Origin of the sequence: Bordetella bronchialis (assembly GCF_001676705.1) — a bacterium.
Lineage (GTDB): Bacteria > Pseudomonadota > Gammaproteobacteria > Burkholderiales > Burkholderiaceae_B > Bordetella_C > Bordetella_C bronchialis.
In genome coordinates this window covers 4,389,134-4,445,026 of sequence record NZ_CP016170.1, presented here as the reverse complement: position 1 = coordinate 4,445,026, position 55,893 = coordinate 4,389,134, and the positions used below count along the sequence as shown (strand labels likewise).

General features: G+C 67.6%; 52 protein-coding genes (2 of these 52 only partly in view). 16 read left to right on the top strand and 36 right to left on the bottom strand.

The features are described from left to right. On the bottom strand, positions 1–1,127 hold the 5' portion of the coding sequence (gene kdpA, locus BAU06_RS19585) for a potassium-transporting ATPase subunit KdpA (RefSeq protein WP_066353882.1). 670 nt of this gene lie to the left of the window's left edge; only the first 1,127 of its 1,797 coding nucleotides appear in the window; the start codon lies at positions 1,125–1,127; its stop codon lies beyond the left edge, outside the window. Continuing rightward, positions 1,127–1,216 (bottom strand): K(+)-transporting ATPase subunit F, encoded by a 90-nt coding sequence (gene kdpF / locus BAU06_RS19580; protein WP_066353881.1) that lies wholly within the window; start codon positions 1,214–1,216, stop codon positions 1,127–1,129. The genes kdpA and kdpF overlap by 1 nt, the downstream gene beginning before the upstream one ends. A 532-nt stretch (positions 1,217–1,748) precedes the next feature. Between kdpF and BAU06_RS19575 the strand changes: the two genes are divergently transcribed. Continuing rightward, positions 1,749–2,027 carry a DUF4212 domain-containing protein gene (locus BAU06_RS19575; protein WP_066359393.1) on the top strand — a complete coding sequence of 93 codons (279 nt, stop codon included), beginning with the start codon at positions 1,749–1,751 and terminating at the stop codon, positions 2,025–2,027. A 33-nt stretch (positions 2,028–2,060) separates the two neighbouring features. After that, complete coding sequence (locus tag BAU06_RS19570; RefSeq protein WP_082993750.1) at positions 2,061–4,226, top strand: sodium:solute symporter family protein; 2,166 nt, start codon at positions 2,061–2,063, stop codon at positions 4,224–4,226. 55 nt (positions 4,227–4,281) lie between these two features. Here the strand turns inward: BAU06_RS19570 and BAU06_RS19565 are convergent, their stop codons facing one another. Both BAU06_RS19565 and trxB read right to left on the bottom strand, forming a co-directional pair. Then, complete coding sequence (locus BAU06_RS19565) at positions 4,282–5,028, bottom strand: Smr/MutS family protein (protein ID WP_066353879.1); 747 nt, start codon at positions 5,026–5,028, stop codon at positions 4,282–4,284. Beyond that, positions 5,015–5,974, bottom strand: a complete 960-nt coding sequence (trxB, locus tag BAU06_RS19560) for a thioredoxin-disulfide reductase (protein ID WP_066353877.1) — start codon at positions 5,972–5,974, stop codon at positions 5,015–5,017. The genes BAU06_RS19565 and trxB overlap by 14 nt, the downstream gene beginning before the upstream one ends. 43 nt (positions 5,975–6,017) lie before the next feature. Here trxB and BAU06_RS19555 point away from each other — a divergent pair, with 43 nt between their 5' ends. Next, positions 6,018–8,384 (top strand): DNA translocase FtsK, encoded by a 2,367-nt coding sequence (locus tag BAU06_RS19555; protein ID WP_156770288.1) that lies wholly within the window; start codon positions 6,018–6,020, stop codon positions 8,382–8,384. Beyond that, positions 8,381–9,028, top strand: coding sequence for an outer membrane lipoprotein chaperone LolA (gene lolA / locus BAU06_RS19550; RefSeq protein ID WP_066353873.1), 648 nt, complete (start codon positions 8,381–8,383; stop codon positions 9,026–9,028). The genes BAU06_RS19555 and lolA overlap by 4 nt, the downstream gene beginning before the upstream one ends. A gap of 16 nt (positions 9,029–9,044) precedes the next feature. On the opposite strand, the gene BAU06_RS19545 is transcribed toward lolA, so the two are convergent. The 3 genes from BAU06_RS19545 to BAU06_RS19535 all read right to left on the bottom strand — a co-directional run bounded on the left by BAU06_RS19545 (position 9,045) and on the right by BAU06_RS19535 (position 12,946). Then, entirely contained in the window at positions 9,045–10,169 is a 1,125-nt protein-coding gene (locus BAU06_RS19545) for a CaiB/BaiF CoA transferase family protein (RefSeq protein ID WP_415834922.1), read from the bottom strand. Between the two features lie 61 nt (positions 10,170–10,230). Beyond that, positions 10,231–11,217: a Bug family tripartite tricarboxylate transporter substrate binding protein gene (locus BAU06_RS19540; RefSeq protein ID WP_066353869.1), complete on the bottom strand. Its 987-nt coding sequence runs from the start codon at positions 11,215–11,217 to the stop codon at positions 10,231–10,233. Positions 11,218–11,284: 67 nt separating this feature from the next. After that, entirely contained in the window at positions 11,285–12,946 is a 1,662-nt protein-coding gene (locus BAU06_RS19535; protein WP_066353868.1) for an acyl-CoA dehydrogenase family protein, read from the bottom strand. Between the two features lie 113 nt (positions 12,947–13,059). Here BAU06_RS19535 and BAU06_RS19530 point away from each other — a divergent pair, with 113 nt between their 5' ends. Further along, entirely contained in the window at positions 13,060–13,947 is an 888-nt protein-coding gene (locus BAU06_RS19530; RefSeq protein WP_066353867.1) for a LysR family transcriptional regulator, read from the top strand. Between the two features lie 59 nt (positions 13,948–14,006). Here the strand turns inward: BAU06_RS19530 and BAU06_RS19525 are convergent, their stop codons facing one another. The 9 genes from BAU06_RS19525 to BAU06_RS19485 form a co-directional block, all read right to left on the bottom strand. Further along, positions 14,007–14,420 carry a RidA family protein gene (locus tag BAU06_RS19525; RefSeq protein WP_066353865.1) on the bottom strand — a complete coding sequence of 138 codons (414 nt, stop codon included), beginning with the start codon at positions 14,418–14,420 and terminating at the stop codon, positions 14,007–14,009. Positions 14,421–14,430: 10 nt separating this feature from the next. Further along, on the bottom strand, positions 14,431–15,912 hold the full coding sequence (locus BAU06_RS19520; protein ID WP_066353863.1) for an N-acyl-D-amino-acid deacylase family protein: 1,482 nt from the start codon (positions 15,910–15,912) through the stop codon (positions 14,431–14,433). Between the two features lie 4 nt (positions 15,913–15,916). Continuing rightward, positions 15,917–16,789, bottom strand: coding sequence for a MurR/RpiR family transcriptional regulator (locus BAU06_RS19515; protein ID WP_066353861.1), 873 nt, complete (start codon positions 16,787–16,789; stop codon positions 15,917–15,919). Between the two features lie 47 nt (positions 16,790–16,836). After that, a complete protein-coding gene (locus BAU06_RS19510) occupies positions 16,837–17,853 on the bottom strand; it encodes an ABC transporter ATP-binding protein (RefSeq protein ID WP_066353858.1) in 1,017 nt (338 codons plus the stop codon). Between the two features lie 8 nt (positions 17,854–17,861). Next, positions 17,862–18,869, bottom strand: coding sequence for an ABC transporter ATP-binding protein (locus BAU06_RS19505; RefSeq protein WP_066353852.1), 1,008 nt, complete (start codon positions 18,867–18,869; stop codon positions 17,862–17,864). A gap of 3 nt (positions 18,870–18,872) precedes the next feature. Then, a complete protein-coding gene (locus tag BAU06_RS19500) occupies positions 18,873–19,742 on the bottom strand; it encodes an ABC transporter permease (RefSeq protein ID WP_066353850.1) in 870 nt (289 codons plus the stop codon). Continuing rightward, positions 19,742–20,683 (bottom strand): ABC transporter permease, encoded by a 942-nt coding sequence (locus BAU06_RS19495; RefSeq protein ID WP_066353848.1) that lies wholly within the window; start codon positions 20,681–20,683, stop codon positions 19,742–19,744. The genes BAU06_RS19500 and BAU06_RS19495 overlap by 1 nt, the downstream gene beginning before the upstream one ends. Before the next feature lie 21 nt (positions 20,684–20,704). Beyond that, complete coding sequence (locus BAU06_RS19490; RefSeq protein ID WP_066353843.1) at positions 20,705–22,261, bottom strand: ABC transporter substrate-binding protein; 1,557 nt, start codon at positions 22,259–22,261, stop codon at positions 20,705–20,707. Between the two features lie 99 nt (positions 22,262–22,360). After that, complete coding sequence (locus BAU06_RS19485; protein ID WP_066353841.1) at positions 22,361–23,692, bottom strand: amino acid deaminase; 1,332 nt, start codon at positions 23,690–23,692, stop codon at positions 22,361–22,363. 324 nt (positions 23,693–24,016) lie between these two features. Between BAU06_RS19485 and BAU06_RS19480 the strand changes: the two genes are divergently transcribed. Together BAU06_RS19480 and serS are read left to right on the top strand one after the other, a co-directional pair. Further along, positions 24,017–25,357 carry a replication-associated recombination protein A gene (locus BAU06_RS19480; RefSeq protein WP_066353835.1) on the top strand — a complete coding sequence of 447 codons (1,341 nt, stop codon included), beginning with the start codon at positions 24,017–24,019 and terminating at the stop codon, positions 25,355–25,357. A 42-nt stretch (positions 25,358–25,399) separates the two neighbouring features. Continuing rightward, positions 25,400–26,746: a serine--tRNA ligase gene (serS, locus tag BAU06_RS19475; RefSeq protein WP_066353833.1), complete on the top strand. Its 1,347-nt coding sequence runs from the start codon at positions 25,400–25,402 to the stop codon at positions 26,744–26,746. 238 nt (positions 26,747–26,984) lie between these two features. On the opposite strand, the gene BAU06_RS19470 is transcribed toward serS, so the two are convergent. Next, positions 26,985–27,302: a virulence factor gene (locus BAU06_RS19470; protein ID WP_066359391.1), complete on the bottom strand. Its 318-nt coding sequence runs from the start codon at positions 27,300–27,302 to the stop codon at positions 26,985–26,987. A 446-nt stretch (positions 27,303–27,748) separates the two neighbouring features. On the opposite strand from BAU06_RS19470, the gene BAU06_RS19465 reads away from it, so the two are divergent. Then, entirely contained in the window at positions 27,749–27,991 is a 243-nt protein-coding gene (locus BAU06_RS19465; RefSeq protein WP_066353830.1) for a hypothetical protein, read from the top strand. 49 nt (positions 27,992–28,040) lie between these two features. After that, a complete protein-coding gene (locus tag BAU06_RS19460) occupies positions 28,041–28,310 on the top strand; it encodes a hypothetical protein (protein ID WP_066353828.1) in 270 nt (89 codons plus the stop codon). A 16-nt stretch (positions 28,311–28,326) separates the two neighbouring features. Here the strand turns inward: BAU06_RS19460 and BAU06_RS19455 are convergent, their stop codons facing one another. From BAU06_RS19455 to BAU06_RS19435, 5 genes are all read right to left on the bottom strand, one after another. After that, a complete protein-coding gene (locus BAU06_RS19455) occupies positions 28,327–29,022 on the bottom strand; it encodes a molybdate ABC transporter substrate-binding protein (RefSeq protein ID WP_066353826.1) in 696 nt (231 codons plus the stop codon). A gap of 177 nt (positions 29,023–29,199) precedes the next feature. Further along, the gene (locus BAU06_RS19450) at positions 29,200–31,374 is read right to left on the bottom strand and encodes a xanthine dehydrogenase family protein molybdopterin-binding subunit (protein WP_066353824.1); all 2,175 of its coding nucleotides are present in this window, start codon (positions 31,372–31,374) and stop codon (positions 29,200–29,202) included. After that, positions 31,371–31,937: a (2Fe-2S)-binding protein gene (locus tag BAU06_RS19445; protein ID WP_066353823.1), complete on the bottom strand. Its 567-nt coding sequence runs from the start codon at positions 31,935–31,937 to the stop codon at positions 31,371–31,373. The genes BAU06_RS19450 and BAU06_RS19445 overlap by 4 nt, the downstream gene beginning before the upstream one ends. 4 nt (positions 31,938–31,941) lie before the next feature. Beyond that, positions 31,942–32,916 carry a Bug family tripartite tricarboxylate transporter substrate binding protein gene (locus BAU06_RS19440; RefSeq protein ID WP_066353817.1) on the bottom strand — a complete coding sequence of 325 codons (975 nt, stop codon included), beginning with the start codon at positions 32,914–32,916 and terminating at the stop codon, positions 31,942–31,944. A gap of 50 nt (positions 32,917–32,966) precedes the next feature. Then, positions 32,967–33,845, bottom strand: a complete 879-nt coding sequence (locus BAU06_RS19435; protein ID WP_066353810.1) for a fumarylacetoacetate hydrolase family protein — start codon at positions 33,843–33,845, stop codon at positions 32,967–32,969. A gap of 118 nt (positions 33,846–33,963) precedes the next feature. Between BAU06_RS19435 and BAU06_RS19430 the strand changes: the two genes are divergently transcribed. Further along, complete coding sequence (locus BAU06_RS19430) at positions 33,964–34,686, top strand: FadR/GntR family transcriptional regulator (RefSeq protein WP_066353806.1); 723 nt, start codon at positions 33,964–33,966, stop codon at positions 34,684–34,686. Between the two features lie 84 nt (positions 34,687–34,770). Here BAU06_RS19430 and BAU06_RS19425 read toward each other — a convergent pair whose 3' ends face one another. From BAU06_RS19425 to BAU06_RS19415, 3 genes are all read right to left on the bottom strand, one after another. Then, positions 34,771–35,439 (bottom strand): TetR/AcrR family transcriptional regulator, encoded by a 669-nt coding sequence (locus BAU06_RS19425; protein WP_066353802.1) that lies wholly within the window; start codon positions 35,437–35,439, stop codon positions 34,771–34,773. Positions 35,440–35,491: 52 nt separating this feature from the next. Then, complete coding sequence (locus BAU06_RS19420) at positions 35,492–35,959, bottom strand: nuclear transport factor 2 family protein (RefSeq protein ID WP_066353798.1); 468 nt, start codon at positions 35,957–35,959, stop codon at positions 35,492–35,494. A gap of 141 nt (positions 35,960–36,100) precedes the next feature. After that, positions 36,101–37,045 carry a 2-oxoglutarate and iron-dependent oxygenase domain-containing protein gene (locus BAU06_RS19415; RefSeq protein WP_082988340.1) on the bottom strand — a complete coding sequence of 315 codons (945 nt, stop codon included), beginning with the start codon at positions 37,043–37,045 and terminating at the stop codon, positions 36,101–36,103. Positions 37,046–37,077: 32 nt separating this feature from the next. On the opposite strand from BAU06_RS19415, the gene BAU06_RS19410 reads away from it, so the two are divergent. From BAU06_RS19410 to BAU06_RS19400, 3 genes are read left to right on the top strand one after another with little or no spacing between them, the layout of a single operon-like run. Beyond that, the gene (locus BAU06_RS19410) at positions 37,078–37,833 is read left to right on the top strand and encodes a GntR family transcriptional regulator (protein WP_066353795.1); all 756 of its coding nucleotides are present in this window, start codon (positions 37,078–37,080) and stop codon (positions 37,831–37,833) included. A 12-nt stretch (positions 37,834–37,845) separates the two neighbouring features. Continuing rightward, a complete protein-coding gene (locus tag BAU06_RS19405; protein WP_066353794.1) occupies positions 37,846–38,802 on the top strand; it encodes a tripartite tricarboxylate transporter substrate binding protein in 957 nt (318 codons plus the stop codon). Between the two features lie 35 nt (positions 38,803–38,837). Beyond that, positions 38,838–39,746, top strand: a complete 909-nt coding sequence (locus BAU06_RS19400) for a polysaccharide deacetylase family protein (protein ID WP_066353792.1) — start codon at positions 38,838–38,840, stop codon at positions 39,744–39,746. A 59-nt stretch (positions 39,747–39,805) separates the two neighbouring features. Here the strand turns inward: BAU06_RS19400 and BAU06_RS26315 are convergent, their stop codons facing one another. From BAU06_RS26315 to BAU06_RS19380, 5 genes are all read right to left on the bottom strand, one after another. Further along, positions 39,806–39,928: a DUF2474 domain-containing protein gene (locus tag BAU06_RS26315; protein ID WP_082988339.1), complete on the bottom strand. Its 123-nt coding sequence runs from the start codon at positions 39,926–39,928 to the stop codon at positions 39,806–39,808. Between the two features lie 21 nt (positions 39,929–39,949). After that, a complete protein-coding gene (gene cydB / locus BAU06_RS19395) occupies positions 39,950–40,957 on the bottom strand; it encodes a cytochrome d ubiquinol oxidase subunit II (protein ID WP_066353790.1) in 1,008 nt (335 codons plus the stop codon). A gap of 2 nt (positions 40,958–40,959) precedes the next feature. Next, positions 40,960–42,402, bottom strand: coding sequence for a cytochrome ubiquinol oxidase subunit I (locus tag BAU06_RS19390; RefSeq protein WP_066353789.1), 1,443 nt, complete (start codon positions 42,400–42,402; stop codon positions 40,960–40,962). Between the two features lie 182 nt (positions 42,403–42,584). After that, positions 42,585–43,745: an acetate/propionate family kinase gene (locus BAU06_RS19385; protein ID WP_197509327.1), complete on the bottom strand. Its 1,161-nt coding sequence runs from the start codon at positions 43,743–43,745 to the stop codon at positions 42,585–42,587. Further along, positions 43,742–46,141: a phosphoketolase family protein gene (locus BAU06_RS19380; protein WP_066353782.1), complete on the bottom strand. Its 2,400-nt coding sequence runs from the start codon at positions 46,139–46,141 to the stop codon at positions 43,742–43,744. Before BAU06_RS19380 ends, BAU06_RS19385 begins: the two co-directional genes overlap by 4 nt. Before the next feature lie 268 nt (positions 46,142–46,409). Between BAU06_RS19380 and prpF the strand changes: the two genes are divergently transcribed. Then, positions 46,410–47,594: a 2-methylaconitate cis-trans isomerase PrpF gene (gene prpF, locus BAU06_RS19375; RefSeq protein WP_066359388.1), complete on the top strand. Its 1,185-nt coding sequence runs from the start codon at positions 46,410–46,412 to the stop codon at positions 47,592–47,594. Here the strand turns inward: prpF and BAU06_RS19370 are convergent. Together BAU06_RS19370 and BAU06_RS19365 are read right to left on the bottom strand one after the other, a co-directional pair. Next, positions 47,585–49,390, bottom strand: coding sequence for an ATP-binding protein (locus BAU06_RS19370; RefSeq protein WP_082988338.1), 1,806 nt, complete (start codon positions 49,388–49,390; stop codon positions 47,585–47,587). The genes prpF and BAU06_RS19370 overlap by 10 nt on opposite strands. Before the next feature lie 4 nt (positions 49,391–49,394). Next, a complete protein-coding gene (locus tag BAU06_RS19365; protein ID WP_231933911.1) occupies positions 49,395–50,036 on the bottom strand; it encodes a response regulator transcription factor in 642 nt (213 codons plus the stop codon). Positions 50,037–50,666: 630 nt separating this feature from the next. Between BAU06_RS19365 and BAU06_RS19360 the strand changes: the two genes are divergently transcribed. Continuing rightward, a complete protein-coding gene (locus tag BAU06_RS19360; RefSeq protein WP_066353778.1) occupies positions 50,667–50,915 on the top strand; it encodes a hypothetical protein in 249 nt (82 codons plus the stop codon). Positions 50,916–50,933: 18 nt separating this feature from the next. On the opposite strand, the gene BAU06_RS19355 is transcribed toward BAU06_RS19360, so the two are convergent. Both BAU06_RS19355 and BAU06_RS19350 read right to left on the bottom strand, forming a co-directional pair. Then, complete coding sequence (locus tag BAU06_RS19355) at positions 50,934–52,157, bottom strand: MFS transporter (protein ID WP_066353777.1); 1,224 nt, start codon at positions 52,155–52,157, stop codon at positions 50,934–50,936. A 72-nt stretch (positions 52,158–52,229) separates the two neighbouring features. Next, positions 52,230–53,282, bottom strand: a complete 1,053-nt coding sequence (locus BAU06_RS19350; protein ID WP_066353770.1) for an aldo/keto reductase — start codon at positions 53,280–53,282, stop codon at positions 52,230–52,232. Positions 53,283–53,508: 226 nt separating this feature from the next. Between BAU06_RS19350 and BAU06_RS19345 the strand changes: the two genes are divergently transcribed. Then, entirely contained in the window at positions 53,509–54,474 is a 966-nt protein-coding gene (locus BAU06_RS19345) for an AraC family transcriptional regulator (RefSeq protein ID WP_066353767.1), read from the top strand. A gap of 3 nt (positions 54,475–54,477) precedes the next feature. Here BAU06_RS19345 and BAU06_RS19340 read toward each other — a convergent pair whose 3' ends face one another. Together BAU06_RS19340 and BAU06_RS19335 are read right to left on the bottom strand one after the other, a co-directional pair. Further along, positions 54,478–55,065: a response regulator transcription factor gene (locus tag BAU06_RS19340; protein ID WP_066353764.1), complete on the bottom strand. Its 588-nt coding sequence runs from the start codon at positions 55,063–55,065 to the stop codon at positions 54,478–54,480. A 4-nt stretch (positions 55,066–55,069) separates the two neighbouring features. Beyond that, positions 55,070–55,893 carry the 3' portion of an ATP-binding protein gene (locus BAU06_RS19335; RefSeq protein WP_082988337.1) on the bottom strand. It continues 577 nt past the right edge of the window, so only the last 824 of its 1,401 coding nucleotides appear in the window; its start codon lies off the right edge, out of view — the gene reads right to left on this strand; its stop codon occupies positions 55,070–55,072.

Genomic DNA, 55,893 nt, shown 5'->3' with positions numbered 1-55,893 from the left:
GCGAACAAGGCCGTGGGGCCGATGCCGAAGCGCGCTTCCTTGCCTTCCATATTGCCGCCCGCCGACAGCACGGCGGCGCCGCTGTCCGCGCCGGCCCGCGCCAGCATGGGGTTGGCCTGGAACTCGTAGTAGCCGGTCGTCAGCGCGAAGGCGATGAACAACACGACCATGGACGCCAGCACCGCCGTGCCCTGCCGCCGGTCGCCGACCATGCGCCCGAAAGTGAAGCACAGCGCCGCTGGAATGATCAGCATCGCCAGGATCTGCAGGAAGTTGGACAGCGGCGTGGGGTTCTCGTAGGGATGCGCGGAGTTCGCGTTGAAGAAACCGCCGCCGTTGGTGCCCAGCATCTTGATGGCTTCCTGCGAGGCCACCGGACCCATGGCGATCGTCTGGGTGGTCGCCGTCATCGACTGCGTTTCGGGCTGCCCCTTGGCGTCCAGCACGGGCTGGCCGCCGGCATCCACCTTGGGCGCGGAGTAGGTCACCGGCTCCAGCAGGCGCGCCTCCTGGTAGGGGCTGAAAGTCTGTATCACGCCCTGGCCGACCAGCACGATGGCCAGCACGAAGGACATGGGCAGCAGCACGTAGAGCGTGCCGCGCACCATGTCGACCCAGAAGTTGCCCACCGTCGCGGCGCTGTGGCGCGCGAAGCCGCGGATCAGCGCCAGCACCACGGCGATCCCGGTGGCCGCCGACAGGAAGTTCTGTACCGTCAGCGCCAGCATCTGGGTCAGGTAGCTCATCGTGCCTTCGCCGACATAGCCTTGCCAGTTGGTATTGGTCACGAAGCTGATGGCCGTGTTGAGCGAAGAGTCCGGCGATATGGCGCCCATGTTCGCGGGGTTCAGGGGCAGCAGGGATTGGGCGCGCTGCAGCACATAGGTCGCGACGAAGCCCAGCACGCTGAACAGCAGGACGGCGACGGCATAGCGCTTCCATCCCATTTCGGTACCCGGATCGACGCCGGCGACCTTGTAGATCAGCCGCTCGGCCGGGCGGCCCCAGGCCGACCATCGGGACCGGTCGTTTTCCATGACTTCGTGGATATAGCGCCCGACCCAGGGCGCGAGCAGGAGCAGGACCGCCAGGAAAAAAGCCAGCAGGCCCAGGTAGTGGGCGTTCATCAAAATTTCTCCGGCTTGAACAAGGCGATAAGCAGGTAAACGAACAGGAACAGCGCCAACGCGCCGCTGATCAGGTAAAGCCAGCTCATGACTTGTCTCCCTTCTGCAAGGCATCGCAGAATTCGACCAGCGCCAGGGTCAGCGCGGCCATGACGGCAAACGAGGCGATAAAAATGGTGTCCATGGTTTCTCCCGGGGATGGTCCCGAATGGCGCTGCCGGCACGCGCGGGACAGCGGGCCAGCGGACACCGGCAGGTTAGGGAGACGCCCGTAAAAACGGGATAAAGCTTGGGGGAAGGGGGGTAAAGGAAATATAAAAACGGGGGTTCGCACCATGATGGTGCGTCGGTAATAGGGGAATATGCGCCGTCCTAGGGCATACCCCTAGTGTTTCAATCCCGTAGATGGTGCAGAATTCCGTTCCATGCAGGTGAGGAGACAAATGCTCCAAGAGGGCATAAAGACCGGGCGGCACCGGTACATAACGAAAAGCTGTATCTAGAAAAGCAAACGCACAACGGCTGGCACCAGGAAGTGCCAGCCGTTGTCGCATTCCGGCGCCGGTTTTCGCGCTATCCGCGTGTGGGCCGGCACCTCGAGAAGGCCCTGTCATGGCGCATATGCCGACATCGCGATCTTCCGCATCCGGCCACGGCGACGGGCCAGCCGGCCCCGCGCGCGCCCCATTGTGGGGCCGTAACGTACGGCTGGTCCTCCTGCTGCTGGCGCTGTGGAGCGCCCTGACCCTGCTGCCGGCCTATTTCGCCCGCGATCTGATGTTCTCCTTCATGGGTTGGCCCTTTTCGTATTGGATGGCGGCCTATGGCGCGCCGCTGGGCTACCTGGCGATCATCGTCGCCTATGCGCGGATCATGAATGGCGCGGATGGGGATGCGTGACACGGCGCCCGCGCGGCGGGACTGGGGCGGCTGATGCCCGGGCACGGCAAATCGTCCAGCGAGCTGGACCTGCGCCTGCGGCGCGTCTACGTCCTGTACGCCGCCGGTTTCGCCCTGCTGATCCTGGTGCTGGCCCTGCTGGAAGTGCTGGGCATGCCGCGCAACTGGATCGGCTATGTCTTCCTGCTGGTGACGTTCAGCCTGTATGCCGGTATCGGCATCGTCTGCCGGACCTCGGACCCGGTCGAATACTACGTCGCCGGCCGGCGGGTGCCGGCCTTCTATAACGGCATGGCGACCGCCGCCGACTGGATGTCGGTGGCGTCCTTCCTGGGCGTGGCCGGCACGCTATACGTCAGCGGCTATGCGGGCCTGGCCTATGTGATGGGCTGGACGGGCGGCTATGTGCTGGTGGCCCTGCTGCTGGCGCCGTATCTGCGCAAATTCGGCCAATACACCCTGCCGGACTTCCTGGGCGCGCGCTATGGCGGCAACCTGCCGCGCATGGCGGGCGTGGCGTGCGCCGTCCTGTGTTCCTTTACCTATCTGGTCGCGCAGATCTACGGCGTGGGCATCATCACCACCCGCATGACCGGCATTTCCTTCGAGCTGGGGATCTTCCTGGCCCTGGGCGGCATGCTGGTGTGTTCCTTCCTGGGCGGCATGCGCGCGGTGACCTGGACGCAGGTGGGGCAGTTCATCATCCTGATCATCGCCTACGTGGTGCCCGTGGTCTGGCTGTCGATCAAGTTCACGGGCATGGCCTTGCCGCAGATGTCGGCCGGCGTCGCGCTGGAACAGGTGGTGCGCCAGGAAAGCCGTTTGCCGGACGATGCGGCCGAGCGCGCCGTGCGCCAGGAATGGCTGGCGCGCGCCGATCGCATGGACGAGTTGCTGCGCACGCTGCCCGGCTCGTGGGTCAGCGAGAAAGAACGCCTGCGCCAGCGGCTGGCGCAGCTGAATGCGGCGGACGCCCCCATGCTGGAGATCCGCTCCATCGAGCGAGAACTGGACGCCTACCCGGTCACCGTCGAGGAAGCCCGCAGCCGCTGGTACCGCGACCGGCAGGAGTTCCGTGCACGGGCGCAACGCCCGGTGCCGGCGGTGCAGCCTTATCCGCCGGTGGAGCCCCGCGCCAGTCCGGACAGCCGCGCGCCACCGGAAACCCAGGCCTCGCAGCGCGCCAACTTCCTGGCCCTGGTGCTATGCCTGATGCTGGGCACCGCCGGGCTGCCCCACATCCTGATGCGTTCCTACACCACGCCATCGGTGGGCGCGGCGCGCCGTTCCGTCTGCTGGACGCTGCTGTTCATCCTGCTGCTTTACCTGCTGGCGCCGGCGCTGGCGATACTCGTCAAATACGTGGTCTATACGGATCTTGTGGGCGCGCGATATACGTCCTTGCCGGATTGGGTCGCGGCCTGGAGCGCCATCAGCCCCTCGCTGGTGGACGTGGTGGACGTGAACGGCGACGGCATCGTGCAGTTGGGCGAAATCCATATGGGGGCCGATGTGGTCGTGCTGGCCGCGCCGGAAATCGGCGGCCTGCCCTATGTGGTGTCCGGCCTGGTGGCGGCAGGCGGGCTGGCGGCGGCCCTGTCCACCGCCGACGGCCTGCTGCTGACCCTGTCGAACGCCCTGTCCCATGACATGCTTTATCGCGTCATCTCCCCGCGCATGGCGGCGGCGCGGCGGGTGATGGTGTCCAAGACCCTGCTGCTGGTGGTGGCCTTCGCGGCGGCCTGGGTGGCGGCGCGCAAGCCGGCCGACATCCTCATCATGGTGTCGGCGGCGTTTTCGGTGGCCGCGTCGTCCTTCTTTCCGGCGCTGGTGATGGGGATATTCTGGAAGCGGGCCAATAAATGGGGGGCTACCGCGGGCATGGCCGTGGGGCTGGCGGTCACCTTCACCTACATGGCGCACAGCCATCCGTGGCTGCGCGAACTGGTTTTCGGCGTGCCACCCACCCAGGCGGTGGACCTTTGGTGGGGCATACAGCCCGTCGCGGCGGGGATATTCGGTGCGCCGGCGGCCTTCCTGGCCATCATCGTGGTGTCGTTGCTGACGCCGCGCCCGGACCCGGCCACGGAGGCCCTGGTGGATTATGTGCGCGATCCCCGGCGGGCCGTGGCGGAACAGGCCGCGGGAGAGCCCACGCCCACGGCGTCGGTCGCGGGCGCGGCCGACGCAATCCGCTGAGGGGCCTCGGGGTTTATCGAGCGGGCTCGATGCCCGCCGCGGGACAGCCGCCGCCCTACCGGCGTGCTTCTTCGCGCTGGCGCAACAGCACGAGCAGGGCGCCGGAACCGCCTTCGCGTTCGGGCGCCTCGGAAAAAGCGATGACGTCGGGCTTCTGCACCAGCCAGGTACGCGCCTTGTCCTTCAGCACGGGCGTCAGGCCTTCGGAGCCATAGCCCTTGCCGTGCACGATACGCACGCAGCGGATGCCGTGTTCCAGGCATTCCTCGATGAAGGACAGCACGGCATGCCGCGCCTGTTCGACGCGCAATCCGTGCAGATCGAGTTCGGCCCCCGCTTGCCATTCCCCGCGGCGCAGCCTGCGCGCGGTGTCCGGCGCCGCATCGGCGCGGACGTAGGCGGTGCCGTTCTCGGAAAGCAGGTGGGCGACGTCGCCATCGGACACGCCGGCGTCGGCCCGGCGGGCGGTTTCGCCCAGCGCCGCCGCGCGGCGCTGCGCCGGGATGTCGCCGGGATCCGGCCGGTGGGTGTGCACGACCCGCTGGCTGGGGCGCAGGGGCGTGACCGCGCGCATGGCCTGTTCGAAGGTCCGCATATCGTCGGCCGGATCGGGCGAAGCGGCGCCTTGCCCGGAGGCGTCCCGCGCGGCGGATTCGCGCCCCAGCCGCGTTCCGGCGCTTGCCCGCGCCTGGGCTTGCCGGGCCTGGGCTTGCCGGGCCGCCGCCTGCTCTTCCTGGCGCCGTGCCTGCGCCTGTTCGTGCAGGCGCTTCAGGCCGGCCAGGCCGGCTTTATTGCCCCGCATTCTCCAGCCACCGCTGTGCGTCCAGGGCCGCCATGCAGCCGGTGGCCGCGCTGGTAATGGCCTGGCGATAGACGTGGTCCTGGACGTCGCCGGCGGCGAATACGCCAGGGACGGAGGTCATCGTCGCCATGCCGGACAGGCCGCTCTTGGTGATGATGTAGCCGTCCTTCATGTCCAGCTTGCCCTGGAAGATGTCCGTGTTCGGGTGGTGGCCGATGGCGATAAAGGCCCCGGTCGCGGCCAGGTCTTCCGTCTGGCCGCTCTTGTTGTTGCGGATGCGCACGCCCGTCACGCCGCTGTCGTCGCCCAGCACTTCTTCCAGCTCGGAGAACAGCTTCAGCTTCATGTTGCCGTTCTCGACCTTGTCCATCATGCGGTCGATCAGGATGGGCTCGGCGCGGAATTTGTCGCGGCGATGGATGACGGTGACGCTACGGCAGATGTTCGACAGGTAAAGGGCTTCTTCCACGGCGGTGTTGCCGCCGCCGACCACCACGACATCCTGGTTCTTGTAGAAGAAACCGTCGCAGGTGGCGCAGCCCGACACGCCCCGTCCCATGAAGGCCTGTTCCGTGGGCAGGCCCAGGTACTTGGCGGACGCGCCGGTGGCGATGATCAGGGCATCGCAGGTGTAGACATTGCCCGTGTCGCCCGTGAGGGTAAAGGGCCGTTGCGTCAAATCCACGCCGGCGATGTGGTCGAACACGATTTCAGTGTTAAAACGTTCGGCGTGCTGCTGGAAACGCTGCATCAGTTCGGGGCCCTGCACGCCTTGCGCATCGGCCGGCCAATTGTCCACTTCGGTGGTCGTCATCAGCTGGCCGCCCTGCGCCAGGCCGGTGACCAGCACCGGCTTCAGGTTGGCGCGCGCGGCATAGACCGCGGCGGTATAGCCGGCCGGACCGGAGCCGAGAATCAGCAGTTGGGCATGTTTGGGAGTAGTCATCGGGCACGCTAGGCAAAGTGGATGCCCAATTATAATGAGGCCTATGCCGCGTATTTCAACCGCTTCTCCGCGCGCTTCGCGCAACACGCGCAACGGCCCGTCGCCGTTGCAGACCCGAATTTCCTCTTTGCTGCGCGAAGCCCGGTGGATACTTTTCGCCGCCATGGCCGCGTGGCTGACGCTGGTGCTGGCCACCTGGAGCTCGGCGGACCCGGGCTGGTCGCATTCCGTGCCCGCCGGCGTGGTGCACAACAAGGGCGGCACGCTGGGCGCCTACCTGGCCGACATCCTGCTTTATCTGTTCGGTTTCTCCGCGTGGTGGTGGGTGGTTCTGCTGCTGCACCGCGTGCGGGCCGGCTATCGCCGGCTGGCCGGCCACCTGCGCGCCCCCAACGGCAATGCCGAGCCCCTGCCGCGCGTGCGCTGGGAGCAGGGCGTGGGCTTCGGCATGCTGCTGGTCGGCTCCATGGGGCTGGAAGCGCTGCGCCTGTATACGTTGGGGACGCATCTGCCCGGCAGCGCGGACGGCGGTAGCGGCGCCGGCGGCGTCATCGGCCACACGCTGGCGCAGCAACTGTCCAGCGCCATCGGATTTACCGGGGGCACGCTGGTATTCCTGGTACTGGTGGCCATCGGCCTGAGCCTGTTCTTTTCGTTCTCGTGGCTGACCATCGCCGAACGCGTCGGCGGCTTCATCGAAGGCCTGCTGCGGCGCGCCCGCGCCTCTGTGGACGCGCGGCAGGACCGCAAACTGGGCGAAGTCGCGCAGGCCGCGCGCGAAGAACAAGTCGTGGCCAAGCAGGAAAAACTGGTGCACGAGCAGCCCGTGCGCATCGAGCCGGCCATCACGGTGGTGCCCAAGTCGGATCGCGTCCAGCGCGAAAAGCAGCAGACGCTGTTCTCGCCGCAGGAAGGCGAGGGCGACCTGCCCACCATCAGCCTGCTCGATCCGCCGCCGGCCATGCAGGAAACCGTGTCCGCGGAAACCATCGAGTTCACCTCGCGGCTGATCGAGAAAAAACTCGCCGATTTCGGCGTCAGCGTCACCGTGGTGGCGGCGCAGGCCGGGCCGGTGATCACCCGCTACGAAATCGAGCCCGCCACCGGCGTGAAGGGCAGCCAGGTGGTGAACCTGGCCAAGGACCTGGCGCGCGCGCTCAGCCTGGTCAGCATCCGCGTGGTGGAAACCATACCGGGCAAGAACCTGATGGGCCTGGAGCTGCCGAATCCGCGCCGCCAGATGGTCAAGCTGTCGGAAATCCTGGGATCGCAGACGTACCACGCCAGCGCCTCCACCGTGACGATGGCGCTGGGCAAGGATATCGCCGGCAACCCCGTCGTGGCGGACCTGGCCAAGATGCCCCACCTGCTGGTGGCCGGCACCACCGGCTCGGGCAAGTCCGTGGGGATCAATGCCATGATCCTGTCGCTGCTGTACAAGGCAGAGGCGGCGCAGACGCGCCTGATCCTGATCGACCCCAAGATGCTGGAAATGAGCGTCTACGAAGGCATCCCGCACCTGCTGGCGCCGGTGGTCACCGACATGCGGCAGGCGGCTAACGCGCTGAATTGGTGCGTGGCCGAAATGGAAAAACGCTATCGCCTGATGAGCAAGATGGGCGTGCGCAACCTGGCCGGCTTCAACACCAAGATCCGTGACGCCATCAAGCGGGAAGAGCCCATCCCCAATCCTTTCTCGCTGACGCCGGACCAGCCCGAGCCGCTGCAGCCGCTGCCCACCATCGTGGTGGTGATCGACGAACTCGCCGACCTGATGATGGTGGTCGGCAAGAAGATCGAGGAACTCATCGCCCGCCTGGCGCAGAAGGCGCGGGCCGCGGGTATCCACTTGATCCTGGCCACCCAGCGTCCCAGCGTGGACGTCATCACCGGCCTGATCAAGGCCAATATCCCGACGCGCATCGCCTTCCAGGTGTCGTCCAAGATCGACTCGCGCACCATCCTGGACCAGATGGGCGCGGAAACGCTGCTGGGCCAGGGCGATATGCTCTATATGCCGCCCGGTACCGGGCTGCCGGTGCGCGTGCACGGCGCTTTCGTCTCCGACGACGAAGTGCACCGCGTCGTCGAGCACCTGAAGGCCCAGGGCGAACCCAACTACATCGAAGGCCTGCTGGAAGGCGGTGTGGAAGGCGAAACCGGCGATGGCGTGGGCAGCGTCACGGGCTTTACCGACAGCGAGTCCGACCCGATGTACGACCAGGCCTGCGAGGTCGTGCTCAAGCATCGCCGCGCGTCGATCTCCCTGGTCCAGCGGCATCTGCGCATCGGCTACAACCGCGCCGCCCGTCTGCTGGAACAGATGGAACAGGCCGGCATGGTCTCTGCCATGCAGTCCAACGGCAACCGCGAAATCCTTGTCCCCGCCGCCGCGCGGGAGGAAGCATGATGCGTCTATCCCATAGCCTTGCCGCGCTGGCGGCAGCGGCGGCCATCTCCCTGGGCGTCGCGCTGCCCATGCCCGCCCACGCCGCCACGGCGCAGGAGCAGCTGCATGCCTTCGTCGCGTCCGTGACCGCGGCCACCGGATCCTTCACGCAAGCGACCTCCGGCGGCCAGCAGTCGCAGCCGCGGCCGCCGCAAAGCGGCACCTTCAGTTTCCAGCGCCCGGGCAGATTCAAGTGGTCCGTGCAGAAGCCGTATGAACAGTTGATCGTTTCCGACGGCAAGCAGGTCTACCAGTACGATCCGGACCTGGCGCAGGTCACGGTGCGCAAGGTGGACCAGGCCATCGGTACGTCTCCGGCCGCCATTCTGTTCGGGTCGGGGTCGCTGGAGCAGTCCTTCGATGTGTCGGCCCTGCCGGCACGCGATGGCCTGGAATGGCTGCGGGCCAAGCCGCGCACCACCGATGCGGGTTTTTCGCGCGTGGATATCGGCTTCAAGGACAACCAGCCCGCGCGTATCGAACTGCTGGATGCCTTCGGCCAGACCACGCGCGTGGACCTGTCCAACATCGTCCCCAATCCCAGGATCAACGCGCAGGATTTCACCTTCACGCCGCCCAAGGGCGTGGATGTGGTGAATATGTAGGCGCCGTTCGCGCGCCTCAGTCGCTTTCGAAATCCGTGCCCGGTGTCAGGGGCGCATGGCGATAGGTGGCCGGCGTGCGGCTCAGCTTGACCGGCGCTCCCAGGCCCCGATAGTCCTTGCCGATGTCCACCACCATGCCGCGGTGCGCGGTGTGGGGATGCGACAGCGCGGCATCCATGTCCAGCACCGGCGCGGCCGGCACGTTCGCCGCCATCAGGCGGTCCACCAGGCTGGCGGCCTCGAATCCGGACAAGGCGTCTTCCAGCAATGCCTTGAGCGCGGCGCGATGCGTCGAGCGGCCACCCGGCGTGGCGAAGCGCTCGTCGGCCGCCAGCTCGGGGCGGCCCAGGACCTGGCATAGCGTGGCGAATTGCCGGTCGTTGCCGATGGCCAGGAACAGCGGGTCGGTGCCGGTGCGAAAAGTGTCGTAGGGGTAGATGTTGGGATGCGCGTTGCCGGTGCGGCGCGGCGGGCGTCCGTCCATGAACCAGTTGGCCGCATGGGGATGCAGCAACGACAGTCCGCTGTCGTACAGCGTGGTTTCGACGAACTGGCCCTTGCCGCTGCGATGGCGTTCCTGCAGGGCCAGCAGCACGCCGATCACCGCATTCAGTCCGGTCACCATATCGACAACGGGCAAGCCCACGCGCAGCGGTTCGCCGCCCGCCTCGCCGTTGACGCTCATGATGCCGCTCATGGCCTGCACGGCGGCGTCGTAGCCGGCCAGCCCGCCCAGCGGGCCATCGGCGCCGAAGCCGGAAACCCGGCACCAGACCAGGCGCGGAAAGCGCCGCGACAGGGCGTCGTAGCCTATCCCCCAGCGCTCCATGGTGCCGATCTTGAAGTTCTCGACCAGCACGTCGGCGTGCTCCAGCAGCTGCAGCAGGCGGTCGCGGCCTTCGGCGCTGGACAGGTCCAGGTGCTGCACGCGCTTGTTGCGGTTCAAGCCCATGTAGTAAGAGGCCACGCCGTCCTTGAAGGGCGGCCCCCAGCTGCGGGTGTCGTCGCCTTGCGGCGGCTCGATCTTCAGCACATCGGCCCCGTGGTCGCCCAGTATCTGGCCGCAGTACGGGCCGCCCAGGATGCGGGAAATGTCCAGGACGCGGATGCCGGCCAGGGCGCCGGCGGTGTGGGAAATCATGGGACTGCTCCGGAATGGACTTTCGGCAGGGCCCCGTGCCGGTCGCGCGGGCCCGGCCCGGTCAGTTGAGCGGTATGCCGGAAGACTGGATCACCTTGGCCCACTTGGCTTTTTCCCGCGCGATGAAGGCGCCCAGGGCCTGCGGCGTGCTGTCCGGCGCGGATTCCAGGCCTTGCGCAGCGAACAGCGCCTTGACCTTGTCGGAATTCAGCGCCTGGACGAAGGCCTTGTTCAGCACGGCGATGCGGTCGGGCGGCGTGCCCGCGGGCGCCACGATGCCGAAGAACACGCTGACGTCGTAGCCGGGGTAGCCCTGCTCGGCCACGGTCGGCACCTGGGGCAGGGCGCGCGAACGCGTGGCCGTGGTGACGCCCAGCGCGCGCAGCTTGCCGGACTCCACGAAAGGCTTGGCCGTCAGCACGTCGGTGAAGCTCATGGCCACGTGATCGCCCAGCAGATCGTTCAGGGCCGGGCCGGTGCCCTTGTACGGGATGTGCAGGAAGTCCGTGCCCGCCAGGGCGTTGAACATCACGCCGGCCAGATGCGAGGATGCGCCCGTACCGGACGAGGCGAAGGCCAGCTTGCCCGGATGGCTCTTGGAATAGGCGACCAGTTCCGGCACCGTCTTGGCCGGGATGCTGGGATTCACCACCAGGATGTTGGGCAGGTAGCCGACGTGGATGACCGGCGCATAGCTCTTGACCGGGTCGTAGTTGATCTGGCTGTACAGGCTGGAATTGATCGCCAGCGGGCCGGAGGTGCCGAACATCAGCGTATAGCCGTCCGGCTGCGCGCGCGCCACGAATTCGGCGCCGATGTTGCCGTTGGCGCCGGCGCGGTTCTCCACGATCATGGGTTGCGGCAGGTACTGCGAGATCTCCGTGGCCAGTGTCCGGCCCATGGCGTCGGTGGGGCCGCCGGGCGGATAAGGTATCACCAGCGTCAAGGGCTTGGACGGGAAGGTTTCGGCCGCGGCAGTGCCGGCGGCCAGGCCCGCCAGCGTGGCGCAGGCCGCGGACAGCAGCGTGAGGAAGGTGCGCTTGTACATGCTTGTCTCCGATTTGTTGTTTTGGTCTTCGATGTCGTGGTGCGTGTTGCTGCTTGCCCGGGACGTATCAACCCCACGCGCCGGGCAGGGCCTCGGGGCTGAGCGGATCGCGCGGCAGCAGCCGATGCCGCAGCGCCAGCTGCGCCCAGCGCAGGCGGTCCGCCGATCCCGTGCGCCAGGCTTCCCAGCTCATGGCGATGGCGGTGGTGCAGTGGTACAGCGCCGACGCCGCCTGCCGTGCCAGGACGTCGCCGCCTTCGCGCGCGGCCGCTTCGGCCAGCGCGCAGGCGCCATCCAGCGCCTGGGACAGCGCCTGCGCATAGGCGGGCGCCAGCTCTGCCTGCTCCAGCAGGACGCGATTATGGTCGCGTAGCACCGGCAGGGAGTTCTCACGCCTGACCGCGCGTATCACGTCCAGCGCGACGATATTGCTGGTGCCTTCCCAGATCGAGCCCAGGTGCGCGTCACGCAGCAGGCGCGGATCGCTCCATTCCTCGATATAGCCGCAGCCGCCGCGGACTTCCATCGCGTCGCCGGTCACCTTGCGCGCGTCGCGGCAGGCGCGGAACTTGATCAGGGGCGTCAGGATGCGCAGCAGCGCGTAGGCGCCGGGCTCTCCCGCATCCGAGCGCGCCAGGGCCTGCGCGGTCTGGAACACCATGGTGCGGGCCTGTTCGGCCGGCACGCGCAGCTTGTCCAGCTGGCGGCGCATCAGCGGCATGTCCTGCAGCGGGCGGCCGAAGGCGCGCCGTTCCCGCGCGACGAATTCGGCCTCGGCGACGGCTCGCCGCATCAAGCCGGCCGCGCGCACGCCGTTGGACAGGCGCGAGTTGTTCACCATGTCCGCCATTTGCACGAAGCCGCGCCCCGGCTCGCCCACCAGATAGGCCAGCGCCCCTTCCAGGCGGATTTCGCCGCTGGCCATGGACCGCGTGCCGAGCTTGTCCTTCAGGCGGATGATGCGGTACGCGTTGGCGCTGCCGTCTTCCAGGTGGCGGGGCAGCAGGAATAGCGACACGCCCTTCAGTCCTTCCGGCGCGCCCGCGGGCCGGGCCAGCACCATGGCCAGGTCGGCATCGGGGTTGGAGCAGAACCATTTATCGCCATACAGGCGCCATGCGCCGTTCTCGTCGCGGCGCGCCTCCGTGGCGGTGGCGGCGATGTCCGAGCCGGCGCCTTGCTCCGTCATGAACATCGCGCCCTGCGCCAGTTCATCGAAGTCCAGCGACGTCAGGCGCGGCAGGTAGCGCTCCACCAGGCCCGGGTCGCCGAACTTGCGCAGCGTGCGCGTCAGCGAATCGGTCATGGAAACCGGGCAGCACAGGCCGAACTCGGACTGCACGAAAAGAAACGTCAGGACGTACTTGACGATGGGCGGCATGGGACCTTGCCAGCCCAGCGTCTCGTTGCGATGCGACATCGCGCCCAGCCCGAACTCGCTGAGCGCCAGCCGTTCCATTTCCACATAGGCGGGGTGCTTGAGCACCCGCTGTTCGTCCAGGCCGCTGCGGCTGCGCACCTGCAGCGTGGGCGGATGATGGTCGGCGATGCCGGCCAGTTCGTCCAGCCTGCCGCCCGCCAGTTCGCCCAGGCGGTCGAAATGCGGCGTCATGTGGCGCAGCAGGTCGGCCGGCAGGTACAGGGGCAGCAGGCGCTGCAGCTCCGCGTCGCAGGCGTAGAAGTTTTCGCCACGGCGGTCCGGTACGGGATGGGGAACGGCTGCCTGCATGCCGGCGTCTCCTGATAGGTGTTATGCCGGGCATTCTAGGCGGGCCGTCCATAGCGATCCAATATTGAATATGTCTTGTACGATTCGATATATATATCGGCCGGGGCAATCGAATGGAACTGCGCCATCTGCGTTATTTCTCGGTATTGGCCGAAGAGCTGCATTTCGGCCGCGCGGCGGCGCGGCTGGCGATTTCCCAGCCGCCGCTGTCGGTGGCGATACGCCAGCTGGAGGACAGCATCGGCGCGCGCCTGTTCGAGCGCAACAGCAAGGCGGTGCGGCTGACGCCGGCCGGCGAGGCCATGCGCCTGTCGGCGCGCAAGATCCTGGCGCAGGCGGAGGAAGCCGCGCTGGAGGCCCGCGACGCGGCCGCCGGGCTGGTCGGCAACCTGCGCATCGGTTTCGTCGGGGCGATGCTGTATCGCGGGCTGCCGCAGGCGCTGCGCAATTTCCAGGCGCGCTATCCCGGCGTGCGCATCAAGCTGACGGAAATGAACTCGGGCGAACAGATCACCGAGCTCATGCACGACCGCCTGGACCTGGGCTTCGTGCACACCAGCCGCATGCCCGACGAACTGGAGAGCCGCCTGCTGGTGTCGGAACCCTTCGTATGCTGCCTGCCGGCGCGGCACCCGCTGGCGCGCAAGGCCGGCGTGCGGGCCGGCGATCTGCGCGACCAGCCCTTCGTGCTGTTCGGGCAGGGCGTATCGCCCGACTATCACGATCGCATCCTGTCGATCTGCGCGCAGGCCGGATTCCGTCCGCAGGTACGGCACGAGGCTCGCCACTGGCTGGCGGTGGTATCGCTGGTGTCCCAGGGCCTGGGGGTGGCGCTGGTGCCGCAGGCGCTGCGGCATTCGGCCCTGCGCGGCGCGGTGTTCCGGCCGCTGGCGGATGCGCGCGCCCGCTCCGACGCCTACGGCGTCAGCCGGCGGGATGCGCGCAATCCCTTGATCGGGCGGCTGCTGGACGAGTTCGGCGACACGCCGGCGCGTGCCTGAGCGTGCGTCCAGGGCCTGCGTTCAAGGCCCGGTTTCGGGGGCTTTTTCAAGGGCTTCTTTCAGGGCTTCTTGTACGCCACGCAGTCCACTTCGACCTTGGCGTCCACCACCAGGCGGGACTCCACGCAGGCACGCGCGGGCGGGTTCTCGCCGAAGTAGGACTTGAACACCTTGTTGAAGGACGCGAAATCCCGCGCGTCGGCCAGCCAGACGCCGCAGCGCACCACGTGCTCGGGCCCGTAGCCGGCTTCGGCCAGGATGGCCAGCACCTGCTGGATGGCCTTGTGCGACTGCGTCACGATGCCGCCCTCGACGACCTCGCCTTCCTCCATGGGCACCTGCCCGGAGACGTACAGCCAGCCGTCCGCGGCGACCGCGCGCGCGAAGGGCATGTGGCTGCCGCCGCCGCCGGTGCTGCCGCCCGCGCCGTAGCGCGTGATGCCGTTCGCGTCGGGTTTCGGGGTATCGCTCATGGAAGACTCCTCAGGGATTCAAGAGATGGAAGCCGCCGCGCAGGTCGCCCTGGCGCGGCAGCCAGCGGCCGGCGCGGTCGCCCGTGGCCGCGCCTTGCCAATAGGATAGGGCGCCATTGACCCATACGCCGTCGATGCCGGCGGAGGTCTGCAGCGGCGCGTCGAAGGTGGCGCGGTCGATGACGGTGTCGGGATCGAACAGCACCAGGTCGGCCCAATTGCCCTCGCGTATCAGGCCGCGGTCGCGCAGGCCGAAGCGGGCGGCCGACAGGCCCGTCATCTTGTGCACGGCCTCGGCCAGCGGGAACAGACCCACGTCGCGGCTGTAATGGCCCAGCACGCGCGGGAATGCGCCCCACAGCCGGGGATGGGGATGCGGGTCGTTGGGCAGGCCGTCGGATCCGATCATGGTGAGCCGGTGGGCCAGCACGCGCCGCACGTCGTCTTCGCGCATGCCGTGGTACACGGCGCCGGCGGGCTGCAGGCGGCGTGCCGCGTCCATCAGCGGCATGTCCCAGTCGCGCGCGATGTCCGCCAGTTTGCGGCCGGCCTGCTCGGGATGCGGGGTGGACCATGTGATGTCGATATCGAAATCGTCGGTCACCTGCTTCAGGTCCAGCGTGGACGAGCTGGCGGAATAGGGATAGCAATCGCAGCCCACATGCTGCATGCGGCCGGCGCGCTCCAGGCTGGCCAGGACTTCCGTCGTGCGCCCCCAATTGCCCGCGCCGGCGCACTTCAGGTGCGAGATCACGACGGGCACGCGGGCGTGCCGCGCCACGTCGTAGGCCTCTTGCATGGCGTCCAGGATTTCGGCGAATTCCGAGCGCAGGTGGGTGGTGTAGAGGGCGCCGAACTCGTCCAGGACCTCGGCCAGGGCCTGGACCTCTTCGGTGCTGGCGTTGTAGGCCGATGCATAGGCCAGGCCCGTGCTCAGGCCGATGGCGCCGTGGGCCAGCGCGTCGCGCAGCTGCGCCCGCATGGCGTCGATCTCCGCCGGGGTCGCGACGCGGTCCAGGCGGTCCATGTGGTTGTTGCGCAGGGCGGTGTGGCCGATCAGCGCGGCCACGTTGACGGAGGGACGGGCGCGGTCGACGGCGGCCGTGTAGTCGGCGAAGGCGGGATACTGGAAATCGCCTTCCTGCCCCAGCAGGTTCATCGGGTCCGGCACCTCGCCGCGCAGCCGCACCGGCGAGGCGCTGATGCCGCAATTGCCCACCACCACCGTGGTGACGCCCTGCGACAGCTTGGGCAGCATCTCCGGCGTGCGGATGACGTTGGTGTCGTCGTGCGTGTGCACGTCGATGAAGCCGGGCGCCAGCACGCGCGGCCGTCCGTCGGGGCCGCGGCCGTCGATGCGCGCGCGCGCCGCGGCGCCGTCGGCCACGCCGATGGCCGCGATGCGGCCTTCGCGCAGCGCCACATTGGCCTGGAATTCGGCCGCCCCGCTGCCGTCCAGCACGCGGACGGGGCCGATCAGGGTGTCGTACATCGTGTCAATCTCCAAGCGGCAGGCGATTCGGCCCGCCGCGGTATTCGTCCAGGGCCAGCTTGATGCGGCGCAGCCGGTCGCGGGTTTCGTCCTGCCGCGCCATGGCCAGCTCGGTGGCCAGCAGGTCGATGGCCAGCATCATCGCGTACCGCGATGACGAGGGCTTGTAGATGAAGTCGGTTTCGTCGGTCCGTACGGGGATGACCACGTCCGCCAGTCCGGCCAAGGGCGCGGTGGCGTCGGTCAGGGCGACGATGCGGGCGCGGTACTGCTTGACGATGCGGGCGCCCGACAGCATTTCGGGCGTCAGGCCGGAGGCCGACAGCATGATCACGGCGTCGCGCTCGTCCAGCGTGGCGGCCACCATGCGCAGCAGCACGGCGTCGCTGTAGGCGGCCACGGGATAGCCCAGGCGCACCAGGCGCGATTGCATTTCCTGCGCCAGCACCGCGGAGGCCCCGCCCATGCCGAAGACATAGGTCATGCGCGCATTGCGCACGATCTCCATCGCGTCCTCGAACAGGGTTTCCGTATACAGCGGCAGGTGCGCGCGCAAGGTGCTTTCGATGTCGGCGTAGATGCGCGCGTAGAAGGTGCTTTCCTCCGCCGGTACGCTGCGGTCCAGGAAGCGCGTGCCCACGGCGCTGGCCTGGGCCAGCTTCATTTTCAGGTCGCGGGTGTCGTCGCAGCCGACCGACCGCGCGAAGCGCGAGATGGTGGCGATGCTGACGCCGGCCTTGCCCGCCAGCTGGTCGACGGTGGCGCCGGCCGCCATGGCGATATCGTCCAGGATGGCGTCCGCCACCTTGCGTTCGGTCGCGCTGAGTGTGTCGCGGCAACTGCGGATCTGGTAGACGATGTCGCGGATCTGGGTCATGGGGTTTTCAGGCGTAATCGGAAGACCTGCCGGGTCGGGGACGGTTCTCAGGCCAGTTCGTCGGCCCGCAGGCAGGCCACCGTCTGGCCGCCGCCGACAGGCTGCGCTTGCGGAACGGCCTGCGCGCAGGCATCGATGGCGTGCGGGCAACGGGTGCGGAACACGCAGCCGGAAGGCGGGTCCATGGGACTGGGGATGTCGCCCTTCAGCAGGATGCGGTTGCGCGGCGCGCGCGGGTCCGGCACCGGCGCGGCCGACAGCAGGGCGCGAGTATACGGATGGCGCGGCGCCGCGTATACGCGCCGCGTCGGCCCGCTTTCCATCACGCGGCCCAGGTACAGCACGACGACCTCGTCGCACAGGTAGTTGACCACCGCCAGGTCGTGGGCCACGAACAGCATGGCCAGGCCCAGGTCGCGCTGCAGGTCCTGCAGCAGGTTCAATACCTGCGCCTGCACCGATACGTCCAGCGCCGACACGGGTTCGTCGGCCACGATGAAGTCGGGCTCCACCGCCAGGGCGCGGGCGATACCGATGCGCTGGCGCTGTCCGCCGGAAAACTCGTGCGGATAGCGCCGGGCGTGGTCCGCGTTCAGTCCCACGCGCATCAGCAGCTCGGCGATGCGTTCGTGCCGGCGGTCGCGCGCCAGCTTGTGCGTGTCCAGGGCCTCGCCCAGGATCTGGGCCACCGTCATGCGGGGGTTGAGGCTGGCATAGGGGTCCTGGAACACGATCTGCATGCGCCGCCGCCAGGGCAGCATCGCGCTTTCGTCCAAGCCGCTCAGGTCCGTGCCGTCGAACAGCACGCGGCCGCTGGTGGCGGGCAGCAGGCGCAACAGGGCGCGGCCGGTCGTGGTCTTGCCGGAGCCGGATTCGCCGACCAGCCCGACGATGGCGTTGCGGCCCACGTCGAAGCTGACGCCGTCGACGGCCTTGACCACGGGCGCGCCGCGCCGCGAGGACGTGGGAAAGTGCACGCGCAGGTCTTCGACGCGCAGCAGCGGACTGGCGGGGCGGGGGCCGGCGGCGCCCGTTTCGGGGGCAGGGGTCGTGGCGTCGGTCATGGCGTCAATCATGCGGGATTCACTTTGATGCAGCGTGCGCGGTGTCCGCCGCGCACGGCAGCCAGCTCCGGCACCCCCCGCGTGCAGGCTTCGGAGGCCAGCTCGCAGCGCGGGGCGAAGGTACAGCCGCCGGGCAGGGCGAGCACGCTGGGCACGTTGCCCGGGATGGCGCGCAGCCGCTCGCCGCTGGCCAGCAGCGCATCGGTGGGGATGCAGGAAAGCAGGCCGCGGGTATAGGGATGGCTGGGCCGTTCGAACAGGTCGTAGACGTCGGCGTCCTCTACCACACGGCCGGCGTACATGACCGCCACGCGGTGGGCGATCTCGGCCACCACGCCCAGGTTGTGCGTGATGAACAGGATGCTCATGGACAGTTCGGCCTGCAGGCGCCGCAACAGGTCCAGGATCTGCGCCTGCACCGTCACGTCCAGCGCCGTCGTCGGCTCGTCGGCGATCAGCACCGATGGATTGCAGGCCAGGGCCAGCGCGATCATCACGCGCTGGCGCATGCCGCCGGACATCTGGTGCGGGTATTCGTTGACGCGCCGCGCCGCGGCCGGGATTTCGACGCGCTCCAGCATTTCGCGCGCGCGGTTCAGCGCCGCCGCCCGTGATCCGCCTTCATGCTGCAGTACCGCCTCGGCGATCTGGTCGCCCACGGTGTACAGCGGGTTCAGGCTGGTCATGGGCTCCTGGAAGATCATGGCGATTTCCTTGCCGCGGATATCGCGCATGCGCGCCGCCGATGCCGTCGCCAGGTCGTGCTCGGCGCCGCCGCGGTCGCGGAACCGGATGTGGCCCGCCTCGATGCGTCCGGCCGGCTTGGGCAGCAGGCCCATGATGGACAGGCTGGTCACCGATTTGCCGGAACCGGATTCCCCCACGATGGCCAGCGTCTCGCCGCGCGCCAGATCGAAGGTGACGCCGTCCACGGACTTGGCGATGCCGTCGCGGCTGTGAAACCACGTCTTGAGTCCTTCCACGGAAAGGACGACGTCGCGTGTGCTTGCCGCCATGACTCACAACTCCTTGCGCAGGCGCGGGTCCAGCACGTCGCGCAGCCCGTCGCCAACCAATTGCAGGGACAGCACCGACAGCACGATGGCGATGCCCGGAAAAATCATGATCCAGTCGGCCGAGCCCATGTATTGCTGGCCGGCGTTGATCATCGTGCCCCAGGTGGGGATGTCGGGCGATACGCCCACGCCCAGGAAGGACAGGCCTGCCTCCGCCAGGATGGCGTAGGCGAAGATGAACGTGCCCTGTACCAGGATGGGCGACACCAGGTTGCGCAGCACGTGCACGGCCACGATGCGGCGCGTCGGCACGCCCAGCGCGCGGGCCGCCTCGACGAAGGGCAGTTCTCGTATTACCAGGGTGGATGCCCGCACGATGCGCGCCAGGCGCGGCGTGTAGACGATGCCCAGGGCGATGACCACGTTCAGCACCGACGGTCCCAGTGCCGCCACCAGCGAGATCGCCAGCAGGATGTCGGGAAAGGCCATCATGGCGTCGATCAGCCGCGAGACGAATTTGTCGGCGCGGCGGAAAAAGCCGGCGATCAGCCCCAGCGCGATGCCCAGGATGCTGGATAGCACCACCACGGAAAAGCCCACCGTGAGCGACAGGCGGCCGCCGTAGACCACGCGGCTGAACACATCGCGGCCGAAGTCGTCGGTGCCGAACCAGTGCGCCGCGCTGGGCGGCTTCAGGCGGTTCACGATGGACAGCTTGAAAGGATCGTAGGGACTGATCAGCGGCGCCAGCAAGGCGGCGCCGACCAGCACGACCAGCACGATCAGGCTCAGCAGCACGGTCTTGCGCGCGACCAGCAGGCGCAGGACCTGCCAGCGTTCGCCGCCGGCATGCGAGGAAAGAACCATGGACATCAGTAGCGTACCCGCGGGTCGACCAGCAGATAGAGCAGGTCGATAAGAAGATTGATCAGCACGTAGATGGCCGCGACCACCAGCAGCGCGCCCTGGATAACGGGGTAGTCGCGCCGCAGTACCGCGGACACCACCAGGCTGCCCACGCCGGGCAGGCCGAATACGGTTTCGGTGACCACCGCGCCGCTGACCAGCAGGGCCGTGGTCAGCCCCAGCACGGTCAGGATGGGGATCAGCGCGTTGCGCACCGCATGCTTCAGGATCACCTTGCTTTCGGTCAGCCCCTTGGCGCGCGCGGTGCGGACATAATCGTCGCGCAGCACGTCCAGCATGCTGGCGCGGATGAAGCGGGTGATCAGCGCCGAGTTGACCAGCCCCAGCACCACCGCCGGCAGCACCAGGTGGCTGAGCCGCGTGCCGAAGGACGCGTCCGGGCCGCCATAGCCCGACACCGGCAGCCAGCCCAGCTTCACCGCGAACACCTGCATCAGCAGCAGCCCCAGCCAGAAACTGGGCACGCTGGACGTGAACATGGAGAAACTCAGCACCGACTGGTCCAGCGTCGTGCCGCGCTTGACGGCGGACAGGATGCCTACCGGCAGCGCGATCAACGTGGCGATGACCAGCGACATCAGCGTCAGCCAGAAGGTCGGCTCGGCGCGGTCGGCCAGCGCGGAAAGCACCGGCTTGTTCAGGAATATGGACTGGCCCAGGTCGCCGCGCGCCAGCTGGCCCAGCCACGTCACGTATTGCACGGGCAGCGGCCGGTCCAGTCCCAGGCGCGCGCGCAGGGCCGAGATATCCTGCTGGCTGGCCTCGGGGCCCAGCATGACGGCGGCCGGGTCGCCCGGCGTGACCCGGATGATCACGAAGACGGTGGTGGCCACCAGGAACATCACCGCGACCAGGCCCAACAGGCGGTTGAAAAGATAGGACAGCACGGGGAATCCTCGTTGCGCCGCTTACTTCGACGCCTTCCAGGCGTTCCAGAAGTAGGGCCAGGGGGCCGGCGTCACGCCTTGCAGCGCGGGCGACTTGGCGGCCACCGCGTTGAAATCGCCGACCTTGATAAAGGGCACCTCGTCGAAGATGGCCTGCTGCACGTCGGCCCAGCGCTTGACGCGTTCTTCCTGCGACGTGGCGCGGTTGAAGGCGTCCAGGGTTTCATTGCGGCGCGGGGTGTCCCACCATCCCGGCGAGTTCTTCGACGGGAAATCGATCAGGGCGGGTTCGGGCAGGAAGGGGCTGTGGGTAATGAAGATGTCCCACAGCGCGGGATCCTGGCGGCGCTGCGTCAGCGTGGCCCAGTCGACCACCTGCATGTCGACCTTGAAGCCGGCCTGCTTCAGGTATTCCGCCGCGACCAGCGCCATCTTGTAGTGGAATTCGTATTGCTGGCTGGTCAGGATGCGGATGGTGCGGTCGGGGATGCCGGCCGCGGCGATCAGCTTCTTGGCGCCCGCGGCATCGCCCTTGTTGTAGGCCTGGGTGCCGCGGTCGGTGTGCCAGGGGTAGCCCTTGGGATACATGGCGCCGTCCACGGTGTAGTAGTCGGTGCTGCCGAAGGCCGCCGCCAGCATGTCTTCCTCGTTCAGCGCCATCTGCACGGCCTGGCGCATCTTCAGGTTGGACATGATGCCCTGCTTGGTGTTCAGCACCAGCCGCGGCCATCCGAAGGGCTTGAGCAGCACGGGCTGCGACTGTCCGGACTTGAGCTTGGCGGCGGATTCCACGGCGATGGAATCGACATAGTCGTACTGTCCGGCCACCGCGCTTTCCAGCCGCGTGTTGGCATTGGGCACCGGCACGAAGCGGATCTCGTCCAGGTTCTGCTCGCGCGCGCCGCCGTAGCCGTCGGGCTGGCCGCCGCGCGACTTGTAGCCCGGGAAACGCACCAGCTGCAGATATTGGTCCGGTACGCGGGCCTTGACCATATAGGGGCCGGTGCCGACGTAGTCCGTGATGGTCGCGGCGATCTTGCTCTTGGGCATGACGACCGCGGCGGCGTTGTTCATGGCCAGCAATGCCGTCAGCGGCGCGTAGGGCTGCGTCAGGACGATGCGCACCGTATGGTCGTCGGCGGCCTCGATGGCCTTGATGAGCGGGGCGGTCTGCTTGCCGCGCGAGGCCGTGGTCGTCCAGCGCTGCAGCGAGGCAATCACATCTTCCACCGTCATCTTGCTGCCGTCATGGAAGCTGACGTCGGTGCGCACGGGAATGGTCACCGTCAGGCCGTCGGCGCTGACCGTGGGCAGGGCCTGGGCCAGCAGCGGCGTCAGGTTCCACTTGGCATCGAAGGTGTACAGCGTTTCGTAGATGTGCTGGCTGATCATGCCCACCAGGTCGGCGGTGCTGGCCATCGGGTCCAGCGTGGGCGGCTCGCCTATCGTGGCGACCGAAATCGTGCCGCCCTTGACGGGGGCGGCGTGCGCGGGGCCGGCCAGCGCGGCCACGCCCAGTGCGGCGGCCAGCAACAGGGTTTTCAGCCCGTCGCGGCGACGGGAGACCAATGCGTTCATCGGATGTGCTCCAGAAGTACAGGACGGACGGCGCCGCCGGGCGGGAACTGCGTGTCGGGTAAAAGGCTTGCCATGGGCCGGCTTGCGCCGGCCGGGGTTTCAGAAGAAGGTTTGCGCGACGTCGACGACGCGGTAGTCGTCGTCCACCAGCAGCACCTGCTTCCATTTGTCGAAGGTCAGGCAGGGGTGCGAAATATCGAAGCCGATCATGTCGCCCACCTGGATGTCGTCGCCGTCGGCGATGCGCATGAAGGCATGCTGGTCCATCATCGCGGTGACTTCCCAGTGGGACGGGGCCACGCGGGGCGTCCCGGCGGCGGGCGTCCCGGCTTCGGGCGTCCCGGCTTCGGGCGTCCCGGCTTCGGGCGTACCCGCACCGGGCCGGTAGTGCCGGGCCGGAACCGGCAGGCCGGCATCGAAGGCGGCGTCGCGCTTGCCCATGCCGATGATGGCGCGGCCCGGTTCGGGCAGCGATTGCACGTAGGCCCACACCTGCAGCGCAGGCAGCAGGCCGGGCGCCATGCCGCGCGCCACGTCGTTGTCGCGGCCGATGCGTTCGGCCGCGCCGCGATAAATTCCCACGTCATGGCTCAGGTAGCATCCGGGCCGCAGCACGATGTCCAGCGGCCGGCCGATGTCCAGGCCGGAGAACTCCTGCGCCACCACGTCGAACCAGGCCGATCCGGCGCCGGTCAGGATGGCGCTTCCTTGCGGCGCCAGCTTGCCCTGGGACTGCAAGGCGCGCAGGGTCGCCACCGCGCGGCGCAGGAAGGCACGGATTTGCGCTTCGTCGGACAGCACGCCCTCGTACAGCTCGACCCCGGCCAGCGCCAGGGACTGCGGCCAGCGGGCGATTTCCTCGGCCACGCGCCGCAGGGCCGCATCGTCGCGCACGCCGGTACGGCCGCCCGGCACGCCCAATTCGACCAGCACGCGCAGCACGCGGCCCTGGGAGGCGAAGTACGCGCCCAATTGCGCGATATTGGCCGGGTCGTCGACCAGGCAGCAGAATTCGAACGAGGGGTCGGCCAGCATTCCCGCCACCAGCGCCATGTTGGCGCGGCCCACCAGCTGGTTGGCCATCAGGATGCGCCGCACGCCGTAGCGGTAGGCGGCATGGGCCTGCGGCGCCGTGGCCAGCGTAATGCCCCAGGCGCCGCCTTGCAGCTGGCGATGGAACAGGGCGGGGCTCATGGTGGTCTTGCCGTGCGGCGCCAGCTGCACCTTGTAGGCGCGCATGAAGTCCTGCATCCAGGCCAGGTTATGGCGGATCCGGGACTCGTACAGGACGGCGGCCGGCAGGCTGACGTCCTCGGCCAGCAGGTTCCAGCCCAGGCCGGCGGCCTGGGCCGGCGTACAGCCGGCCGGGAAGGCGCCCAGGCCTTTTCCGGCGGGATCGAGGGGTGGGTAAGAAGGCGTGGAATCCGACATGGCGCGACCGCTGGGCTGAAAACTTTTACCGGGAAATCGGTTTTTTCGGATTATCCTGAAAATTATTTACAAGCCGCCAGCCGGGTTTTCCCGAGTATGGGGCGCGGAAGGGCCGCAGCCCTCGGATCCGCACACCGGATTCCGCCCCACAGCGGGATCCAGGAGCCTTGCATGGCGCCGCCCCCGCGGAAAGCGCGGGCGCGTCGCGGGCCGGGCCCGCGATGGCGCATAGCAGCCTTCCCGGGCGCCGGGTGGCCCGTTGCCAGGCCGGGCATCGCCCCCATATCTGGTGTAATACTCCTTCGCTTTCGTCTCTTTTCCCCCATGAGCAACGATTTGTTCGCCGCGGACCCGGCGCAGCGGGCCCACATCCCGTTGGCCGAGCGCCTGCGTCCGCGCACCCTCGACGACGTCGTCGGCCAATCCCACCTGTTGGGCGAGGGCAAGCCGCTGCGCGTGGCGTTCCAGTCCGGGCGGCCGCATTCCATGGTCTTCTGGGGACCGCCGGGCGTGGGCAAGACCACGCTGGCGCGCCTGATGGCCGACGGCTTCGACGCGCAATTCATCGCCATTTCGGCCGTGCTGGGCGGCGTCAAGGACATCCGCGACGCGGTGGCCGCGGCCCAGGTGGCGCAGGGCCAGGGCCGCCGAACCATTCTCTTCGTCGACGAGGTCCACCGCTTCAACAAGGCGCAGCAGGATGCCTTCCTGCCCTATGTGGAAAGCGGCCTGTTCACCTTCATCGGCGCGACCACGGAAAATCCCTCCTTCGAAGTCAATTCGGCGCTGCTGTCGCGCGCCCGCGTGTACGTGCTGCAATCGCTCACCGCGGACGAACTGATGCAACTGATCGACCGCGCCCTGGTCGAGCTGAACGCCGGCGTGCCGGAATCCGAGGCCATGCGTTTCGACGCCAGTGCCCGCGAACAGCTGGCCGGCTGGGCCGACGGCGATGCGCGGCGGCTGATCAACGCCGTGGAAGTGGTCGCGGAATCGGCGCGCACCGCGCACCGCGGGGTCGTCGACGCCGAATGGCTGGAAACTTCGCTGTCGCAGAACCTGCGCCGCTTCGACAAGGGCGGGGATGCCTTCTACGACCAGATCAGCGCGCTGCATAAGTCGGTGCGCGGCTCCGATCCCGACGCCGCGCTCTACTGGTTCGCGCGCATGATAGACGGCGGCGCGGACCCGCGTTACCTGTCCCGCCGCATCGTGCGCATGGCGGTGGAGGACATCGGCCTGGCCGACCCGCGCGCCACGGAGATCGCCTTGAACGGCGCGGACATCTACGAGCGCCTGGGCTCGCCCGAAGGCGAGCTGGCGCTGGCGCAGGCCGTGGTCTACCTGGCGTGCGCCGCGAAGTCCAATGCCCTGTACAACGCCTATAACGCGGCGCGGCGCTTCGCCGCCGAACACGGCAGCGCGCCGGTGCCCATGCACCTGCGCAACGCCCCGACCAAGCTGATGAAACAGCTGGGGCATGGCCACGCCTACCGCTACGCCCACGACGAGCCCCACGGCTATGCCGCCGGCGAGCATTACTTTCCCGACGGGATGAATCCCACGTTCTACCAGCCAACCGATCGCGGCCTGGAAGCTAAAATCCAGCAGAAGCTGGCCTTCCTGCGCGATTTGGACGCCCAGGCCAAGTCCGGCAAGCGCTAGGCCCCGTGGCCGCGCCCCCGCAACCCCGTCCTCCAGAGAACCATGCTTGACCCCACCCTGCTGCGCAAAGACCTGCAAACCGTCGTCGACCGGCTCAAGACCCGTGGCGTGCAATTCGATATGGAGCGCTTCAATGCGCTGGAATCGCGCCGCAAGTCCGTGCAGACCGAAACCGAATCCCTGCAGGCCCGCCGCAACGCGCTGGCCAAGCAGATAGGCCAGCTCAAGGCCAAGGGCGAGGACGCGAGCGCGGTCATGGCCGAATCGCAGGCCCTGCCCGCGCGCCTGAAGCAGCTGGAAGAAGACCTGGCGCAAGTGCAGGAATCCCTGACGGACTTGCTGCGCATGGTGCCCAATCTGCCGCATCCCAGCGTGCCGGTGGGCGCCTCCAGCGACGACAACGTAGAGGTCCGCCGCTGGATTCCCGGTGCCAAGGGCGAGGACGGCAATCCGGCGCCGCTGCCTTTCCAGGCCAGGGACCACGTCGCCGTCGGCGAACCGCTGGGCCTGGATTTCGATACGGCCGCCAAGTTGTCGGGCGCGCGCTTTTCCTTCATGCGCGGCCAGATCGCCCGCCTGCACCGCGCGCTGGCGCAGTTCATGCTGGACCTGCACACCGGCCAGCACGGCTATACCGAGTGCTATACGCCCTATATCGTCAACAGCTCCACCCTGTATGGCGTGGGCCAGTTGCCGAAGTTCAAGGACGATATGTTCTGGGTGACCAAGGGCGGCGCCGACGACGGCCCGCGCGAGGACGAGCACGGCAAGCCCTATGTGCGCGAGGACCAGTTCCTGATTTCCACGTCCGAGGTCACCCTGACCAGCGTGGCGCGCGACGCCATCCTGGCGGAGTCCGACCTGCCCTTGAAGATGACGGCCCACACGCCTTGCTTCCGCTCCGAAGCCGGCAGCGGCGGCCGCGACACGCGCGGCATGATCCGGCAGCACCAGTTCGACAAGGTGGAAATGGTGCAGATTGTGCAGCCCGAGAAATCCTACGAAGCGCTGGACGAGATGGTCGGCCATGCCGAGCGCGTGCTGCAGCTGCTGGGCCTGCCGTATCGCGTGATGCTGCTGTGCACGGGCGACATGGGCTTCAACTCGGCCAAGACCTTCGACCTGGAGGTATGGCTGCCGGCGCAGAATGCCTTCCGTGAAATCTCCTCCGTTTCGAACTGCGAGAACTTCCAGGCCCGTCGCATGCAGGGCCGTTTCCGCAATGCGCAGGGCAAGCCGGAGTTCGTGCATACCCTGAACGGCTCCGGCCTGGCGGTGGGCCGCACCCTGGTCGCCGTGCTGGAGAACTTCCAGCAGGCCGACGGCAGCGTGCGGGTGCCGCAAGCCTTGCAGCCGTATATGGGGGGCGTATCGGTGCTGCGTCCCTGAGATCCACGCCGGTGTCGGCCGGCCGCGGATGGGCAAAAAGAAACCCGCCTGGTGGACTGTCCGGCTTTCCGCGGCAGTCCATTCGGCGGGTTTATCTTTGCCTGGATGCCGCCCGCAACGACGGTATCCGGCGCGGCCCGGGTGTCCGGAACGGGCCCGTGACCCGCGCCGTCTTCAAGCGCATCCGGCGGAGTCGGCGGGCCCCGCTTGCGCGGGGACGGCCGCCGCCGGCCTGCGCTCAGTGACGGTGGCCGTGGTGGCCCTTGTCCCAGCGCTCGTGGTAATAGCGCGGGCCGCCGCCGTGATAGTACGGGCGGGGGTAGTAGTAGGGACGGGGCGCGACATACACGGGGCGGGGGGCGACCACCACCGGCGGCGGGGCGACGTAGACGGGGGGCGGCGGGGCCACGTACACGGGCGCCGGCGCGGCATAGACAGGGGCGCCGATCACGACCGGCGGAACCCCGATGGAGATACCCACATCCACGCGAGCCAGCGCGGCGCCCGAGGCCAGCAGGGCGGCGGCGCCAAGGCCAGAGACTATCCAACGTTTGATCATGATGCTCCTGCGCTTTGCTGCCGTGGCAGCTGTGGAAATGACGGCTCTATTGTCGGGTAAAAGTCCGATTTACATCCCCGCACGCGCTCATCAAAAGGCGACAATCCGCTACACCGCCCCGGGCGTCCTGTGTTTTTTTGGGTCTTTGTGGTTTATTGTGGTGCGGGTTTCGCAGGGCAAAGGCGGGGGCGAAATGGGATGAAACAGCTGTGCTCTACCGTTCGGGGGCAAGGTGGCATAACGACTGGTTACAAAGAGGGGCCGCACCGCCTCCTGCGCGCGCGTGGCACCCTTGCCGGCGGACTACGGGCACGTACGCACTCAGAAAATCTTTATCGCTTTTGGTTTCCATGTCGCAATAAAGCCGTCCTAATCCGCACGGCAAAATGCGGCTCAACTGGTCGCCACCCCGGGCGCCCGATCAAGAGACAAGGGAGTTCACCATGGAAACTCGTACGGTTAATGGCTTTCGGGTACGTTGCGCGGTGGCCGCGGACAGCGACCGCAAATACCGCGTGCAGGTGTGGACTCGCAAGATCGGCGTGAACGCGCCGGAAAAGTGCTGGAGCATGCCGGGCGGGCGCGCCTTCGCCAGCCAGGACGAGGCCGAACGCAACTGCCGGCAGCTATTCCAGGGCATCCGCGGGGTGCGCTACAACGGCGAGCCGGAGTACTCACACAACTGATCATCATTGCCCGGTACACTGCCGTTTTTCGTCGGAAGGCGGCGGTGCGATGGCGTACGAAGACCTGTTCTGGGGAATGGCCACGGTAGTGGCCATTGCTATTTTGGGCGGCGCCTTATGCGCCTGCGCGGCACGCCTGGGGGCCACGCTGACGGGCTGCGCCGTGCTGGCCGTGGTGAACGGGGGCTGGGTGCTGTTCGCCACGCTGTCCAGCGATTTCGCCGACCAGGCGCCCATACTCGGCGTGGCCGCCATCATGTTCACCCTGGTCATCGGCGCCGCCGCGGCACTGGCGATGCGGCGGCTTTTGCATAAATGAACCCGGCCCTGGGCTCTTAGACCACAAACCCCGCCTGCTTGCGCAGCGCCAGCGATTCCGGGCCACCCAGCGCTTCCACGAAGGCCATGGCGCGGGCAGGGTCGCCGGATTTGGCGCAGCAGGCCGCGGTGTAGACGGTGCTTAGCCCATACTCCTTGGGCAATTCCCCGACCAGCGTTACGCCCGGCGTGTAGAGGATTTCCGTGACCTGGGTGCAGCCGACCATGCCGTCGCCGGTGGTCTTGGCCAGCTCCCCCATGGCGACCGCGCCGTTGGGATATTCGTGGATGCGGTCGGCCAGCGTCTCGGCCAGTCCCAGGCGGCGCAGCACATTGGCGATATGCTGGCCGGCGGTCGATTGCGTCAGGTGCGGCACGTACAGCCCTCGGGCGGCCGCCAGCGTGGCCTTCAGCGCCGCGCCATCGCCCACCGCGACGGGAGAGGTCCCCGTGCGGACGGCCACGCCGGTTTCGACCCGGCCCAGCGGCCGCGCGCTGCCGGCGACCACGTGGCCCTGCTTTTCCAGCTCCTCGATCAGCGCATCGGAAAGCACGATGACGTCGCATGCCGCGCCGGCCAGCAACTTGTCGCGCATCGTGCCGACGGCGCCGAAGCTGGCGTCCAGCGTGCCGCCATGGCGTTGTTCGAATTCGGCCTGCAGGCCCGTGACCACGGCTTTGGCGGCGCCGCCGCTGAAGAGTGTGAGTGTCATGCGTTTCCTTGGTTGGCGATGGGCCGCGCCGCGCGGCGACGCGCGGGCGGCGGGTTGGCGTTCCGGCGCCGTGGCCAAAGGGCCCCGGTACAGCGCCCAGTCCTGCGTGGCGGCGCCGATGCGGCCATGTACCGGGCGTATTCCTGCCTGGCGGCGACGATGCGGTGAAGGATGGGGCTACTCCTGCATGGCGGCGACGATGCGGTCGAAGGTCAAGGGCAGATCCCGAACCCGCACCCCCAGGGCGTCGAACACGGCATTGCCGATGGCCGCCGCCGTGGGGCCCAGCGAACCTTCGCCCGCGCCCACCGGGTCGTCGCCGGGGTGTTGCACGATGGCGATCTCCACATCGGGCACCTGCGAGAACCGCAGCATCGGATAGTCCTGCCAGTTGTCGCCCAGCAGGCGCGTGCGGTCGAAGCGGGCCGCTTCCATCAAGGTCCAGCTCACCGCCTGCAGCGCGCCGCCCTCGATCTGCTGGCGCACGCCATCCGGGTTGATGACCAAGCCCACGTCCACGGCGATCCAAAGGCGCCGCACCTGCACGGTTTCCTGCACGTCGACCTCGGCCACCACGGCGCAGTAGGCGCCGGTGTTCTTGTAGCGGGCGAAGCCCAGGCCAAGGCCGCGGCCCTCGCCGCGCGGCGCCACGCGGCTTTCCCAGCCGGCCATGGCCGCTGCCTGTCGCAGCACGGCGATGCCGCGGGCGTCGGCCAGGTGCGCCAGCCGGTAGGCCAGCGGATCGCTATTCGCGGCGCGTGCCAGTTCATCCATGAACGACTCGATGGCATAGACATTGCCGTAGGCGCCCAGCGCCCGCAGCGACGACGTACGCATCGGCACGTCCAGCACGCGGTGGCACAGTACGTCGGCGGTCGGGAAGCGATAGATGGGGTCGGCGTTGCGATCGGCGCCCCCGCCCGCCGCACGCGGCGCGTCCACGGAATGCAGCCGCTCGAAAGGGCGTTCCAGGTACCAGGAGCCGAGCAGCGTGGGCGTGGCCGAGCGGCCGGGACGCAGGCCATGCCCCGGACTCCAGAGTTCGTGCCGCCACGAGACGATGTGCCCGTTGCCGTCGACCTCCGCTTGCAGTTCGATGGCCATGGCGGGGCCGTGCGGCGACCAGTTCAGTTCGTCGGCACGCGACCATTGCACCCGCACCGGGCGGCCGGGGCATCGCCGCGCCAGCCACGCCGCATCGTAGGCCACGTCGTCCGCGCCGTTGTGTCCATAGCAGCCGGCGCCTTGCGCATGCCGCACGACGATATCCGCTTCCGGCAGGTCGAAGGCCAGGCTCAGGTCCTTGCGCAGATTGAAGATACCCTGGGTGTGGCTCCAGACCTCCAGCGCCGGGGTGCCGGGGCCGGCGTCCTCGCGCGCCAGCGCCAAGGCGCAGGACGGTCCGATGGACCCATGCTTGATGAAGGGTTTGCTGTAGGCGGCACGGTAGGTCCGGCCGCCCCGGGCCGGCATGTCGTCCGTGGCCGGAACCGTCCGGGGTGCGGGGTCGGCCGCGTTGCCCAGACGCAGGTCCACGCAAGGCAGGCTTTTCAGCCAGGCGGGCAGGTCGCCGGCATCGGGCAGCGTGGCGCGTTCGCGCCAGCGCGCGGACCGGGCCAGCGCCGCGGCCGCTCGCTCGGCTAGCGCTTCCGTCCGGGCGATCACGCCGGCCAGCGAGCCGTCGCGCGCCACGGCCAGTACGCCTTCCCAGGCCGCGACCCCGTCCGCGTCCCATTCCAGCAGCTCGGCGTCGGGGGAAGGCGGCCTTACCATGCGCCCGTGCACCATGCCGGGCAGCACCATATCGTGGATGAAACGGAAGCGGCCGAATACTTTTTCCGCGATATCGCCGCGCGCCTGGCCGGTTCCGACGATGCGGTAGCTGGCGCGGTCCTTGGGCTGTACGCCGGGCCGCGCCGGCTGGTCCCGCAGCACGTCTTCGCCCAGCTCCCAGTAACTGCTCACGCGGCGTCCGTCGTGCAGGATGTCGCCGTCCGCCACGGTCAATGCCTGCGCGGCCAGGCCGTGGCGCCGCGCCGCCTCCTCCAGCATCAGGGCGCGCGCCTGCGCGCAGGCATGCCGCAAGGCCGATCCGGAGTGCTGGATGGACAGGCTGCCGGAGGTCACCGCCTCGTCCGGGCTGCGCGCGGTGTCGGCGGCGATCATGCGGATGCGCTCGAAAGCCACGTCCAGTTCTTCGGCGGCGATCTGCGCCAGCGCGGTCAGGATGCCCTGGCCGATCTCCACCTTGCCCGAGCGCACCTCGATGGTGCCGGCGGGGTCCACGCGCAGCCAGGTCGAGAGCCGCGCATTGGCCTGCAGGCTCGGGGGCAGGGACGTGGCCGCCGTCATGGGGCAGCGCTCCGCGATCCGCCCGCCGCGCCGGCGGCGGAGGGGTCTTCATCGATATCGCTTGCGGCGGGCGTCCGTCCGGATCCTGGCCGCGCGGCGGCGCGGTGTATCGCCTTCATGACGCGCAGCTGCGTGCCGCAGCGGCACAGGTTGCGCTCCATGCCGGCGCGGATCTCGGCGTCCGAGGGGCGCGGGCAACGGTGCAGCAGGGCTGTGGCGGCGATCAGCATGCCCGACGTGCAATAGCCGCACTGCGCGGCCTGTTCCGCGATGAAAGCGGCCTGCACGGGATGGGGGGCCGTTGGCGTCCCCAGTCCCTCGGAGGTGACGACGCGCTTGCCGGCGACCGCCCACATGGGCGTATCGCAGGCCGGCACCGCGTGGTCGTCCAGCAGGACGAAGCAGGCGCCGCATTCCCCGGAGCCGCAGCCGTAATGGCTGCTCTTCAGGTCCAGGTCGTTGCGCAGCACGTCCAGCAGCCGGCGGTCGCCGTCCACGCGCAGTTGCGTGGCGGCGCCGTTCAGCGTGAAGGCGATGTCGCGGTCCGTGCTGGGATCCGGCATGGGCTCAGTCCACCTTGATGTTCGCCGACTTGACGATCTTGCCCCACTTGTCGATGTCGCCCTTGAGGAAGTCGGTGAACTGCGCGGGCGTCATCTTCATGGGGCTGACGCCGCTTTTCGCCCAGACGGCCGTGACTTGCGGATCGCTGACGATCTTGCTCACCTTTTCGTTCAGGAAGTCGACCACCTCCTTGGGGGTGTTTTTGGGCGCGAGCAGGCCCAGCCAGATGGTGGCCGTGTAGTCCTTCACGCCGGCCTCCGCCATGGTCGGCACGTCGGGCAGCACGCTGGAGCGCTCGTTGCCCGTGGTGGCGATGGCGCGCACCTTCCTGGTCTGGATCAGGTCGGTCATCGTGCTGACCGCATCGAACATCATGTCCACCTGGCCGCCCAGTACGTCGGTGCGGGCGCCGCCGCTGCTCTTGTACGGAATATGGACGATGTTCACGTCGGCAAGGCTTTTGAACAGCTCGCCCGCCATGTGGTACGGCGTGCCGGTGCCCGAGGACGCGTAGTTCAACTGCCCCGGCTTGGCCTTCGCGGCCTTGATCAGGTCCTGCACGCTCTGGATCGGCAGTCCGTCACGCACGACCAGTACCAGTGGCGCTTCGTTCACCGGCGCCACGGCGGTGAAGTCGCGCATCAAGTCATAAGGCTTGTTGTGCAGCAGGGTCTCGTTGACTGTTTGCGTGTTGGACATCATCAGCAGCGTGTAGCCGTCGGGCGCGGCCTTGGCCACGTACTGGGTGCCGATGACGGCCCCCGCGCCGGGGCGGTTTTCCACCACGAAGGACTGGCCGGTTTCCTGCCCCAGGTGCTGGGCCAGCACGCGGGCATAGACGTCGGCCGAGCCGCCGGCGCCGAACGGCACGATGATGGTCACCGGATGGTTGGGGTAGGGCGCGGCCGCGGCCGCGTTTATTCCGGCCGCGCACGCGACCAGGCCGGCGGCCGCCAGGCCGCGCAGGATGGTTTTCATTCTTGTCTCCTCGCAGGGGGATACGGTCAGGGGCCTGTTGCGGGTCGGGGTCAGGCGACCGCGTTTTCCAATACGCCGATGCCCTGGATCTCCATGCGCATCACGTCGCCGGACTTGACGAACTTCGGCGGGTTGAAGCCGATGCCGACGCCGGCCGGCGTGCCGGTGGCGATCACGTCGCCGGGCTGGAGTTCGATCCCGGCCGAAATCGTTTCGATCAGCGTGGGGATGTCGAAAATCAGCAGCGAGGTATTGGAGTTCTGGCGCAGCTCGCCGTTGACCCAGCACTTCACGTCCAGATTGGTCGCGTCCACTTCGTCATTGGTGACCACATAGGGACCCATCGGGCAGAAGCCGTCCAGCGACTTGCCCAGGAACCATTGCCGGTGCAGTTTCTGCAGATCGCGGGCCGTGAAGTCGTTGACGATGGTGTAGCCGAAAATGTGCTTGAAGGCGTCGGCCTTCTTGATGCCGCGGCCGGGCTTGCCGATGACCACCGCCAATTCCACTTCGTAATCCAGCTGCTTGGCCACGTCCGTGTGGGGCGGGATCTTGTCATTCGGGCCGATGACCGTGCTGGCGGGCTTGGTGAACACCACCGGCGCTTCCGGCGCGTGCTCGCCTTCCTTCGCGCTGCTGTCGAAACCCGACTTGCTGAACTCGGCGGCGTGTTCGTGGTAGTTCTTGCCCACGCAGAAGATATTGCGGCGCGGCCGGTCGATGGGCGCCAGGACCTTGGCTTCGCCCAGCGGCTTGCCGGCGCCGGCAGGCGCGAGCTTGGGCTTCAGTGTCTCGTATTGTTGAACCAATTGGACCATATCCCCGGTAAAGCCGGGCGCCAGTTCGGCGACAGGCCAGAACTGGCCTTTTTCCGTGTCCACCACCGCGATAGCGCGCTGGCCCTGATAGGAAAGCTGGGCGAATTTCATAGGGGCTCCATAGTCCAATTGGTCAAAACAGGCCGTAATGTAGAACCAATGTGGCCTGTTTGCAAGGTTGTTTTTCGAAATTATTGACCAATTGGTTCTGTTTCTTTAAGCTCGCCGCATGGATACCAAAACCCTAACGCCAGTCCCGGATGGCGACGCCTCGTTGCGCTCGCCAGGAGCCAAGGCCTTGTCGCGTTATCTGCGCGAGGAAATCCTGGGCGGACGCTTGCGGGCGGGTGTCAAGCTGCCCCCGGAACGCGAGCTGAGCGCGCGCTTCGGGGCGTCGCGCGGTTCCGTGCGGCGCGTGCTGGCGGACCTGCGCGATCGTGGCTTGATCACGCAGTCCGTGGGCAGCGGCACTTTTGTCTCGGAGCAGGCGGAAGGCATGGTGCAGGGTGCCGGCCTGCCGCGTTTCGACGGCAATGTCAGCCCGGCCGAACTGATGGAAGCCCGCCGGCTGATCGAGCCGCTGCTTCCCGGCATGATCGCCCGCAACGCCACGGCCGCCGACTTCGCCACCATGGCGAATTGCCTGGAGCAGTCCGAGGCCGCCTCCACGATAGAGGAATTCGAGTACTGGGACGGTGCGCTGCACAAGGCTTTCGCGGTGGCCACGCACAACGCTTTTTTCATGCGCATCCTGGAATTGATGAACCAGGTCCGCGAGCAAGGGGAATGGGGCCGGCTCAAGCGCAACTCCCTGACCCCCGCGCGCCGCGCCCAATACGAAAGGCAGCATCGCGCGATGGTGGATGCGTTGCGCGACCGCGATGCCGGCCAGGCGGCCGCATTGATGACCGAGCACCTGGACCAGATACAGCGCAATCTGTTTGGCGAATAACGGCCGGCCGCGCCGCGATGGCGCGCGCCACGGACACAGGCGCGTACGGCGGGGTATCGGCCGACGCGATGGCCGCCGTGCCGCCTAGCCGGACTGTCGGCCGGCGCGCTGGCCGGCATCCTGGCCACCGGGCTTCGCGGCCGCGCACGTGTCATGCATCCGTGCGCCCGTGTCCGGCGTGGCCGCGAAGCCGATCGCCGCCAGGGCGCGGTCCCGCAGGCCGCCGACCATGCGGCCGTACACCTGCGGGTCGTTCAAGGCCCGGGACAATACCAGGCCGCCCTGTATGCCCGCCACGATTTCTTCCGCCAGCGCCTGCGCGGCCGCGCCGGCCAAGCCGCCTTTTTCCAGCGCCGTGGCCAGCGCGCCTGTCCAGTCGCGAAAGTAAGCCGAAACCGCTTGCGCGAAGCGGTCCCTTTCGTTGCCCAGCGCGAATACACCCACCAGGCACACTTTGCGGCCCGACAGGAAATACCGGGATACCTCGTCGAACATCGCCGCGATGCCGTCGCGGGCCGATCCCGCCTGACGCAACGGCGTGTAGACGTTGCGCTGGAACCAATCGTCGATATGCGCCAGTACGGCCGCCGCCATCTCTTCCTTCCCGCCGGGAAAGAAGTGATAAAGGCTGCCCTTGCCCAGGCCCGTGCCTTCGGTGATGCGCGTCAGGCTGGTTCCTTCGTATCCATGGCGGCGGAATACCTCGGCCAGGACCGGAATAACGTCCTGCCGCTCCGCGACGGTTCTTGGCATATGTACTCGCGTGCCGCGCGCCTTTACGGCGCGCCGGTTGTCAGGTCCACGATCAAAGGCCCAGGTCGCTCAGCCCCGGATGGTCCGCCGGGCGGGCGCCCAAAGGCCAATGGAATTTGCGTTCCGATTCCTTGATGGGAAGGTCATTGATGCAGGCATGGCGGAATTTCATCAGGCCGTTATCGTCGAATTCCCAATTCTCGTTGCCATAGGAACGATACCAATTGCCGGAATCGTCATGCCATTCGTAAGCGTAGCGCACGGCGATGCGATTGCCGTCGTGCGCCCACAATTCCTTGATCAGGCGGTAATCCAGTTCCTTGCGCCATTTACGCGTCAGGAATTCGACGACCTGGGCGCGTCCATGCACGAATTCCGCCCGGTTGCGCCAGCGGGTGTCTTCCGTGTAGGCGAGCGAAACCTTTTCGGGGTCGCGGCTATTCCAGCCGTCCTCGGCAAGGCGGACTTTCTGGATGGCGGATTCGCGTGAAAACGGCGGAAGCGGGGGACGTGTGGTCATGGCGCACCTTGGGGTTGGCGGATTAATAAGCCGGACTAATTCTGTACCGGACGGAATGTACTGTACCGTAAGGTACAAAGCGCGCGCAAGTTTTTTAATTGCCGGTCCGGATGTTCCAGAATGGAATATCCGCCGTCCGTCCTAAACCACGAGGGATAACTGTTCTGTCTGCCGCGGGAAAGGGCAGTCGTTGGCGCAATCGACGCGGACAGGGTTTCCCTTTCCATAGAACACGGGCAACAGAAAGCTTTCCCGGCCCGGACCATCGGCCACGCGATGGGGAGCGGAGATATGCAGGTCCTCGAACCAGCGCGCGAGCGTGTCGCCGATGCGCAGGCGATAGCGTTCTCCCGCCGGCAGCGTGCCGCCCCCCGCGGGCGGTGTCTCGCCGCCCGGCTGCGTCCACAGCACGGTGACCGCGCCACAGGGCTGGTTGCGCGCCGCGGCCTGTGCATCGGCCGGCGGCGATCCGCGCAGCAAAGGCGCATGCAGGACAGGATGCCGGTAAAGACATTGGAAGAAATCGGCGGCTTCCCCCCGCGCCAGCGCGCAGCCCACCAGCAGGGCGCGGCACAATTCGAAAACCTCGCCGTAGTAGCGCTCCACGATGTGGGCCGGCGACGCCCCGCCCAGCTCGCGTGCCGCTTCGTCCAGGGCCTTGCACCGGCGCGCCGCGCCGTCCGCCGCGGTCGCGCCCGCGGCGCAAGGATAAAGGTTCTCCTCGGTGGCGATCCGCGCGCCCGCGAAAATGGTTTGCCGCGCGACGGTATAGCGGCCGCCGACGCTATCGGTCGCAGGCCCGCTTTTGAATTCATGCGCCAATTCGAAGTCCCGCAGCGAGCACAGGTAGACTGCACGTAACAACGCTTGGGGAATTTCATGGCCGGTCAAATAGAACAGGCCCGAGTCGCGGGCCGCGGCGCATATTTCCCGCAGGGCGCGATGCTTGGCCTGGAGATCCTCGCCGCGCAATAACGGGGAAATGTCGACAATCGGAAGGTGCGATTGTTGTCGTAACCTACGATTTCCATTCAATCGCAATCTCGGGCTTGGCTTTGTGCGGCGCGTCGAGTATTTTTGCGGCATCGTTAGGACCGATCGTTATAAAGTTAATACAAATGTCGACGCATACTTTATCGGCCGGGGTTCCGATCTATCACCAGATCGCGCAGGTTTTACGCCGGAGGATCCAGGCCGGCGAGTGGGGCCAGGGAAATCAGCTGGCCACCGAGCAAGCGCTGTGCCGCGAGTTCGGCGTCAGCCGCACCACAGTACGCCATGCGCTGAGCCAACTGAAGCGGGAAGGCCTGCTTAGCAGCCAGCGCGGCGTCGGAACACGCCGGGTCGGCGAGCCCACGCGAACCAAATACGTCAGCAATCTTTCCGATCCCTTGCATGCCAGCCTGGACAGCGATCCGCGTGTCATCTCATCGGAGATGGTGCCCGCGCGCGGCGCCATCGCGGCGTTCCTCGGGATGGCCGAAGGCGAACCGATCTTCAAGCTGATACGCGTGCATTACCTGGATAACGAGCCCTTGTCCGTGGTCGAAAGCTACCTTCCCGCCATCATGCAGGGCGCCATCGACCAGTTCCCCCATCGCAGCCTGCATGACATCATGTGGAACGACTTCGACCTGCGGGTCGCGAAGAGCGTCCACACGGTCGCGGTGTCGCGCGCGGAAACGCACGTGGCCAACCTGCTTCACATCGGGCTGGGCGATCCCGTCATGCATGTCCAGGCCTCCACCTATCTGCAGGACGGCCGGCCCATACGCTGGACGGACAACTTCTTCCGTGAAGACCGTTATCAGTACACCGCCGAGTTTTTCTGGGAACCTCCACAATCCGCGGCGGCGGAGCCTTCCGGCAATTGAACAGGAGTCTTCATGAAAGTACGCGATCTTATCGCCGGCCTGTGCCTGGCGGCTTGCACCGCCACGGCCGCCGCGTACCCCGATCGTCCCATCCGGATCGTGCTGGGATTTCCGGCAGGGGGAGGGGCCGATGTCGTATTGCGTACGGTCACGCCCGGCCTGGCGGAGGAACTCGGCCAGCCCGTCATCGTCGATAACCGCCCTGGCGCCGGCGGCAACCTGGGCATGGACATTGTCGCCAAGGCGGCGCCCGATGGCTATACCTTGTTGATGGCGGCGCCCGGACTGGCCACCAACGCCAGCCTGTACGAGCACCTGCCTTTCGATCCCGCCAAGGATTTCACCGCCATCGGCATGGTCAGCAGCGTGCCCAATGTGCTGGTGGTGACGCCCTCGCTGCCCTTCCAGTCCGTGGCCGAACTGATCGCGTATGCCAAGGATCATCCCGGCGAACTGAACTACGCGTCCTCGGGCATCGGCACGTCGCTGCATCTGGCCGGGGCGCTGTTCGAGCGCGACGCGGGCGTGAAGCTGACGCACGTTCCGTATCGCGGCGGCCCGGCCGCCATCAACGACGTGATGAGCGGGCAGGTGCAGATGATGTTCAGCGTGCTGCCGCTGGCGGTGCCGCAGATCAAGGCGGGCAAGCTGCGCGCGCTGGCCGTCACGGGCGCCACGCGGACGTCCGCCTTGCCGGACGTGCCCACCATGATCGAAGCCGGCCTGAAAGGCTACACCGCCACCACCTGGAACGGCCTGGTCGCGCCGGCCGGTACGCCCGCGCCCATCGTTAATCAACTGAACGCCGCGCTGCAGCGGGTGCTCGACCGTCCCGACGTGCGGAAAGCCTTCGCCGGCATGGGACAGGATGTCGTCAAGGACACGCCCCAGGAGTACGACGCCATGCTTAAGCAGGAGACCGAAAAATGGCAGCAGGTCATCAAGGCTGCCGGCATCAAGGCGGAATAAACTCCTTCGTATATCGATAGAGCCCAGGAAAGCGCATGCAGCCCCGCCGCTATGGCCCGTTTCCCTATATTCCCTTGCCGGCCCGCCCGCGCTTCGTCCTGCCCGATAACGCACGCCTGGCCTTGTGGGTAAATCCCAACGTCGAATACTTCGGCCTGGACGACGTCATGCCGGGGCGGCTGAACGAACGGGTGCCGCGCGAGACCGCCAAGATCCCCAATGTCCGCAACTGGTCGGTGCGCGATTACGGCAATCGCGTGGGCGTGTGGCGCATCATGGACACGCTCAGCCGCTATGGGATACGCGCCAGCGCCGCGCTGAATAGCGAATTGTGCGACCGGCATCCGGAAATCATCGACGAGGCCGTGCGCCGCGGCTGGGAGTTCCTGGGGCACGGCATCACCAATGCCGTCCGCCTGGACGAAATGCCGCCCGAACAGGAAAGGCAGGCGATCTTCGAGATGATCGACCGCATCGAGCAGGCGTCGGGCACGCGGCCGGTGGGATGGCTGGCGCCCGGGCTGAGCGAGACCTGGCAAAGCCTGGAATACCTGTCGGAGGCCGGCATCCGCTATGTCTGCGATTGGGTCAACGACGACCAGCCCTACACCATGGAGATCGGAACGCCGCGCATGGTCTCCATCCCCTATAGCGTGCAGACGAACGATGTGCCGGCCTATTACGACATGAAGGTGTCCGTGCCGGAATTCGAGGCCATGATCAAGCGCCAGTTCGACGTCCTGTATCGCGAAGGGGAAGCGTCCGGCCGGGTCATGGCCATCGCCGTGCATCCCTTCGTGACGGGGCTGCCGCATCGCATCGGCGCGCTGGATGCGGCGCTGGAATACATCTGCCGCCACGAGGGCGTGTGGCTGGCCACGGGCCGCGAAATCATGGAGCACTACGTCGGAAGCGATTTCGCCAAGGCGATGTCGCCCGGCTGAGCGCCCGGCCGGCGGGTAAGCGCCGCGCCGGCGTGGCCAGCCGTTCCGCGCGCATCCGCCTAATGCAGCGTCAGCCCGGCCGCGCTCATCATCCAGCGCACGGCCAGCGCGACGCCCCCGAGCACGGCCACGCTGGCGGCCCACAGCACGATCAGCCAGGCAAGTCGTTTCCAAATACGCATCGTCGCCGGCGCGGTGCCGCCTCAGTGATAGCCTTCGCCGCGCCGGACCTTGCCGCGGAATACGTAGTAGCCCCAGGCGGTGTACATCAGGATGATGGGCACGATAAGCAGCGCGCCCACCAGCGCGAAGCCCATGCTTTGCGGCGGCGCGGCCGCGTCCCAGATGGATATGCCGGGGGGGATGACGTTGGGCCATACGCTGATGCCCAGGCCCGTATAGCCCAGGAAGACCAGCGCGAGCGCGCAGACGAACGGCGCCGCGTGGGCATCGCGCCGCACCGTCCTGATCAGCAGCCAGACGGCCAGCAATACCAGTAGCGGGACGGGCGCGAAATAGAACAGGTTCGGCAGGCTGAACCAGCGCCGCGCGATCCCCGGATCCAGCAGCGGCGTCCAGACGCTGATGACCACGATGGCGGCCAGCACGGCCCAGGCGGCGCCGCTCGCGATCCTGCGCGAGCGCGCCAGCAGCTCGGCGTCGGTCTTCATCACCAGCCAGGTGCTGCCCAGCAATGCGTAGGCGGCCAGCAGGGCGATGCCGGTGAACACGCTGAAAGGCGTCAGCCAATCGAAGGCGCCGCCGGCGTGGACGCCGTTGGCGACGGGGATGCCCGCGATATAGGCGCCCAGCACCACGCCTTGGAAAAAAGTCGCCAGCATGGATCCGCAGATGAAGGCCTTGTCCCACCAGTGCCGGTGCGCGTCGCTCGCCTTGAAGCGGAATTCGAAGGCGACGCCGCGAAAGACCAGGCCCACCAGCATCAGGATGATAGGCAGGTAGAGCGCGCTCAGCACCACGCTGTAGGCCAGCGGAAAGGCCGCCAGCAAGCCCGCGCCGCCCAGCACCAGCCAGGTTTCGTTGCCGTCCCACACCGGCGCTACCGTGTTCATCATGGTGTCGCGGTCTTCCTTGCCCGGAAAGAAGGGGAACAGTATGCCGATGCCCAGGTCGAAGCCGTCCATGATGACGTACATCATGACGCCGAACAGGATGATCACGGCCCACACCAGCGGAAGATCGATGCCCATGGTCAGCTCCCCGATGCCGGCGTCGCCGCCGGCAGTTCGTTCTTGTCCGGCGCCGCCGACAGCGGCCGCATGGCATGGCGGTCCAGGCCGGGACCGCCATCGGGCGGTGCGGCCGCGGCCGGGCCGGACCGCGGTCCGCCGCGGATCAGTTTGAGCATGTAGGCCACTCCCGCGCCGAAGACCACGAAATACACCACCACGAACAGCGCCAGCGTGAAGCCCAGTTGCCCCGCGCTGTGCGGCGACACCGCGTCGGCGGTGCGCATCACGCCATAGACGACCCAGGGCTGGCGGCCGATTTCAGTGGTCATCCAGCCGGCCAGCACGGCCAGCAGCCCCGCGGGCCCCATGCACAGCGCGTAGCGCAGGAAGCCGCGATGCCTGTAGAGCCGCTTGCCGCGGCGCAGCCACAGTCCCCACAGGCCCAGCAGGATCATCAGCACGCCCAGCCCCACCATCACGCGGAAGGTCCAGAACACCACCGTGGCGTTGGGGCGGTCCCGCGCGGCGAATTCGTTCAGGCTGGGCACCTTTCCATCCCAGGAGTGCGTCAGGATCAGGCTGCCCAAATGGGGCACTTCCAGCTTGTAGCGGGTGGTCTCGGCGGCCATGTCCGGGATGCCGAACAGCAGCAGCGGCGCGCCGTCGCCCGGCGCCGGCTGTTCCCAGTGGCCCTCGATGGCGGCGATCTTGGCCGGCTGGTGGCGCAGCGTGTTCAGGCCGTGCATGTCGCCGATGAAAGCCTGCACCGGCGCCACCAGCAAGGCCATCCACATGGCCATGGACAGCATTTTGCGCACCGCGGGCGTGTCGTTGCCGCGCAGCAGGTGCCAGGCGGCGCTGGCGCCCACCAGGAGCGCGGTGCTCAGGTAGGCGGCCACCACCATATGGGCCAGGCGATAGGGGAAGGAGGGATTGAAGATGACCTGCAGCCAGTCCACCGGGACGGCGCGGCCGTCGATGATTTCGTAGCCTTGGGGCGTCTGCATCCAGCTGTTGGAGGCCAGTATCCACGTGGCGGAGATCAGCGTGCCGATCGCCACCATGACGGTGGACAGCATGTGCAGGCCGGGGCCCACCCGGTTCCATCCGAACAGCATCACGCCCAGGAAGCCGGCTTCCAGGAAAAACGCGGTGAGCACTTCGTAGGCCAGCAGCGGCCCCGTGATGCCGCCCGCGAAGGTGGAGAAGTGGCTCCAGTTGGTACCGAACTGGTATGCCATCACCAGCCCCGACACCACGCCCATGCCGAAGTTCACCGCGAAGATCTTCAGCCAGAACTGGTATAGCTCGCGGTACAGCGGCTTGCGCGTGGCCAGCCACAGGCCTTCCAGCACGGCCAGGTAGCTGGCCAGCCCGATGGTGATGGCCGGGAAGACGATGTGAAACGAGATCGTGAACCCGAACTGTATTCGGGCAAGAGTCAGTGCATCCAGACCGGTCATGATTGCTTTCCGCGGCGCGGGCCGGGTCGCTGTGGGAATGACGCGATGAGAATACCCGCGGGGGCCGGGCGGTGTACAGGATCAGTACGGGGGCATGGCGAGCGGTGCAGTTGGCAGGCGGCGCGCATAGGCGAAAGCCCGGTGCCCGCGGATGGCGCACCCGCCATGCCCGTGCGCCGGCGTCACGGGGGCGTGCCTCGCATCAGGGCCCGGCAATGGCGCGCCATCTGCTTTTCCTCTTCGGTGGCCACCACCATGACGCCGGGGCCCGGTACCGCCGGCCCCAGCCCCAGGAAATCCAGTCCGGCGACGATGCGCCGCCGGATTTCGGCGCTGTGCTCGCCGATGCCGCCCGTGAATACCAGCAGGTCGATGCCGCCCATCAAGGCCGCATAGGCGCCGATCTGCTTGCGTACCGCGGTGGTAAAGGCTTCCACCGCGAGCGCCGCATGCGCATCCCCGCCCGCGCAGCGCGCCAGCAAGGCCTGCATATCGCTTTCGCCGTCCGCCATGCCGGCCAGCCCGCTTTCGCGGTTGATCAGGGCTTCCAGCGCATCGGCGTCCACATTGCCGGTGCGCATCAGGTACAGGATGACGCCCGGGTCCAGGTCGCCGCTGCGCGTGCCCATGGGGATACCGCCGGCGGGGGTCATGCCCATGGTGGTGTCCACGGATTTGCCGTCCCGTACCGCGCACAGGCTGGCGCCGTTGCCCAGGTGCGCGAACACCGCCCGGGGCGGCAGGTCCGGGCCCAGCCGCCGCACCAGCGATTCGTAGGACAGGCCATGAAAGCCGTAGCGCGCCACGCCCGCCTGTGCATAACGCGCGGGCAGCGGCAGCCGCGTGGCGACCGGCGGCATGGTCTGGTGGAATGCCGTGTCGATGCAGGCGAACTGGCGCGCATCCGGCCATCGCGCGCGGGCGCGCTCGACCAGCTCCAGCGCCACCGGAATGTGCAGCGGGGCGAAGTGCACCGCTTGCCGCAGTTGTTCCAGCACCGCCGGAGTCAAGGCCTGGTGGGTGCGCAGATGCGGTCCGCCGTGCACGATGCGGTGCCCCACCGCCGCGGGCGGGCCCAGGCCGACCTGGTCCAGGGTGCGCGCCAGGACGTCCAGCGCCTGCGCCTGCGTGGGCATGTCATGGTCTTGCGCGGCCAGGACCTTGCCGCGCGCATCGCGGATACGCAGGTGGCCGTCGGCGCGGCCGACGTTATCGGCGGCGCCCGTCGCGATGGCGGCTTCGTCGCTGCCCTCCAGCCGGAACAGCGCGAACTTCAGCGACGACGAGCCGCTATTGACCACAAGGATGGCCGATGCGTCGGCGGATGGGGTGGCCATCGTCATGCCGCCCACGTCCAGTTGCGGATGTCGTCCCGGTCTATGCCCTCGGTGTGCGCATGGTCCATGTGGACGATGATCTGGTCGCGCAGCCATTCCTTGACGTGGCCGCCGGTCGCGCGCAGCGCGGGAACGCGGTCGATGGCGTTGATCGCCAGGTGGAAGCGGTCGATCTGGTTGACCATGGCCAGTTCGAACGGCGTGTTGATGCTGCCGCGTTCCTGGTAGCCATGCACGTGGATATTGGCGTGGTTGCGCCGTCGGTAAGTCAGCTTGTGCACCAGCGCGGGGTAGGAGTGGAAGTTGAAGATGACCGGCTTGTCCGCCGTGAACAGCGAATCGAAATCGCGATCCGAGAGCCCGTGCGGATGATCCGTATCCGGCAGCAGCCGGAAAAGATCCACCACATTCACGAAACGGATCTTCAGCGCCGAGAACTTGTCCTTCAGGATCTGCACCGCGGCCAGGGCTTCCATGGTCGCCACGTCGCCCGCGCAGGCGATCACCAGGTCCGGCTCGCTGCCGTGGTCGGTGGATGCCCATTCCCATATCCCGATGCCCTTGGTGCAATGCCGGATGGCCGTATCGCGGTCCAGGTACTGCAGGTGCGGCTGCTTGTCGGCCACGATGACGTTCACGTAGTCGCGCGTGCGCAGGCAATGATCCGCCACGCTGAGCAGGCAGTTCGCGTCGGGCGGCAGGTATACCCGCACGATCTCCGGGCTTTTGTTGCAGACCACGTCCAGGAAACCGGGATCCTGGTGCGTGAAGCCGTTGTGATCCTGCCGCCACACCAGCGAGGTGATCAGCAGGTTCAGCGAAGGAATGGGCGCGCGCCAGCTCAACTCCAGCTTGGCCTTTTCCAGCCATTTGGCGTGCTGGTTGAACATCGAATCGATGACGTGGACGAAGGCCTCGTAGGTGGCGAAGAAGCCATGGCGCCCGGTCAGCAGATAGCCCTCCAGCCAGCCCTCCAGCGTATGTTCGCTCAGCATTTCCATGACGCGGCCGTCGTGGGCCAGTTCGCCGCCGTCCTGGTCCACGGGCAGCATCTCGGCCATCCAGGTCTTGGGCGACGCTTCGTACACGGCCTGCAGCTTGTTGCTGGCGGTCTCGTCCGGGCCGAACAGCCGGAAGCTGCTCATGTTGCGCGCCATGACGTCGCGCAGGAATTTGCCCAGCACGGCGGTCGGCGAAAGATAGATGGAGGCCGGCGCGGAGACTTCCACCGCATAGTCCCGGAAATCCGGCATGTCCAATGGCTTGCACAGCAGTCCGCCGTTGGCGTGCGGGTTGGCGCTGATGCGGCGGTCGCCCTCGGGTGCCAGCCGGCGCAGGAAGGGCATGGGCACGCCGCCTTCATCGAAAAGTTCTTCGGGCCGATAGCCGCGCATCCAGTTTTCCACGACCTTGAGGTTCTCCGGATTGCTGGCGGGATCGGCCACCGGTACCTGGTGCGCCCGCCAGAATCCCGCGACGCGATGGCCGTCCACGGTTTCCGGGCCCGTCCAGCCCTTGGGCGTGCGCAGCACGATCATGGGCCAGCGCGGCCGTTCCAGGCAGCCTTCTTCCCTGGCGCGCCGCTGGATCGCCTGGATCTCGTCGAAGCAGCGGTCCATCGTGGCCGCCATGGCGTGATGCATGGCTTCGGGTTCGTCGCCTTCGACGAAGTGGGGGCGATGGCCGTAGCCTGTCAGCAGGGCTTCCAGCTCGTCGCGCGGGATACGCGCCAGGATGGTCGGATTGGCGATCTTGTAGCCGTTCAGGTGCAGGATGGGCAGCACCGCGCCGTCGCGCGCCGGGTTGAGGAACTTATTGGAATGCCAGGACGTCGCCAGCGGCCCGGTTTCGGCCTCGCCATCGCCGACCATGACCGCGGCCACCAGATCCGGATTGTCGAAGACGGCGCCATAGCCGTGCGACAGGCTGTAGCCCAGTTCTCCCCCTTCGTGGATGGAGCCAGGCGTCTCCGGCGTGCAATGCGAGCCGATGCCACCGGGAAACGAAAACAGCTGGAAGAAGCGCTGCATCCCGGCCTCGTCCTGGCTGCGGTCGGGATAGACCTCGCTGTAGCGCCCTTCCAGGTAGGCGTGCGCCAGCGTGGCCGGCGCGCCATGTCCCGGACCCGATATGAAAAGCACGTTCGCGTCGCGCTGGCGGATGACGCGATTCAAATGCACCAGCGCGAAGGACTGTCCGGGGTCCGACCCCCAATGCCCCAGCAGGCGGCGCTTGATGTGTTCGGCCTTCAGCGGTTCGCGCAACAGCGGATTCGCCCGCAGATAGATCATTCCCACCGCGAGATAGTTGCTGGCGCGCCAATAGGCGTCCATGGCGCGCAATTCCTCGTCGGCCAGGGGCAGGTCGCGGGCGGCTTGTACAGGGGGCTGGGTAAGCGTCATCGTACCGGCTCCTTGCCAGGCGCATGGAGGACGCCCGGCGCGAAAAGAAAGATAGCCGGTGCGCGGCGTGCGCATACCGGGCTACAGGCAGGAACTGCGCGAAGAGGCGCCGGCCAGCAAGGTCCATGCCGTCGCGGCGCGTGCGCTGGCGCGCGCTTGGACCGGCGCGCGGGCGGCGGTAACATCGTGCCGCCGCCGCGCGGTCCTGGCAAGCCCTGTTACCGTGCCTCTTTCCGCCATCGGCGTGGCAGTTTCGACGGGATCGTGCATGAATACACCAGGCAGACAAATCGAGATCCCCGCGCTGTACATGCGCGGCGGCACCAGCAAGGGCGTTTTTTTCCTGCCGCGGGATCTGCCCGCGGATCCCGCGCGGCGCGACGCGGTACTGCTGCGGGTGGCGGGCAGTCCCGACCCCTACGGCAAGCAGATCGACGGCATGGGCGGCGCGACGTCCAGCACCAGCAAGGTCGTCATCGTCGGCAAGAGCACGCGTCCCGATTGCGATGTCGATTACTGGTTCGGCCAGGTGGCCATCGGCCAGGCGCTGGTCGACTGGAGCGGCAACTGCGGCAACCTGACTGCCGCGGTGGGGCCCTTTGCCATTCATCGCGGCCTGGTGCGGCCGCCCGGGGACGGCGTGGCCACCGTGCGCATCTGGCAGGCCAACATACGGCGCCGCATCATCGCGCACGTGCCGGTGCGCGATGGGCAGGTACAGGAACTGGGCGATTTCGAGCTGGATGGCGTCACGTTCCCGGCCGCGGAAATTCCGCTGACTTTCCTCGATCCCGGCGCCGGCGGCGACGCGCAAGGAGGCGGCATGTTTCCCACCGGCCGTGCCATCGACCGCCTGTCGGTGCCCGGTGTGGGGACCATCGAAGCCACGCTGATCGATGCGGGCAACCCCGCCGTGCTGGTGGACGCCGTCGCCCTGGGCCTGGCGGGCACGGAGAACCAGGCACGCATCAATGGCGACGCGCCGCTGCTGGCCAGGCTGGAATCGATACGCGCGCACGCCGCCGTCGCCATGGGCGCGGCCGGCACGGCGGCGGAGGCGACCGCGACGCGGCAGCACACGCCCAAGCTCGCCTTCTTCGGTCCGCCCGCGAGCTATGACGCGTCCAGCGGCGCCCGCGTCGATGCGGAAACCATAGACATCGTGGCGCGCATCATGTCGATGGGACAACTGCACCACGCAATGACGGGAACGGGCGCGGTGGCCATCGCCGCCGCCGCCGCGGTGCCGGGCACCATCGTCAGCCGCATCCTGGGCGGCGCGCGCGATACGTTGTGTTTCGGCCATGCGTCCGGCCGCCTGCGCGTGGGCGCGGAGGCCCGCCAGCGCGAAGGCCAATGGGAGGTCACCAAGGTAACGCTGAGCCGCAGCGCGCGTCGCCTGATGGCCGGCACGGTCTTCGTGCCGGAGGCCGTACTGCGCGATCAGGCCTGAAGCGGCGGCCCGCGATCGTCGGGCAAGGTCTCGACCCATGCCCGCACGGAGTCGACGAACAGGCGCAGTTCTTCCTGCGCCGCGCGGCAGGCAAGCCGCGCAGCCGGCCCGTCGTCGCATGCCAGGCGCCGCTCCGCGCCGGCGCAGGCATCCGCCAGTGCCGTGGCGCCGATCATGCGGGCCACGCCGTTCAAGGCATGCAGGACATCGCGGGCCGCCGCATGGTCGCGTGCCGACACGGCCAGGCCCAGGGTCGCCGCATCGTCTTCGCTGGTTTGCAGCAGCCCCGCCAGAAAACGTCCCGCGATGGCGGCGTCGCCGGCCGCCACGGTCTCGATGGCGCCCGGATCGAAGCGCAGGCCATGACGCCATGCGGGGCGCAGCGCGCCGCGCGCCTGCGGCGAACGGCACAGCCGCCGCTGCAATTCCACCAGGCCCAGCGGCTTGAAGAGGCAGCCATCCATGCCGGCCGCCAGGCAACGGCCGATTTCGTCGCGTTCGGCGCTGGCCGTATACGCCCACACCGCGCAGGGCCCCAGGCCCCGCGCCGCTTCGTCCTGGCGGATGCGGCGGGCCAGATCGTAGCCGCTGCCGTCGGCCATATTGCAGTCGGTGATCACCGCGTCGTAGGCGCCGGCCCGCCACAGCCGCCATGCGGCCTTGCCGCTGCCGGCCTGCACTACGCTGTGTCCCAGATGCTCCAGTTGCTTGCGCAGCAGCAGCCGGCTGGGCGCATGGTCATCGACGGCGAGTATCTGCAAACGGGTCGTGCCGGTGTCACCCGGCTGGCCGGTATGCCTGTGGGGGGGCGGTGACGCCAGGCATTCCGTCTCGAACCCGAAACGGACGGTGCACCCGCGGCCCGCGGCGCTTTCCAGCAGCAGCGTGCCGCCCATCAGCGCCACCAGCCGCCGGGCGATATTCAGGCCCAACCCGCTGCCGCCGTGGATCCGTGCCCCGTCGGGCGCCTGCGAATACGGCGCGAAAAGCACACGCTGATCGGCCTTGGCGATGCCTATGCCGGTGTCCGTCACCCGGACGGATACCGCCGAACGGCCGGGGGCGACGCGGCGTGCGCCCACGCCGACCGTGATGGTGCCCGAAGGGGTGAACTTCACGGCATTACTGAGCAGGTTGGAAAGAACCTGCTTGAAGCGCATCGGGTCCAGCATGAGGTCGACATCGGCGTCCGCCTCGGCGTGGAAGCGCAGTGCCAGCCCCTTGTCGCCCGCCAATCCCTGGAACACCTGCACCACCGAAGCCGCCAGCGCGCGCAGGTTGACGCGTTGTGGCAAGAGCTCCAGCTTGCCGCAATCCATTTTCTCCAGATCGAGAATGTCGGTGACCAGGTCCAGCAGGCCCTGCGCCGCGCCGTGCGCCACGCGCAGGTGGTCCGACACGTCCTGGCCTGCCGCCGCTTCTTTCAGGCCCAGTTCCAGCATGCCGGCCACCGCATTCAGCGGCGTGCGTATCTCGTGGCTGGCGATGGCCAGGAAGTCGCTCTTCGCGCGGCAGGCCGACTGCGCGGATTGCGCGGCGGCGCGCAAGGCGCGCTCGGCCCGCTGCCGTTTCGCGATCTGGCGGCGCAGATGGCTGTTCCAGCCCGCCAGCATGGTGCCGGCCAGCATGCTGGCGCCCAGCACCGGATCGAGCAGCAGCCATTGTTCCTCCAGCACTGCGCCTATCCATGCGGCGTCCTTGCCTTCGTCATAGGGTGTTGGCGCCGCGTCGGCGCCACAGGCGGCGAGCAGGAATGCCGAGGCGCATGCCGCCCGGGTAAGCAGGCCACGCCGCATGCCGCTATACCAGGCCGTTGCGCCTGGCGATATCGGTCAGTTCGAGCAGCGTCGCGGCGTTGAGTTTTTCCTGCAGCCGGCTCTTGTAGGTACTGACTGTTTTCTCGCTCAGCATGAGCGTGGCGGCGATGGTCTTGTTCAAGGCCCCGCGCGCCAGGTGCTGCAGCACCACCAGTTCGCGATCCGAAAGTTGCTCGATCAGCGCCGCCTCGCTCATGGCCGTGCCGCGCTCGCCGCTGGGATGCAGCGCCACCGTGGGGAAGTAAGTGTTTCCTTGCAGGACCGCCTTGGCCGCGCTGACCAGCTCTTGCAGCTCCTTGCCCTTGTACACGAAGCCGGAGGCCCCCGCGTGGAGACAGCGCGCGGCCAGATGGTCGGGATTCTGCGCGGTCAGCACCACGATTCCCGGCTTGTGGTCGCGGCCGTCGCCGCGCAGGCGGGTGATGACCATCAGCCCGTCCATTTTCGGAATGCCGATGTCCAGGACGATCAGGTCGGGCCGGTGCTCGCGCGCCGCGCTCAGGGCGTCCACGCCGGTGGAGACCTCCCCCACGACGTCCCAGCCGTTCTGTTCCAGTATTGTTCTGACCGCGAAGCGGATCATGGGGTGATCGTCGACGATGACGACGCTTCCTACTCTTTGCACTTGAACCTCTTCTTCGATCGCGGTAATCCCGGGCCGCATGATGCCGCGCGCGGGCACGGTGGAATCGGCGGGCCGCGGATCATGCCGCCCGTCCCGGCGGGGACGCGCCGTGTTTTGAGTTCCTGCATCGCGCAGGGCGATGGCTACGGCGTGATGGGATGATTGCCCCGCAGGAAGGCGCGGCAAAGTATACGGAGGGAGGGTCGTCGAAGGCACGCGGGCCCCGCCGCCGTCGTTGCAGAAGGGCTACTTATTGCGACCAGTTGCAAAAGGCTGCGGAGCGACATGAAAAAGCCACGGCCGAAGCCGTGGCAAACAAGCACGTGTGGTCGTCCGAAAATTACCGCATGCATGACCGGTAATTCCGAACGACGCATAACGCTAACACTCTCCGGCGCGCCTGAGGACTGAGGAATGTTTCGAAAGAAAACGAAAAATCAGCTTCCCGCATGCTCGTATTGCCGCGGTGATCGCTTGACAACCCGATGGCGGAGATGGACCCTAGCGCACGCGTAAATCAATCTCAATCGCTCGTGATCGCATGGGTACACGGCAAGTCAAGAGGGGCTTTTCGGGGTTCCTGCGGTGCCGCGCCGCATGCTATAGAAATGCCTGCAATAAGGGGAGAACATGGAACTGTATATGACGATGGGCGAGGGATATCGCCTCACCCTGGACGTGGACGAGTCCGCGTCCGGGTATGGCTGGTATATCTATCTCGCGCTGTCGAAGGAGCAGGGCAAGGGCACGCTCGTGGCAAGCGACGAGGCATGCGAGTCCGCTTCCGAAGCCGCGGCCGCGGGGATGCGGGCGCTGGAACGATACAAGCTGGAACAACCCATCTCCGTGGTGACGCCTTCCCCCATCGCGGCTTATTGACCGCAACGGCCGCGCGCGTCACGGCGTGGCGCGACTGGCCCGCAGGCGCTTCGTGCTGATACGGTCATGAATGTGTATGGCCAGGGCGGCCAGCGCCAGGCCCAATCCCAGCATGGACACGGCTTGCCATCCGCCGCGGTGCCACGCGACACTGGCCGCGCCGGAACCGAAGGCCCCGCCGAAGAAGATCGCCGTCACATAAACCGTGTTGATGCGGCTGCGGGCCTGTGCGTCCAGGCTAAGGATCAGCGATTGATTCGACACCTGCGCCAGCGATACGCCCAGGTCCAGCAGAATGACGCCCACGACCAGGCCCGCCATCGAGGGCGCGAGCGCGAAGACGACGAAGGAAACCGCGCAGGCCACGATGCCGGCGCCGACGCCGTTGCGGGCGCCATAGCGGTCGGCCAGCTTGCCGCCCCATGACGCGGCGCCCACACCGATCAGGCCGACGATGCCGAAGGCGCCCGCCACCGCCGAACCCATCCGGTAGGGCGGTTCCGCCAGCATCAGCGCCAGGACCGACCAGAACGCGCTGAACAGGCCGAACAGGCAGGCCTGCGTCGCACAGGCGCGACGCAGCGGCGCGTGCGTGAACAGCAGTTGCACCATGGAACCGAGCAGGCGCGCGTAGGGCAGGCGGGACTTCGGGGCGACGCGCGGCAGCATCATGAACATCATCGCGCCCAGCGCCAGCGCGATGCCGGCCGCCACCCAGAACATCGCGCGCCATCCCAGCAGTTGGCCGATGGCGCCGCTGAGCGTGCGCGCCAGCAGGATGCCGGCCAGCAGGCCGCTGAACACCACCCCGACCGCCTGTCCCCGGGTGGTGTCCGGCGCCAGGTCCGCCGCGAAGGGGATGATCAATTGCGTGATGGTGGCGCCGACGCCCAGCAGGATGGAAGCGGCGATTAAGCTATTGAAGGAGGGCGCGATGGCGCAGGCGACCGCCGCGGCGATCAGCAGCACGCATTGCGCCAGGATCAGCCGCCGGCGTTCCAGCCGGTCGCCCAGCGGAACCAGCAGGACCAGGCCCACCGTATACCCCAGCTGCGTGCACATGGTGATCAGCCCGATCCCTTCGCCCGCGTGGAAGGTCGCGGCGATCAGCGCCAGCATGGGTTGGCTGTAGTAAAGATTCGCGACGGCCGCGCCCGCGGTGACCGCCAGCGCGAACAGCAGTCCGCGCGTCAAGGGCGGCTGCGCGACGGGGCGCCCGGCGCCCGAAGAAAGGCTGTTCATGAATACGTAAGGATAAAAAGCAAAATCCGCCCGGAAGCGGGCGGACTGTGTACGTCCTTGGATGGCAAGCGGTCAGCCCAGCGTGCCGCGTTCCAGCAGGTTGCGGCGCACGCCGCCCTGGCGCTCCAGCATCCAGCCCGGATACTCGGCGGGCAGGGCGCTGACTTCGGCCAGCGTGGCCAGTTCGGTGGCGCTCAGCCGCAGGGACGTAGCGCCGATATTGTCGCGCAATTGCTCGACCCGCTTGGCGCCGACGATGACCGTCGTGACCGCGGGCTGGTGCAGCAGCCAGGCCAGGGCGATCTGCGCGACCGATACCTTGCGCGCATCGGCGATGGCGCGCATGGCGTCGACGCAATCGAAGGCGCGATCGCGGTCCACCGGCGGGAAGTCGAAGGTGGTGCGGCGGCTGCCTTGCTCGCCCTGGGTGTCGCGGGCGTATTTGCCACTGAGCAGGCCGCCGGCGAGCGGGCTCCAGACCATCAGGCCGACCCCTTCGCTGCGCAGCAAGGGGACGATCTCGCGCTCCAGGTCGCGGCCGGCGATGGTGTAGTACGCCTGCAGCGATTCGAAGCGGGCCAGGCCGTGGCGCTCGGAGATGCCCAGGGCCTTCATGATCTGCCATGCCGCCCAATTGGATACGCCGATATAGCGGACATGGCCGTGCTGCACCAGGGTGTCCAGCGCGCGCAGCGTTTCCTCGATGGGCGTGGCGGGGTCGAAGCCATGGACCTGGTACAGGTCCAGATGATCCATTTGCATGCGCTTGAGCGAGGCTTTCACGCTTTCCATGATGTGATAGCGGGACAGGCCGCGCGAATTCACGCCGTGCGTACCCGTTTCGCCCAGGACCTTGGATGCCACCACGACGTTTTCCCGCGGCACGCCCAGGTTGCGCAGCGCCTGGCCGGTCATGATTTCGGAACGGCCCCCGGCGTACACATTGGCGGTGTCGATGAAGTTGATGCCTGCGTCCAGCGCGGCGCCCACCAGGGCGTCGGCCTCGTTCTGCCCGAGGTTGCCGATATGCCCCCAAGTGGTGCCAGCCTCGCCGCCGAAGGTCATGGTGCCCAGGCACAGTTCGGACACGAACAAGCCGGTGCTGCCGAGTTTGTTGTAACGCATGGGATGCTCCTTGAATTCGTGGGTTGCCGCCACCCGTGGCGGACAGTATGCGCGCCCGCCTGAGGGCAGGGCTGCTCGATCCTGTTCGATTACTGCCTAATCCTCCAGTGATCCACATCGCCAGTGGGGTCGGGGCTTTCCTTACGCCAATCTGGCGCTATTCTTCCATTGCACAAAATTCCGCGCGCTCCACGGTCTCGTGGACGACCCTACACTTCGGTGAACCATGGGCTTGAACGAGATACCCGATTCCTTCACGACCTCCGCCGCTTCGATGGACGACATCGACACGATGGTCGATGCGCCGCGCCGGGAGCTGGTGTGGCGCCTGGCCAGCCTGACCGGTACGCTGGAAGGCTCGATGCCCACGGCCATTCCCGGCCTGCACCTGCATCGCCTGACGTGCACCAGCGGCCCGCACCACGCCTTGCAACTGCCCATCTTCGGCGTGATCGCGCAGGGCTCCAAGCGGCTGCTGGTGGGCGACGAGGTCTACGACTACGATCCGCTGCACTACCTGGTGTCCTCGGTGGACTTGCCGGTCAGCGGCAAGGTGACGGTGGGCAGCCCCACCGAGCCCTACCTGGGCCTGCGCCTGGACCTGGACGTAGAGGCCATCGACGATCTCATCCACGAGGTCGATCCGCCTTCCGTGCCGGCGGAAGTGCCGCGCGGCCTGTACGTGAACCGCCTGGGCGATACCTTGCTGGACGGCGTGCTGCGCTTGTTGCGCCTGCTGGACAGCCCCGTGGACATCCCGGTGCTCGCGCCCATGGTCAAGCGGGAAATCTTCTATCGGCTGCTGATGAACGGGCAGGGCGCGGTGTTGCGCCAGCTGGTGCAGAAGGACAGCCACACCCAGCGCATCGCGCGTGCCATCCGTCTGCTGCGCGAACACTACGTGCGTCCGCTGCGGGTGGAGGAACTGGCGCGCCACGCGCACATGAGTCCCTCGTCCTTCCACCATCATTTCAAGGCGGTCACGGCGATGAGCCCGCTGCAGTTCCAGAAGCAGCTGCGCCTGCAGGAAGCGCGGCGCCTGATGTTCACCAGCGATGCCGATGTCGCCGTGGTCGCGCACCAGGTTGGCTATGAAAGTCCCTCGCAATTCAGCCGCGAGTACAGCCGGCTGTTCGGCTCGGCGCCGCTGCGCGACAAGCGCCGCTGGATGCGCGACGGCATGTCGCACTGACGCTTACTTGACGCGCTGTTTTTCCAGCTTGCGGGCCAGCGTGCGGCGGTGCATCCCCAGGCGCCGGGCCGTTTCGGAAATATTGAAGCCCGTGGCGGCCAGGGTCTCGTGGATGCGTTCCCATTCCAGGGTCTTGATGGAGGTGGGCCGGTCGCTGAGTTCCGTCTCGATATCGCCGGCATCGCGGCCGAAGGCCTGCTCGATGTCGTCGGTGTTCGACGGCTTGGCCAGGTAATGCCGGGCGCCCAGCTTGATGGCCTCCACCGCGGTGGCGATGCTGGCATAGCCGGTCAGCACGACGATGACGGTATCGGGACGATGGGCATGCAGGGCCTGGACGCAGGCCAGGCCCGATGCCTCGCCCCTGAGCTTCAGGTCCACCACCGCATAGTCCGGCTGGTGGTCGGGCAGCAGCGCCTGCACGCCCTCCAGCCCGGTCGCATGCAGCACGCGGTAGCCGCGCCGCTCGAAGGAGCGGCCCAGCGTGCGCGCGAAGGTCTCGTCGTCCTCGACAATCAGGAGCAGCCTGTCGGCCGGCGTGGCCGGCCCGGCGCCGCGCCGGGCGGCGTCGTCTTCGCCGGGCGGCGCCATGGCGTCATCGGGGGGCGGGAGTGTCGTCGTCATCCTCTTCGTCCAGGGTGAGCGCGGAAAGCGGCAGCCGCAGCGTCACGCGGGCGCCGCCTTCCGGGCGGTTTTCGGCGGACACCGTGCCGCCCAGCGTGCGGGCCACATTGACGACCAGGAACAAGCCCAGGCCGCCGCCCGGCCTGCCCTTGCTGGATTGGTAGGGTTTGCCGAAGCGCGCCAGCATGGGCGGCGCGAAACCGGGCCCGTCGTCGGTGATCTCCAGCACCAGCGCGTCCGCGTCGCGCCGCACCCGCAGGGCGATCGTCCTGCGCGCCGCTTCCAGCGCATTGTCCAGCACGTTGCAGATCATCTGCTTCAGCGCCGAATCCGAGACGATGCGCAGGTCCGCGCCGAAATCGTTCTGGTAGCGCAACTGCTCGTCGAAGCCGCGCGTCCGGCGCCATTCGGCGACCAGGTCGTCCAGGAAGGTGCGCACCGTGGTTTGCGCCGGCGCGTCGCCGCGCGCCTCGCCGGCGGACAGCAGGATGCCGCCCACGATGGATTTGCAGCGGGCCACGGAGGCCTGCATATCGCCGATTTCCTGCAGCAGCTGCGGATCGTCCTTGAAAGGCCTCATGTGGCGCCAGTCTCCCAGGATGACCGCCATGGTCGCCAGCGGCGTGCCCAGCTCGTGCGCCGCCCCGGATGCCAGCAAGCCCATGCGCACGATGTGCTCTTCTTCCGCGGCGCGCTGGCGCAGGTCGGCGAGCCGGGCGTCGCGCCTGCGCAGGTTGCCGTTGATGCGGGTTATGAAAACCACCAGCAGCGATGCGTTCAGGGCGAAGCAGATCA

Excerpts from the sequence above, each read along its gene's own strand:
- kdpF (WP_066353881.1), bottom strand. The coding sequence starts at position 1,216 with ATGAGCTGGCTTTACCTGATCAGCGGCGCGTTGGCGCTGTTCCTGTTC.
- BAU06_RS19575 (WP_066359393.1), top strand. The coding sequence starts at position 1,749 with ATGCCGACATCGCGATCTTCCGCATCCGGCCACGGCGACGGGCCAGCC.
- BAU06_RS19570 (WP_082993750.1), top strand. The coding sequence starts at position 2,061 with ATGCCCGGGCACGGCAAATCGTCCAGCGAGCTGGACCTGCGCCTGCGG.
- BAU06_RS19565 (WP_066353879.1), bottom strand. The coding sequence starts at position 5,028 with ATGCGGGGCAATAAAGCCGGCCTGGCCGGCCTGAAGCGCCTGCACGAA.
- trxB (WP_066353877.1), bottom strand. The coding sequence starts at position 5,974 with ATGACTACTCCCAAACATGCCCAACTGCTGATTCTCGGCTCCGGTCCG.
- BAU06_RS19555 (WP_156770288.1), top strand. The coding sequence starts at position 6,018 with ATGCCGCGTATTTCAACCGCTTCTCCGCGCGCTTCGCGCAACACGCGC.
- lolA (WP_066353873.1), top strand. The coding sequence starts at position 8,381 with ATGATGCGTCTATCCCATAGCCTTGCCGCGCTGGCGGCAGCGGCGGCC.
- BAU06_RS19545 (WP_415834922.1), bottom strand. The coding sequence starts at position 10,169 with ATGATTTCCCACACCGCCGGCGCCCTGGCCGGCATCCGCGTCCTGGAC.
- BAU06_RS19540 (WP_066353869.1), bottom strand. The coding sequence starts at position 11,217 with ATGTACAAGCGCACCTTCCTCACGCTGCTGTCCGCGGCCTGCGCCACG.
- BAU06_RS19535 (WP_066353868.1), bottom strand. The coding sequence starts at position 12,946 with ATGCAGGCAGCCGTTCCCCATCCCGTACCGGACCGCCGTGGCGAAAAC.
- BAU06_RS19530 (WP_066353867.1), top strand. The coding sequence starts at position 13,060 with ATGGAACTGCGCCATCTGCGTTATTTCTCGGTATTGGCCGAAGAGCTG.
- BAU06_RS19525 (WP_066353865.1), bottom strand. The coding sequence starts at position 14,420 with ATGAGCGATACCCCGAAACCCGACGCGAACGGCATCACGCGCTACGGC.
- BAU06_RS19520 (WP_066353863.1), bottom strand. The coding sequence starts at position 15,912 with ATGTACGACACCCTGATCGGCCCCGTCCGCGTGCTGGACGGCAGCGGG.
- BAU06_RS19515 (WP_066353861.1), bottom strand. The coding sequence starts at position 16,789 with ATGACCCAGATCCGCGACATCGTCTACCAGATCCGCAGTTGCCGCGAC.
- BAU06_RS19510 (WP_066353858.1), bottom strand. The coding sequence starts at position 17,853 with ATGACCGACGCCACGACCCCTGCCCCCGAAACGGGCGCCGCCGGCCCC.
- BAU06_RS19505 (WP_066353852.1), bottom strand. The coding sequence starts at position 18,869 with ATGGCGGCAAGCACACGCGACGTCGTCCTTTCCGTGGAAGGACTCAAG.
- BAU06_RS19500 (WP_066353850.1), bottom strand. The coding sequence starts at position 19,742 with ATGTCCATGGTTCTTTCCTCGCATGCCGGCGGCGAACGCTGGCAGGTC.
- BAU06_RS19490 (WP_066353843.1), bottom strand. The coding sequence starts at position 22,261 with ATGAACGCATTGGTCTCCCGTCGCCGCGACGGGCTGAAAACCCTGTTG.
- BAU06_RS19485 (WP_066353841.1), bottom strand. The coding sequence starts at position 23,692 with ATGTCGGATTCCACGCCTTCTTACCCACCCCTCGATCCCGCCGGAAAA.
- BAU06_RS19480 (WP_066353835.1), top strand. The coding sequence starts at position 24,017 with ATGAGCAACGATTTGTTCGCCGCGGACCCGGCGCAGCGGGCCCACATC.
- serS (WP_066353833.1), top strand. The coding sequence starts at position 25,400 with ATGCTTGACCCCACCCTGCTGCGCAAAGACCTGCAAACCGTCGTCGAC.
- BAU06_RS19465 (WP_066353830.1), top strand. The coding sequence starts at position 27,749 with ATGGAAACTCGTACGGTTAATGGCTTTCGGGTACGTTGCGCGGTGGCC.
- BAU06_RS19460 (WP_066353828.1), top strand. The coding sequence starts at position 28,041 with ATGGCGTACGAAGACCTGTTCTGGGGAATGGCCACGGTAGTGGCCATT.
- BAU06_RS19455 (WP_066353826.1), bottom strand. The coding sequence starts at position 29,022 with ATGACACTCACACTCTTCAGCGGCGGCGCCGCCAAAGCCGTGGTCACG.
- BAU06_RS19450 (WP_066353824.1), bottom strand. The coding sequence starts at position 31,374 with ATGACGGCGGCCACGTCCCTGCCCCCGAGCCTGCAGGCCAATGCGCGG.
- BAU06_RS19445 (WP_066353823.1), bottom strand. The coding sequence starts at position 31,937 with ATGCCGGATCCCAGCACGGACCGCGACATCGCCTTCACGCTGAACGGC.
- BAU06_RS19440 (WP_066353817.1), bottom strand. The coding sequence starts at position 32,916 with ATGAAAACCATCCTGCGCGGCCTGGCGGCCGCCGGCCTGGTCGCGTGC.
- BAU06_RS19435 (WP_066353810.1), bottom strand. The coding sequence starts at position 33,845 with ATGAAATTCGCCCAGCTTTCCTATCAGGGCCAGCGCGCTATCGCGGTG.
- BAU06_RS19430 (WP_066353806.1), top strand. The coding sequence starts at position 33,964 with ATGGATACCAAAACCCTAACGCCAGTCCCGGATGGCGACGCCTCGTTG.
- BAU06_RS19425 (WP_066353802.1), bottom strand. The coding sequence starts at position 35,439 with ATGCCAAGAACCGTCGCGGAGCGGCAGGACGTTATTCCGGTCCTGGCC.
- BAU06_RS19420 (WP_066353798.1), bottom strand. The coding sequence starts at position 35,959 with ATGACCACACGTCCCCCGCTTCCGCCGTTTTCACGCGAATCCGCCATC.
- BAU06_RS19415 (WP_082988340.1), bottom strand. The coding sequence starts at position 37,045 with ATGCCGCAAAAATACTCGACGCGCCGCACAAAGCCAAGCCCGAGATTG.
- BAU06_RS19410 (WP_066353795.1), top strand. The coding sequence starts at position 37,078 with ATGTCGACGCATACTTTATCGGCCGGGGTTCCGATCTATCACCAGATC.
- BAU06_RS19405 (WP_066353794.1), top strand. The coding sequence starts at position 37,846 with ATGAAAGTACGCGATCTTATCGCCGGCCTGTGCCTGGCGGCTTGCACC.
- BAU06_RS19400 (WP_066353792.1), top strand. The coding sequence starts at position 38,838 with ATGCAGCCCCGCCGCTATGGCCCGTTTCCCTATATTCCCTTGCCGGCC.
- BAU06_RS26315 (WP_082988339.1), bottom strand. The coding sequence starts at position 39,928 with ATGCGTATTTGGAAACGACTTGCCTGGCTGATCGTGCTGTGGGCCGCC.
- cydB (WP_066353790.1), bottom strand. The coding sequence starts at position 40,957 with ATGGGCATCGATCTTCCGCTGGTGTGGGCCGTGATCATCCTGTTCGGC.
- BAU06_RS19390 (WP_066353789.1), bottom strand. The coding sequence starts at position 42,402 with ATGACCGGTCTGGATGCACTGACTCTTGCCCGAATACAGTTCGGGTTC.
- BAU06_RS19385 (WP_197509327.1), bottom strand. The coding sequence starts at position 43,745 with ATGACGATGGCCACCCCATCCGCCGACGCATCGGCCATCCTTGTGGTC.
- BAU06_RS19380 (WP_066353782.1), bottom strand. The coding sequence starts at position 46,141 with ATGACGCTTACCCAGCCCCCTGTACAAGCCGCCCGCGACCTGCCCCTG.
- prpF (WP_066359388.1), top strand. The coding sequence starts at position 46,410 with ATGAATACACCAGGCAGACAAATCGAGATCCCCGCGCTGTACATGCGC.
- BAU06_RS19370 (WP_082988338.1), bottom strand. The coding sequence starts at position 49,390 with ATGCGGCGTGGCCTGCTTACCCGGGCGGCATGCGCCTCGGCATTCCTG.
- BAU06_RS19360 (WP_066353778.1), top strand. The coding sequence starts at position 50,667 with ATGGAACTGTATATGACGATGGGCGAGGGATATCGCCTCACCCTGGAC.
- BAU06_RS19355 (WP_066353777.1), bottom strand. The coding sequence starts at position 52,157 with ATGAACAGCCTTTCTTCGGGCGCCGGGCGCCCCGTCGCGCAGCCGCCC.
- BAU06_RS19350 (WP_066353770.1), bottom strand. The coding sequence starts at position 53,282 with ATGCGTTACAACAAACTCGGCAGCACCGGCTTGTTCGTGTCCGAACTG.
- BAU06_RS19345 (WP_066353767.1), top strand. The coding sequence starts at position 53,509 with ATGGGCTTGAACGAGATACCCGATTCCTTCACGACCTCCGCCGCTTCG.
- BAU06_RS19340 (WP_066353764.1), bottom strand. The coding sequence starts at position 55,065 with ATGGCGCCGCCCGGCGAAGACGACGCCGCCCGGCGCGGCGCCGGGCCG.